This window comes from Lentzea sp. NPDC058436 (assembly GCF_042721515.1).
Lineage (GTDB): Bacteria > Actinomycetota > Actinomycetes > Mycobacteriales > Pseudonocardiaceae > Lentzea.
In genome coordinates, this window is record NZ_JBHXLF010000001.1 from 1,383,673 (window position 1) to 1,430,286 (window position 46,614).

Genomic DNA, 46,614 nt, shown 5'->3' on the forward strand with positions numbered 1-46,614 from the left:
TTCATGATCAGTGTCTCCCGGGTGGTTCGTGCGGGTCCCTTGTGGACCCTTTCACGCCAAGGTCGAACGGGTGGCGCGTTCGATCGACACGGGACCCGGATTTTCTTCGAACTTTCTGTTTCCACAGCTCAGACGACGAAGCGGCCCACCCCGGTGATCGGGATGGGCCGCCTGGCGTGTCGTCGCCGGGGTGTCAGAGCCGTTCGTCGGGCTGGTGCAGCGACCGGGGCTGCTCCGCCTCCAGCTCCGGGACCGGGGACGGGGCGGCGACCGAACGCGGCGGGGTGCCCAGCGGGCCGGGGACCTCCTGGCGTGCCACGGCCTCTGCGGCGGCGACGGCCTCGGCGACCTTCGGGTCGGACTTGAGGTCGAACCACGCGGCGACCGACTCGTCGTCGTCCTCGGGCTTGGGCCGCTCGTCGTGGTCGGCGGGCGCCTCGTAGCGGAAGACGCCGTCGTCGCCGGGCGCGCCGAGCATGCGGGCGAACCCTTCGAGGGCCTTGCCGTAGTCGGACGGGATCATCCAGACCTTGTTCGCGTCGCCCTGCGCCATCTGCGGCAGCGTCTGCAGGTACTGGTAGGCCAGCACCTCCGGGGTGGGCTTGCCGTCCTTGATCGCGCCGAAGACCTTCTCGATGGCCTTGGCCTGACCCTGGGCCTGCAGGTAGCGGGCGGCGCGTTCACCCTGCGCGCGCAGGATCTGCGCCTGCCGCTCACCTTCGGCCGACAGGATCGCGGCCTGCTTGCCGCCCTCGGCGGCGAGGATTTGCGACTGCTTCTGGCCCTCGGCGGTCTTGATCGAGGACTCGCGCTGGCCCTCGGCGGTGAGGATCATGGCGCGCTTCTCGCGGTCGGCGCGCATCTGCTTCTCCATCGAGTCCTGGATGGAGGGCGGCGGGTCGATCGACTTGAGCTCGACGCGGGCCACGCGCAGGCCCCAGCGGCCGGTGGCCTCGTCCAGGACGCCGCGCAGCTGGCCGTTGATGTGGTCGCGCGAGGTCAGGGTCTCTTCGAGGCTCATGCCACCGACGAGGTTGCGCAGCGTGGTGATGGTGAGCTGCTCGACACCGACGATGTAGTTGGAGATCTCGTACACCGCGGAGCGCGGGTCGGTGACCTGGAAGTACACGACCGTGTCGATGGAGACGGTGAGGTTGTCCTGGGTGATCACCGGCTGCGGCGGGAACGACACGACCTGCTCGCGCAGGTCGATGCGGGCGCGCACCTTGTCGATGAACGGGACCATGATGTTCAGGCCGGGTGCCGCGGTGGTGCGGAAGCGGCCGAGGCGTTCGATGACGGCGGCCTGCGCCTGCGGGATGACCAGCACGGACTTGACGGCGATGGTCAGCACGAAGATCGCGATGACGGCGACGATCACGAGGGTGATCGGGTCCAACTCGGTTCACATCCTTCTCGGGTTCACACCCAGGGGGTCACACCGCGGCGATGACGACGGCGGTGGCCCCCGAGATCTCGACAACGGTGACGGCTTCGCCTTCTTCGATCACGGACCCGTCGAGGGTGCGTGCGCTCCAGGTGTCGCCGCCGATCTTCACCTGTCCGCCGTGCTCGTCGACCTTCGTCACCGCGACGGCCCTGCTGCCCAGCAGCGCCTCGTGGTGCATCCGGACGTTCGAGCCGAGCTGCAGCCGCTTCTTGAGCAACGGCCGGGCCGTGACGATCAGGCCCAGCGACGTCGCCGCGAACACGAGCACGCTCACCAGGTCGGCGGCGCCCACTGCGGACACCCCCGCCGCGGCCAGCGCGGCGGCGCCGAGCATGACCAGCACGAAGTCACCGGAGAGAACCTCGGCGACGACGAGCAGTATCCCGACGATCAGCCAGATCAGCGCGGCCATGAGCCCATACATACACCAACGGGCACCACGGAGCGTGAAGATTCACCGTGCTGCGCCCCGGACCGTTGCGAAATCGATCATCCGGCGGTGTCGAAACCGGGTTTCGCCGTTCGTGTAGCCGGTGACGTGGACCTTTGCGATGAGGGGTGCAGTGATGCGTTCGATCTCCGTGACGATGTTCGTGACGCTCGACGGCGTGGTGCAGGGCCTGGGCCGCCCGGACGAGGACACCCGAGGCGGTTTCGCCCACGGCGGGTGGGGCGCGGCCTATGGCGACGAGGTGCTGGGCGCCGAGATGGGCAAGGGCATGGCGCAGTCCGGGGCGATGCTGTTCGGGCGCCGCACCTGGCAGGACTTCATCGGCGCGTGGTCCTCGGCCGACGACGGCAACCCGTTCACCGCGCACATGAACGCGGCCCGCAAGTACGTGGTGTCCGGTTCGCTGGAGTCGGCGGACGCGTGGCAGAACTCGGTGCTGCTGCGCTCGGTCGACGACGTGGCCGCGCTCGACGAGGACCTGTCGGTCATCGGCAGCGCGGCACTGGTGCGGTCGCTGCACGCGGCCGGTCTGGTCGACCACTGCACGCTGGTGATCCACCCGCTGACCCTCGGTACCGGCGCGCGGCTGTTCGAGGGGCCGGCGCCGCTGACCCGGTTCGAGCTGACCGGCAGTGCCGTGACGCCGAAGGGAGTGATCGTCGCGCACTACACGCGGGTCAGTCCTGGGGCACGGTGACGAAGTCGATGAGCCGTTCGACGGCGCCGAGCAGGTCGGACTCGATGTCCTTGTAGCTGCTCACCGAGCCCAGGACGCGCTGCCAGCCCTCCCACGGCTCACCCCAGCCGAGCTGCTGGCAGACGCCGGTCTTCCAGTCGACGCCCCTGGGCACGGCCGGCCACGCCTTGATCTTGACGGCGGCGGGTTTCACGGCCTGCCAGATGTCGACGTAGGGGTGGCCGGTGACCAGCACGTTCGGGTCGGTGACCCGTTCGACGATGCGGTGTTCCTTGGAGTTCGCGACGAGGTGGTCGACCAGGACGCCCAGGCGGCGGTGCGGGGCGGTGCCGAACTCGGTGATCAGCCGCGGGAGGTCGTCGACGCCGTGCAGGGGTTCGACGACGACGCCCTCGACGCGCAGGTCGTGGCCCCAGACGCGTTCGACGAGCTCGGCGTCGTGCTTGCCCTCGACCCAGATGCGGCTGGCCTTCGCGGTCCGCGCCCGCAGGCCTTCGACGCGGACCGAACCCGACGCGCTGGTCTGCGGCTTCTGCTGCTGCGGCATGGGCTTGACCAGGGTGACGGGTTTGCCGTCGACGAGGAACCCGGCGGGGTTGAGCGGGAACAGCCGGTGGCGGCCGTGGCGGTCCTCCAGGACGACCTGGCCGTACTCGAACTTGACGACGGCTCCGCAGAAGCCGCTGGCGGGGTCCTCGACGACGAGGCCGGGTTCGGCCGCGATCTCGGGGACCTTCTTGCGCTTCGGGGTCGACAGAATGTCGCGGCCGTAGTCGTGGGAACGCACGCGGGCACACTATCCGTAGAAGGGCTTGAAGGCGGCGAGCCACTCGTGGACGCGGTCGAGGTCGACGTCGGCGCCGTGCAGGTCGTAGCCGCCGTGCACGAAGTCGAGCCAGTCGACCGCCGGGTCGCCGACGCAGGCGCGCGGGTCGATGGCGACCGGGCCGCGCGGGCCCTGCAGCACGTTGCCGGGGTGCATGTCGCCGTGCAGCAGCACGGGTTTGACGTTGTCCTCGGCGAGTTTGCGGGCGCGGTGGTGCTCGGTGGCGTAGTAGGTGCCGGTGCGGCGGGTCAGCACCGTCTCGAACAGGAAGTCGACGCGGGCCTTGAGCGGCGGGAAGCCCTTCGCGCCGGCCTCGTGCAGGTGCGGGACGACCTTCGCCGGGTCGCGGGCGGGGGTGCCGGGGTCGATCGTCTCCAGCAGCAGCGCGCCGCGACCCAGGTCGGAGTCGATCAGGCCGACCATCGCGGGGGTGGCGGCCCAGGCGGTGAGCGCGCGGGCCTCGTGCAGGGCGATGTCGTGGTCCGGGGTGAGCTTGAGGACCGCGGTGGTGCACCGGAACGTGGTGCCGGTGCCGCCGGGCATGTGTTCGACGAGCGTGAGGTCCCAGCGGGCGGTGAGGGTGGCGACGAGGTCGGGCAGCGAGTCGATCCACGCGTTGACGTCGGTGCCGAAACGGCGGACCAGGCGGGCTCTGGCGTCCTCATCGATCACTCAACTCAGATTAGCGAGTTCGCTCCCGATTGGCGGCGGAACTGGTAATCGGCCAGCGCCGGGCGCCACAGCCCGTTGGCGTCGAAGCAGGTGGACAGCAGTGTCAGGTCGGCGCCGTCGCCGGCGATCGCGACCTTGCCGTCGACGACCCACCGGCCCCGCGGCAGCAGTGGCACCGGCCACCCGGTGACGACGAGCCGGTCGCACACCAGGCGCTGCAGGCGTCCGCCGTCGTTGTCGACGATGACGGCCGGGGTGTCGAGGTCGAAGTCGCGGACGGTGGCGAGCGGGTGGTGCCGGACCCCGGCGTCGGAGAGCGTCTCGGCACCGGGGCCGATCAGGTCGACGGGCCCGAAACGCCGCGCCAAACACGTCGCCGCCCACGCCCCGAGATCGGCCGCGCCCACCACGACGATCCGTTCGAAATAGCCCATGTCACCGTGTCCCGCATTCACAATTCGAATGTTTCCGCAGGTCGGAACGCATCCCAGAAGATAGGGGAACGATGATCGACACGTCAAACATCCGCGCTATCTCAAATGGGCTCGTTTTATGGGCAAGGAATAGATCTCCGATGACGGACACGCTCAGTAGGTGACGGTGATCGTGCGTTCGAGGCCGTTGACCTCGATGGTTCCGCCGACGGGGATGACGACCTGCGGGTCGGTGTGGCCGAGGTCGACGTCGAACACGATCATCGCGTCGGGCGCGTACTCGGCGAACGCCTTGAGCACGGCCTCGCGCTGCTGCGTGGTGTGGGTGAGGCGGTCGGTGTCCTGGTCGGTGAAGAACCAGGCCTTGGCCCGGCCGACGAGCACGGCGGGAAACCGTCGCAGCAGGCCGCGTTCGCCCATGTTGCGCAGGATCCGGTAGACCTCGGTCGCGGACGGCATCTCCTCACTGGTCTCGAAGAACAGCACCCGCCCGTCGTAGTGCTCGGGTTCGTTGATCTCGCGGCCGGCCATCATCAGCCACGACAGGATCTCGAGGTTGCCGCCCCACGACGCGGCGGTGACCGTGGTGTGCGGCTGGTGCCAGATCCAGCCGCCGCTGGGTTCGAGGCCGGGCTCGGTCTCGAAGGTCCGCGGGTCCTCCCAGGGGCTGTCCTTGTCGCCGTAGGCGAGGGACTCGGTCAGCCGGTAGGGCCCCGGCGTGAACAGCGCCGCGTGCAGCGAGTCCCTGCTGGCGGGGTGCATGGCGCCGGGCCGCCCGAACTGGACCATGACGCTGCCGCCGTAGAAGCCGACGATGCCGCGGTTGTGCAGCCAGGTGAGCAGGTTGGTGTTGTCGCTGTGCCCGAAGTACGGCTTGGGGTTGGCCCTGATCAGGTCCTCGTCGAGGTGGGGCAGGACGGTGATCTGGTCGTCGCCGCCGATGGTCGCGATCACGGCCTTGATGGACGGGTCGGCGAACGCGGCGTGCAGGTCGGCCGCCCGTTCCCGCGGGGTCGCGCCCATCTTGCGGGTGGCGGGGTACTCGACGGGGACGAGGCCGAAGTCGGTCTTGAGGCGGTGCAGGCCCAGCTCGTGGGGCAGGGGGAACAGGCCCGGCAGGCCGGCCGCCGGGGAGACGATCGCGACGCGGTCGCCTGGCCGGGGCTTGGGCGGGTTGATCAACGACATGGGTGCCGAGCGTAGTGACGCGCGGGGCGGCGGGAAGGGCGTTGGCCCAGGCCGGGCGGAGATCACAGCCGGTCAGAGCCACGAGGGCGACGGCCTGGTGGTCAGGGACGCGTGCCCGTGTCGTCAGAACGCGGGCCAGGGGATCGCGGGCCAGTCACCGGACGGCTCCGGGTACACCCCGTCGGCCAGCAGCTTGTCGACGCGTTCCCCCACGGCGCGGACCTCGGCGCGGGTGAGGTGGTCGTGCAGCGTCTCCCCCAGTTCGGCGTCCAGGGACGATCTCAGCCGGCGCAGCGTCTCGGTGACCTGCTCACTGAGCGGTTCGCGGGCCCAGCCCCACAGCACGGTGCGGAGTTTGGGTTCGGTGTGCAGGCAGATGCCGTGGTCGACGCCGTACACGGAGCCGTCGAGGGCGTGCAGGACGTGCCCGCCCTTGCGGTCGGCGTTGTTGACGACGACGTCGAACGCGGACATGTCGGCGATGCGCGGGTGGGCGGCGTGCACGAGCACGGCGGGTTCGCCGAAGCGGTCGTGGGCGTGGAAGACGGGGATCCAGCCCGGTGTGACGTCGTCGACGGCGACGATGTCGACGAGTTCGTCCTCTTCGCGGGTCTCGATCCACAGCTGGACCATGCCGGCGCCGAACGGGCCGGGGCGCAGGACGGTGGGCGGGACCACGTCGAAGGACGCGGCGGAGATCAGGTAGGTGGCCACCTCGCGGCCGGCGAGCGTGCCGTCGGGGAAGTCCCACAGCGGCCGTTCGCCTCGCACGGGCTTGTAGACGCACTGGGCGTCGACGCCGTCCAACGAGATCTTGCAGAACAAGGTGGCGTTGGAGGCGTCGACGAGGCGTCCCTCGACCTCGATGCGGCCGTGTTCGAGCAGGTGCAGGGCCGCTGAGGTGTCCACGTCAGTCTTCTTCGGTGCGGCGGTAGCCGTTCTGCCGCGGGCAGATGTGGCCGTCGGCGTCGAGCGGTTCGGCGCACAGCGGGCACGGCTTGCGGCCGGCGTTGACGACGCGGTCGGCTCGTTCGGCGAAGGCACGGGCTGCGGACGGTGACAGGAAGACCCGCACGGCGTCGGGGCCTTCCTCGGTGTCGTCGAGCACGACGGCCTCGTCGACCTCCTCCTCGGAGATCGCGAGGAGCTCGATGACGACCGCCTTGGACTCGGCGTCCCAGCCGAGGCCCATGGTGCCGACCCGGAACTCCTCCTCGACGGGGACGTCGAGGGGCTGCGTGTCGAGGTCGTCGGGAGGGGAGTCTTCCGGCACGTCGGTGCCGAAGCGGCGGTGCACCTCCTCCAGCAGCGAGCCGATGCGTTCGGCGAGGACCTGGACTTGCTGCTTTTCCAGGGCGACGCTGATCAACCTGCTCTGCTCGGAGGCCTGCAGGTAGAAGGTGCGGTCGCCGGGCTGCCCGACGGTTCCTGCGATGAAACGGTCGGGTGCGCGGAATACGTGAATGACGCGAGCCATGGCAGAAACGAGCCTAGGCCACGCGGAGATCGTCGGCAGGTCCTCCCCCACCAAACACTCCGCGTATAGGGTCGGGTTGTGGTGAAGATCGCTTCGTACGGGACCTGGACCTCGCCGATCACGGCCGGCGACACCTCCAAACCGGGGGGTGGGTTCCAGTGGGCCGACCTGCACGGTGAGCGCGTGTGGTGGGCGGAGAGCCGGCCCGCCGAGGGCGGCAGAGTGGCGTTGATGCGCGACGGCGTGGAGGTGCTGCCCGCGCCGTGGAACGCCCGCAACCGGGTGCACGAGTACGGCGGCCGTCCGTTCGTGGTGCTCGCCGAGGACAGGGTGGCGTTCACGCACTGGGCCGACCAGCGCCTCTACGTGTTCGACCCCGACTCCCCCGAGCCCACGCCGCTGACCCCCGAACCGGAGCGCCACCACGGGATCCGGTACTCGGACCTGTCGGCGGGCCCGGACGGCGAGGTGTGGTGCGTGCGGGAAAGCGTCACCGGTGACGCGCGCACCGACGTGCGCCGCGACCTCGTGGCGATCACCCGGTCCGGTGATGTTCGGGTGCTGGGCGCCTCGCACCACTTCATGACGGGCCCGAAGATCAGCCCGGACGGCACGAAGGTCGCGTGGATCGGCTGGGACCACCCGCGGATGCCGTGGGACGGCACCGAGCTGTGCGTGGCCGATCTCGGCTCGTCCGAGCACCGCGTGGTGGCGGGCTCGGCGACGGAGGCGGTGTGCCAGTTCGAGTGGGAGGGCGACTCCCTGCTCGCGCTCACCGACCCGGACGGCTGGTGGAACCTGTTCCGCGTCTCCCCCGACGGCACGAGCACGAACCTGGCGCCGTGCGAGGAGGAGCTGGGCGGGCCGATGTGGCGGCTGGGCAACCGCTGGTTCGCCACCCTGTCGCCGGGCCGGTACCTGGTGGTGCGGTCCGGGGCGCTGGCGGTGCTCGACGAGCGGTCCGGCACGGTCACCGACGTGCAGACCGACCTGCCGACGTGGGCCGCGGACCTGTCGGTGCGCGACGGTGTGGTGATCTGCGGCGCGGCCGGGCCGACGTCGGACTACGCCGTGGTGCGCCTGGACCTGTCCAACGGCGAGCTCACCTACCTGACCGGCGGCCAGGAGTCGGCCGAGGCCGCGTACCTGCCGACGCCGGTGGAGCGGCTGTTCGGCGAGATCCCCGCCTACGTGTACGCGCCGTCGAACCCGGACTTCGCCGGGCCTGAGGACGAGCTGCCGCCGTACGTGGTGCACGTGCACGGCGGGCCCACGGGCCGTGCGCTGCCCAAGCTCGACACGGACATCGCGTACTTCACCAGCCGCGGCATCGGCGTGGTGGCCGTCAACTACGGCGGGTCGACCGGCTACGGGCGGGCGTTCCGGGAGCGGCTGCGCGAGCAGTGGGGTGTCGTGGACGTGGAGGACTGCGCGTTCGTGGCCCAGCAGCTCGCCAAGGAGGGCACGGCGGACCCGGCGCGGCTGGGGATCCGGGGCGGGTCGGCGGGCGGCTGGACGTCGGCGGCGTCGCTGACCTCGACCGACGTGTACCGGTGCGGCATGGTGGCGTTCCCGATCCTGGACCTGGCGGGCTGGACGTCGGAGGGCGGCGAGACGCACGACTTCGAGTCCCGCTACGTGGAGGGCCTGGTCGGCACGCTGCCGGAGGCCGCGGACCGCTACCGGGACCGGTCGCCGTCGACGAAGGCGCGGTCGGTGTCGGGTCCGGTGCTGCTGTTGCAGGGCCTGGAGGACGAGATCTGCCCGCCGGAGCAGGCCGACCGGTTCGCCGCCGACCTCGCGGGGTCGGGGATCCCGCACGCGTACATCACGTTCGAGGGCGAGCAGCACGGGTTCCGGATGGCCGAGAACATCAAGACGGCGCTGGAGGCGGAGCTGTCGTTCTACGGGCAGGCGTTCGGGTTCGTGCCGCCGGGTGTGCCGGTGCTGGACCTGTCGCAGTGACCCTGCTGTCTCGCGGGGACCGGGTCGCGCTGGTGTCACCGGCCGGCCCGGCTCTGCCCTCGCGGCTCGCGGCGGGTGCCGAGGTGCTGCGTTCGTGGGGCCTTCAGGTCACCACACCTGTGGTGGCGCCGTGGGCGTTGCCGTATCTCGCGGGCTCTGACCAGGCACGGGCCGACGAGTTCGTGTCGGCGTGGTGTTCGGACGTGGCGGCGGTGTTCTGCGTGCGCGGCGGCTACGGGTGTCTGCGGATGACCGACCTCGTGCCGTGGAAGGACCTGCCTGCGCGGGTGTTCGTGGGCTCCTCGGACGTCACGGTGCTGCACGCGGAGCTCAACGCGGTGGGCCAGCCGACGGTGTTCGGGCCGATGCCGGGCACCGCGGACTTCGTCGACGACCCCCTGGCCCAGGCGCGGATGCGTGAGGTGCTGTTCGACGGCGTGAGGTCGTGGACGGCCGGCACTCCCGTGGCGCCCGGTACGGCCCGTGGGGTGCTCACGGGCGGGAACGTGGCGTTGCTGGCGGCGTCGGTGGGCGGACCGCGCTGGTCGCCTCCGCCGCCGGGGGCGATCGCGGTGCTGGAGGACATCGGCGAGGAGGCCTACCGGCTGGACAGGCTGCTGACGCAGCTGCTGCGGGCGGGCTGGTTCGCGCCGGTGTCGGGGATCGTGCTGGGGTCGTGGACGGACTGCGGTGACGTGTCCGCGGTGCTCGCGGACCGCCTGTCGGAGCTGGGCGTGCCGGTGCTGGGCGAGTTCGGGTTCGGGCACTGCGCGGGCTCGTGGTCGCTGCCGCTGGGCGTGCGGGCGGAGCTGGACGTGGCGGCGCGGTCGTTGACGCTGCTCTGAACGGTCCTCACCCGGTGGGCGGCGGCCGTCCGGGTGACGCCGGGTAGGCTTCCGCCCGCCATGAGACCCCAGCCTCAGTGGGCGGCGTTAGACGTCTACGCGTCGAACTCCGACCTCTACGCCGATCCCCGACTGGTGGAACGGGTGGACTACCGGCGCCGCTTCAAGCGGCACCGTCCCCGCACCCCCTCGGTCGTGCTCGCCCCGCACGGTGGCGGCATCGAAGTCGGAACGTCCGAGTTGTGCCTCGCCATCGCGGGTTTCCACCCCGGCACGCGCGTGCCGATCGGGCAGACGCACGACTACTGGATGTTCGAGGGCCTGCGCACCGCCGCCAACGACGAGCTGCACGTCACCTCGTCCAACTGCGACGACCGCATGGCCCGCCAACTCGTGTCGGGCGCCTCGCACGCACTGGGCCTGCACGGCTGCACGGCCGCGGCGGCGGGCCTGGAGGACCACGACAGGGCGGTGCTGGTCGGCGGCCGCGACGCGCTGCTGCGCCTGGAACTGCTCACACGGCTGCGGCGCGCCGGTTTCCACACGATCGACGCGGTGGACCACCCGGTGCTGGGCGGGTTCGACCGGGCGAACATCGCGAACCGGACGAAGTCGCGGCAGGGCGGGCAGTTGGAGCTGACGACCCCGCTGCGCACGGCGATGTTCGCCGAGAACTCGCGGTCGGACCGCCGGCACACGACGACCGAGGTGTTCTGGGACTTCGTGCACGCCTGCCGTGCCGCGCTCGCCGCGCGTGAGGCGCTCAACAACTAGCGTCGGCCCCATGCGCCTCACGTCGGTCACGGTCGGCACGTCCCAGCCCGTCGCGCTCGCCTCGTTCTACGCCCGGCTGCTCGGCGCGGTCGTGGGGACGGCCGAGCCGGACTGGGCGCAGGTGCGGGTGCCGGGCGGGCTGACGGTGAACTTCGAGCTCGAACGGCACTTCCGCCGTCCGGTGTGGCCGTCGGCCGAGGGTGCTCAGACGGCGTCGCAGCACCTGGACATCGAGGTCGAGGACCTGGAGGCGTCGGTGGAGCACGCGGTGGCGTGCGGGGCGGTGCTCGCGGACGTTCAGCCGCAGGCCGACGTGCGGGTGCTGTTCGATCCGGACGGGCACCCGTTCTGCCTGTTCACCGGCTAGACGCGCCGTCCGAGCAGGCGGCCGGGCCAGGTGCCGTTCCGCGCGGTGAAGGTGCCGATGGACGTGAAGCCCTGCTTCTCGTAGTACGCGACGAGGCGGTGGTCGTCGCCGTCGTAGCAGTCGACGCGGACCAGGCCGACTCCGGCGGCGCGGGCTTGCGCGAGGGCGTGGTCGAGCAGTGCTGCTCCGACGCCCCGGCCGGCGAACGCGCGGGCGATGACGAGCAGGGAGATGTAGTGCTCGGGCTCGTCGGCGGCCGGAACGTACTCGGCCGCGGTGGTGGACGTGATGACCACACCCGCGACCTCACCACCGTCACCGTCCGCTCGGGCGAGCCAGACCGTGCCGGTGGTGGCCAGGGCGGTGAACCTTGCGACGGAGGCCGGGACACCGGACCAGTGGTCTGTCCCCCACTGTCCGGTGCGTCCTTGCGAGGCGAGCCAGTCCTGCGCGTCGTCGAGCATTCGCATGATCGCCGGCACGTCGCCCGGCCCGCCCCGCGTGATCTCCATAGCTTCTACAGGTACTTCTTCAGCTCCCGCTTGGCCAGCGACATGCGGTGCACCTCGTCGGGCCCGTCGGCCAGCCGGAGCGTGCGGGCCGCGACCCACAGCTCGGCGAGCGGGGTGTCCTGGCTGACGCCGCCGGCGCCGTGGGCCTGGATGGCCTTGTCGAGGACCCATTCGGTCATCAGCGGGGTGCCGATCTTGATGGCCTGGATCTCGGTGTGGGCGCCCTTGTTGCCGACGGTGTCCATGAGCCACGCGGTCTTGAGCACGAGCAGGCGGGCCTGTTCGATGCGGACGCGGGCCTCGGCGATCCACTCCTGCACGACGCCCTGGGTGGCGATGGGCTTGCCGAACGCGACGCGGGACACGGCGCGGCGGCACATGAGTTCGAGGGCGCGTTCGGCCATGCCGATCAGGCGCATGCAGTGGTGGATGCGGCCGGGGCCCAGCCGTGCCTGGGCGATGGCGAAGCCCTCGCCCTCGCCCGCGATGAGGTTGGAGGCGGGGACGCGGACGTCGTCGAAGACGATCTCGGCGTGGCCGCCGTGGGCGTGGTCGCCGTAGCCGAAGACCCGCATCTCGCGCTGGATGGTGACGCCGGGGGTGTCGCGCGGGACGAGGATCTGGGACTGCTGGCGGTGGCGGTCGGCGCCGGGGTCGGTCTTGCCCATGACGATGAAGATCGCGCAGTTCGGGTTCATCGCGCCCGAGGACCACCACTTGCGGCCGTTGATGACGTAGTCGTCGCCGTCGCGTTCGATGCGGGTGGCGATGTTGGTGGCGTCGGAGGACGCGACGTCGGGTTCGGTCATGCAGAACGCGGAGCGGATCTCGCCGTCGAGCAGCGGCTGCAGCCACTGCTTCTTCTGCTCGTCGGTGCCGAACATGGCGAGCACTTCCATGTTGCCGGTGTCCGGCGCGGCGCAGTTGAGCGCTTCGGGGGCGAGGTGGGGGCTGCGGCCGGTGATCTCGGCCAGCGGCGCGTACTGCAGGTTCGTCAGGCCGCCGCCGTGCTCGGCGTCGGGCAGGAAGAGGTTCCACAGGCCCTGGCGGCGGGCCTCGGCCTTGAGCTCCTCCAGGATCGGCTGGCGCTGCCACGGGTCGGCGGCGTCGTGCAGCTGCTGCTCCAGCACGGCCTCGGCCGGGTGGACGTGGTCGTCCATGAAGGTGAGGAGCTTGGTGCGCAGTTCCTCGGTCTTGGCGTCGTAGGCGAAGTCCATGACTCAGAGCTCCTTGTGGGCGGCGGCGAGTCCCTGCCGCACGAGGGGAACGGTGAACGCGCCGAGCTTTTCGAAGCCGGCGCCGACGGTCTTGCCGCTGGCGAAGCGGAAGTGGATGCCTTCGACGATGACGGCGAGCTTGAAGTAGCCGAAGGCGATGTACCAGCCGAGGCCGGAGGTGTCGGTGCCGGTGCGGGCGGTGTAGCGGGCGACGAGCTCGTCGGCGGACAGGAACCCGGGAAGCGAGGTGACGCCGCCGGTGATGGGGTCGTTGTCCGAGCCCAGGCCGGCCCAGTAGACGTAGAGCAGGCCGAGGTCGGCGAGCGGGTCGCCGAGGGTGGCCATCTCCCAGTCCAGGACGGCGCTGATCTCCAGGGGTTCCTGGGTGACCAGGGCGTTGTCGAGGCGGTAGTCGCCGTGGATGATCGTGGCGCGCGGCGAGTCGGGGACGGTGGCGGCGAGCTTGTCGCGCAGTTCCTCGATGCCGGGCAGCTCGCGGCTGCGGGAGGCGTCGAGCTGCTTGCCCCACCGCTTGACCTGCCGGGCCAGGAACCCCTCGGGGCGGCCGAAGTCACCGAGTCCCACGGAGCCGGGGTCGACGGAGTGCAGGTCGGCGAGCACGTCGACGAGCCGTTCGGAGAGGGCGCGGGCCTGCTCGGGGGTGATCCACGGGCACTGGGACCGTTCGCGCAGGGCGGCGCCGGGCATCTCCTGCATGAGGTAGAACGGCGCGCCGATGACGGAGGTGTCCTCGACGAGCCGGTGCGCGCCGGGCACGGGCACGGAGGTGTCGGCGAGGGCGGAGATCACGCGGAACTCCCGCGCCATGTCGTGCGCGGTGGCGAGGACGTGCCCGAGCGGCGGGCGGCGCAGCACCCACGTCTGAGCGCCGTCGCTGACGCGGTAGGTGAGGTTGGAGCGGCCGCCGCGGAACAGCTCGCCGGTGAGCGGGCCCGTGCCCAGGTGCGTGGCCAGGGCCTGCAGGTCGAGGCCGGGAAGGTCGGTCACAGGTTCACTCCGAGGGTGGCGAGGTGGGCGCGGGTGGCCTCGGCGCCGGTGTGGCGCAGCGCGTGCATGCCGACGGCCTGGGCGGCTTCGACGTTGATGGGCGCGTCGTCGTAGAACACCGCGCGTGCGGCGGGGACACCGATGCGTTCGAGGGTGTGGTGGTAGATGCGCTCGTCGGGTTTGCGCAGGCCGATGCGGCCGCTGATCACGACGGTGTCGAACAGCTCGATCAGCAGGTCCTTCGGGTAGCCCTCGCCCCAGCTGTTGGACAGCAGCGCGGTGTGCAGGCCGGCGGCGCGGGCCTTGCGGACGAGCTCGACCATCGCCGGGTCGGGCGTGGCGCCGCCGAACATGCGCCTGAGCAGTCCGTTCTCGTCGACCGCGCTGCCGGTGGTGGTGATGAGCTCGGCGGCGAGCAGCCGTTCGAACTCGGGCACCGTGAGCTCGCCGGTCTCCAGGCGGAACACGGGGTTGTCCGGGAGCGCGTCGCGGCTGAGCCATTCGCGCATGATGCGGCCGTAGACGTCGCGGTCGATGGCCTCGGCGTGCATCCAGGCGCCGACGAACTCGGGCACGGACACCGTCATGACGCCGCCCCAGTCGAAGACCAGCGCGTCGACCTCGGGTTGCTGCGGAAGCGTTGTGTCACCCACGGAACGGAGGGTACCGACCGGTCGGTATGTGAGCAACCGGTGTCCGTCTTGTCCACCTTTCGATGGACACGAGATAAGGCCTTTGTAGGGATTCGCGTCTCGCCGGACCTCGCTACGTTCGAGTCCGAAAGGGGGATTCATGAGAAGGACTGCAGTGGCGGTGCTGACCGCCGTGATGACGCTCTCCGTCGTCACTCCCGTGGCCTCGGCCTCGGGTGACGACCAGGTGGTGCGCACGGACAAGGGGACCGTGCGAGGCAAGACGGCCGGGCAGGTGCGGACGTTCGGGAACATCCCGTTCGCCGCTCCCCCGGTCGGCGAGAACAGGTGGCGCGACCCGCAGCCGATCACGCCGTGGCGGGGTGTGCGGGACGCGACGACGCCCGCGCCGGCGTGCGCGCAGAACTCCCAGCTGGGGCAACCTGCCTCCGCCACCGAGGATTGCCTCTACCTCAACGTGACGACACCGGCCTCGCGATCGAGCAAGGCGCGGCCGGTCATGGTGTGGATCCACGGCGGCGGCTTCACCTCCGGCGCGGCGTCGATGTACGACGCGACGTGGCTCGCGGCGAAGAACGACGCCGTCGTGGTCACCGTCAACTACCGGCTGGGCGTGTTCGGGTTCTTCGGACACCCCGGTCTCGCGGGCTCCGGCGCGTACGGGCTCGCCGACCAGCAGGCCGCACTGAGGTGGGTGCAGCGCAACGCACGGGCGTTCGGCGGCGACGCGCGCAACGTGACGGTGTTCGGCGAGTCCGCGGGTGGCTTGAGCGTGTGCGCGCAGCTCGCGTCACCGCGGGCGGCCGGGTTGTTCGCGAAGGCGATCATCCAGTCCGGCGCGTGCGGCCTGAACCTGCCCTCGTTCACCGCGCCGGGCGAGTTCACCGGCGTGTGGCGCTCACGCGCCGACACGGAGAAGGCCGGCACCGGGGCGCTCGGCTGCGCCGACGTGGCGTGCCTGCGGGCCAAGCCGGTGTCGGAGCTGCTGACGGTGCACGAACAGTTCGCGTCGCCGTCGTTCGACACCGCCGTGCTGCCGATCGACCCGGTCGTGGCACAACGCACGGGCCGCACACACAGGGTGCCGACGCTGGTGGGGTCGACGCACGACGAGATGACGCTGTTCGCGCCGCTGTTCTGGCCGCAGCCCATCCCCGAGACCTCCTACGGCGACCAGCTCGCCTGGCTGTTCGGCGCGAACGCGGACAAGGTCGCCGCCCGGTACCCGGTCAACGGCAACGCCGACGCCCGCGACGAGATCGCCCGCGTCCTGACCGACCGGTCCTGGGCGTGCACGACCCAGGTCACGCGCGCGGAGCTGGGCCGGCACACGCGGGTCTCCGGGTACGAGTTCGCCGACCCCGACGTGCCGATGATCTTCCCCGGCTTCCCGCCGTTCCCGGAGTACGGCGCCTACCACGGCTCCGAGCTGCTGATGCTGTTCGACATGGGCCAGACGCTCACGCCCGAGCAGCGGAAGGTCTCGGACTACATGATCTCGGCGTGGGGCCGCTTCGCCCGCACCGGTGATCCGGGGTGGCGTGCGCCGGTGCAGTCGCTGGCACCCGGCGCGATCGGGGGCACCGACTTCGCCCTGGATCACCAGTGCGGGTTCTGGTCGTCCATCCTGTAGCGCATGCCCGGCTACCGCGGACTCGCCCGCGATCGCGAGTTCCGCGCCCTGTTCGTGGCGCACGTCGTGTCGGTCGCCGGGGACCAGTTCGCGAGGGTCGCGCTGACGGTGCACGTCTACGACCGCACCGCCAGCGCGGGCCTCACCGCGTTGACCTACGCGTTGACGTTCCTGCCGGACCTGCTCGGCGGGCCCCTGCTCTCGGGGCTCGCCGACCGGTTCGCGCGCCGCGGCGTGATGGTGGCCGCCGACCTCGTGCGCGCCGGGTTGTTGCTGCTGATGGCGCTGCCTGGCCTGCCGTTGTGGGTGCTGGCGTCGCTGCTGGTCGCGGTGCAGCTCGCGGGAGCACCGCACGGCGCGGCACGGGCGGCGTTGCTGCCGAACATCCTGCCCGACGAGCGCTACCCGCTCGGGCAGGCCGTGCTCAACACCGTCACCCAGGCCGCGCAGGTCGCCGGGTTCCTCGGCGGCGGCGTGCTCGTCGCCTCGTTCGGGCCGAGCCCGGTGCTCATCGCCGACGCGGCGACGTTCGCCGTGTCCGCACTGCTGGTGGGGCTGTTCCTGCTGCACCGGCCCGCACCCCGTCATCCGCACGTGCGCGCCTGGCCCGCCGACCTCGTGGGCGGCGCACGGCTCGTGTGGGGAGACCGGCGCCTACGGGCACTCGTCGCACTGGCCTGCGTGTCCGGCTTCTACATCACCGCAGAGGCACTCGCCGCACCACTGGCCTCCCAGCTCGGCGCGGGCCCGGCGGCGGTCGGGGCGATCTTCGGCGTCGTCTCGGCCGGCACCGCGGTGGGCATGGTGGTGCTGGCGCGCGTACCGGCCGAACGCGGGCTGCGGTGGATGCCCGTCCTGTCGGTCCTGTCGTGCGCCGTGCTGCTACCCATGGCGTTGCAGCCAGGTCTGCTGTGGACGCTGGTGCTGCTCGGACTCTCCGGCGCGGCCAGCGGCTACCAACTCCTCGCCAACGCGACGTTCGTGCGCGCCGTGCCCGACGCGACCCGCGGGCAGGCGTTCGGGCTCGCCGTCACCGCCCTGCGCGTCTCGCAGGGCCTCGGCATCGCCGCCGCCGGAGCGGCCGCGCACTTCTGGCCGGTGCACCACGTCGTCGCCGCCGTCGCCGCAGCGGGCGTGCTCGCGGCCGCGGGTGCCTCGTGGCAGTGGACGCAGGCCTGCGAGCAGGCAGAACCGACGTCACCGTGACGGTGGAGGGTGCTGGCGGACACCCTCCGTCGTCACCACGAGCCACAAAGGATTCAGACGGTCCAGTCGGTCGACGCGAACGTCCAGTCCGTCGACGACACGAACGTCCAGTCGGTCGAGCCGGACGCGAACGTCCAGTCCGTCGACCTCGCGAAGGTCCAGTCAGTGGAGGTGAAGGTCCAGTCGGTGGACAGCGCGCGGTTCATCATGACCGTCTCCTTGTGGGAATGCGGGGTGTGCAATGAGGGGTGAGAACGCGAGGACTACTCAGGGTGAGGTCCCCCACATGGAGCCACGACTTCGCGTGACCCGGTAGCTACAGTGGTTTGTTCCTGATGGTGTTCGGTGGGGGTGGCAGCGTGCCTTGGCTCGACCCGCGCCGGTGGAAGTTATGGTCCCTTCCTCCTGTCGTGCTGACCTACGTCGTGACGATTGCCGTGCTCGCGGCACTCGTCACGCTCGCGACCGCACGGCTTACCCCTGTCGAGGTGCGCCACTGGGTCTGGTTCGCGGCACTCACCGCGGCAGCGCTGATCCACCTCGAAGCGGCGCGCGGAATCGAACGCATCCGCGAGATCTCCTCTGAGGGCGTCCCCCACGCGCAGATGCAGTCCGTCTGGCAGTTCGCAGGCGTGCTCGTACTCCCGATGCCACTGGTCGTCCTGATGGTCGTGACCATCTACCTGCACGCATGGCTGCGGGTGTACAAGCGCCGGGCCGTTCTCTACCGGAAACTGTTCTCCGCCGCCACTGTCGTACTTGGCTGTGCCGCAGCGCAATGGGTGCTGCACATGTTCTCGGCCTCAACCCCGTCCGAACTGGACGGTCCACGCGGCCTCATCGCCCTCGTGATCGCCGGATTCCTCTACTGGTTCGTCAACTACGCCCTGGTCGTCGGCGCCATCATCATGACCAACCCGGCGAACCCCCTGAAGACCGCGCTCGGCCACGCCTCCGACGTCCTCATCGTCACCGCGTCCGTCGGCCTCGGCTCCGGCATCGCCATCATCGCCACCGCCCGCCCGTGGCTCTCCCCGATCCTGCTGCTCACCGTGCTCGCCCTGCACATGGGCCTGCTGCTGCCGCAGTTCCGCGTCGCCGCCCGCACCGACAGCAAGACCGGCCTCGTCGACGCCACCTTCTGGCACGACGTCGCCGAACGCGAGATCGCCAGAGCCCGCCGCCTCGTCTCCACCGTCGGCGTCCTCATCCTCGACCTCGACCACTTCAAGCAGATCAACGACACCTACGGCCACCTCGCCGGCGACCGGGTGCTCCGCGCCGTAGCCGACACCCTCAAACACGCCGTCCGCTCCTACGACCTCGTAGGACGCTTCGGCGGCGAGGAGTTCGCCGTACTGCTCCCCGGCGTCGGATCAGGCGAGGTCCGCGCCACCGCCGAACGCATCCGCTTCGACATCGCCCGCCTCGAAGTCGAGGTCGTCGACCGCCTCGGCGAGACCCGCGTCATCACCGGCCTCACCGGCTCCGTGGGCGCCGCGGTGTTCCCCGACACCGCCCTGGAGCTCAGCCCGCTGCTGCTGGCCGCCGACGAGGCCCTCTACCAGGCCAAGAACAACGGCCGCGACCGCGTGGCCACCGCCGCGGCCCGCTAGAACAGGGCCTCAGGAGCAGCGCTTCACCGGCGAAAGCCGTTCGTCAGAGCTCGCTAGCGCCCCAGGAACGCCTCGACCTCTCGCGACACCCGCTCCGGCGCCTCCACCCACGGGTAGTGCCCCACACCCTCGTGCACGTGCAGAGTCGCGTCCGGGAACAACCCCGCCAGCTCCGCACACCGCCGCACCGGCGAGATCGGGTCCTCCGAGCACGCGTACACCAGCACCGGATGCCCGAAGTCCGCCAACGCCCGCCGCAACACCCCAGGCACGAACGCCCCCTCGGCGTTGTAGCCCAGCGCCACCTCGTACTTCCACTGCCCGAGCTCCGCCCGCGCGTGCTCCTGAGCCCGCGAGTCCCACCGCTCGTACAGCAACGGCGACGCCGCCACCCGGTTCGCCACCGAGTCGTCCCCGGCCGCGTTGCGCTCCAGAGCCGCCGTCGCCGCCTCGAACCACGGCCGATCCGCACGCGCCGCCAGGAACACGTCCCAGTCGCTCTGCTCAGGCGACAACCCCACACTGCGCAGCGCCGGCGTCAGCAGCACCAGCTTCCCCACGCGGTCGGGGAAGTCCGCCGCGTACCCCATCGCGATCCCCGCACCCGCGGAATGCCCCAGCACGTCCACCACGTCCAGACCGAGGTGACGGCGCAGCATCTCCACGTCCCGCACCAGCATGTCCCGCCGGTAGGTGAACGGATCCGCCGGCTCGTCCGACTCACCCGTGCCCCGGTTGTCCAGCACCACCAGCCGCCGCGACGCGTCCAGCCCGCCCAGCGTCTCCAGGTACTCCGACGCCCGGCCCGGACCACCCGCCAGCACGAGCAGCGGGGGACCCTCACCCGCTTCTCGATACGCGAGTTCCGTGCCGTCGAACGAGGTGAAGCGTGCCATGCTGCCTATCATGCCGAAGATCGCCACGGCCGACCTCGTCGACCGGCCGCAGCTGCTCGAGTTCCTCGCGACCCGCCACCACGGCGTCCTCATCACCCACCGCAGCACCACCGACGCCCTGCAGGTCTCCCCCGTCTCGTGCGGCGTCGACACCCAGGGCCGCATCGTCATCGCGACCTACCCCCAGCGAGCCAAGGTCCGCAACGCCCGCCGCGACCCCAACGTCACCATCTGCGTGCTCTCCGACGACTGGGACGGCGCCTACGTCCAGATCGACGGCACCGCCGAGGTCCTCGACCTCCCCGACGCCCTCGACGACTTCGTCGAGTACTACCGCTGCATCGCCGGCGAACACCCAGACTGGGACGAGTACCGCGCCGCCATGCTCCGCCAGGGCAAGTCCCTCATCCGCATCACCATCGACAGCTGGGGCCCCATCGCCACCGGCGGATTCCCACCCGAACTGGACCAGTGACCCGTGAAACTCTGGATGAAGACCGTCCTGTGGGTCTACATCGCGTTCAACCTGCTCCAGGCCGTCGTCCTCACGATCGACCCCGAACTCACCGACCGCGCCTACCTCGGCGGCGAGATGACCCCCACCCGCGCATTCCAGTGGTACGCCGTCGCCGGCTACCACGTGCTGATCATCGCCGTCACGATCATCGCCATGGGCCTGCACCGGGCACGGGACCGACGCAAGATCATCATCGTCAACGCCCTGATGTACCTGCACTGGGACGCCGGCTCACAACTCGCCTATTGGGGCCGCGAGATCGGCATGGCCACCAGCGACCTGCTGATCAACTCCGGCGTCAGCACCGCCACCGCACTGATCCTGCTCACCGTCGCCTGGTTCGACCGCGACCCCGCGACAACGCCTAGCTAGACCACGCCCCACCCCAGCCCGCCGGCTTCTCCAGCACCACACACGGACCGCCGTGCGGGCCCTCGATAGACGCCACCACACCCGTCGGCACGGTCGTGGGCTCCAGCAGCACACGACCGTCCGCCTCGGACACCCGCGCACACACCGCCGCCACGTCGTCCACCGCGAAGTACGCCTGCCAGCCCTCCGCACGCGACGTCGTCAAACGCCCCGCCACCGCCCGCGGACCACCATGACGCGCCGACGTGAACACCACGAAGTCCTCACCTTCGGCCCGGCTCTCCCACCCCAACTCACCGAGCCAGTACCCGTCCTCCGGCGACGCCGTCATCAACTCCACCCAGCACGGCTCACCCGAACGAGGCGGCGGCGCCCACGGACCGTGCAACACCCTGCCACCGTCCACAGAGGAGTTGACCTTCAGCTCACGCGACTCGTCCCCACCGAAGACGACCCGCCAACCCCGTTCCCCCGCAACGACATGAGCCGCCAGCCGGTCACCCACGAAACCCGAGAACGACCCACCCGGCTCCGCGATCACCGTCCACCCCAGAACACCGGCGAAGAAATCCACCGACGACTCGGGCTCGGCAACGCTCAACTCAAGACGACGAACACCACAAGACGACACGGGCATCCCATCGGGCGGGGATCAGGAGCGCGCACCATCCTCGGCTCCGACCACCTGAGACGACAATGCGCCATTCGGCGGCATGCGCTCCGCGCTCACCACGTCACTCAACGGCACCGGCCTGCCCAGGTGGAAACCCTGCCCCACCCGCACCCCGAGCCCCCGCAGAGCGTCCACCTGGGACGGACGCTCCACCCACTCGGCCACCGCCGACAACCCCAGCCCGTTCGCGATCTGCACGATCCCCGACACCAGCACCGCGTCCGCCGCGTTGGTCTCGATGCCCTTCACGAACTCACCGTCGATCTTGATACCCGTGATCGGCAGATGCTTCAGGTGCACGAACGACCCGAACCCCGAACCGAAGTCGTCCAGCGTGATCCGGCACCCGAAACTCCGCAGCTGCGTCGCCAGCGTCACCGCCGCGTCCAGGTTCGTCACCGCCGCCGTCTCCGTGATCTCCAACCCCAACCGGCCGGGAGCAACCCCCGCCGAACCGAGCTTGTCCAGCACGAAGTCACCGAAGTCAGGATCCTCCAGAGTCCGGCCCGACACGTTCACGTTGAACCGCAACCGCGAGTCCGGCTGCGCCACCAACGCGTCGATCGCCGTCGTCAGCACCCACCGGTCCACCTCCAGGATCAGGTTCGACCGCTCCGCCACCGGCAGGAAGTCCGCGGGCCCCAGATACGGCTCCTGCCCGTCCTCCAGCCGCAGCAACAACTCGTGCCCCAGCGTCGTACCGGTGTGCAGATCCACCATCGGCATCCCGTACAACGCCAGACCGCCACCCGCCAGCGCCGCCCGCAACCGGTCCAGCACGCTGACCCGCTTCACCGTGTCCGCGTAGTGGTTCGGCTCGTACACCGTCACCCGGTCCCGGCCCGCCGCCTTCGACGCGTACAACGCCAGATCCGCGTTCGCCAGCACCAGCTCCCACGAGTCACCAGGACCGAACTCCGCCAGCCCCGTGCTCACCGTGATCCTGGCGGGAGTGCCGATACCGGCGAGGGGGAACCCCGCCACAGCGTCCCGCAACCCGTCCGCGACCTCCGACGCGTCCTTCGGCGACGCCCCCGGCAACACCACCGCGAACTCGTCACCACCCAGACGAGCGATCAACCGGTCACCCAGACGGGACTGCAACGCACTCGCCAGCATCCGCATCACCCGGTCACCCACCGCATGGCCGCGCAGATCGTTGACGTCCTTGAAGTTGTCCAGGTCCAGCACCAGCAGAGCACCCGAACCGTTGTTCGCCAGCTCCTGCTCCAACGCCCGCGTCAACGCCCGCCGGTTCGGCAACCCCGTCAGAGGATCCTGCTCCGCCATCCGAACAAGCTCGTCGTGCACACGACTCGACTGCGTCACGTCGTGCGCGGTGCCCAAAGCCCTCAGCGGCGTGCCGTCATCACCCAGCACGACCTCACCGAAGCACTCGAACACCCGCTCCTTGCCGTCCGGCCGCAACATCCGATGCGTGTACGTGAACACCGACCCCGTCTTGAGCGCCGCGTCCAGCGTCTCCTCGATCATCGGCAGATCGTCCGGGTGCACCAGCTGCGAGTACATCTGGAAGTCGAACGCCGTCCCCGCCGCGAACCCGAACATCTCCAGCAACGTGTCCGACCACGTCACCCGGTCCTCGCGGATCGCCCACTCCCACGTGCCCATCCGCCCCAGCGCCTGAGCCCGCCGCAACGCGTCCGCCTCCTGCGTCACCGTCAACTCACGGTCACGCCACGACGACACGTCCACGACCTCGTACATCAGGTCGTCACCCAGCTTCGAGCACCGCACCTCGAGCCAGCGCGGCCCCGGCACCAGCACTTCCCGCACCGGCGCCGGCACCTCGGGCACCCCCGGCAGCAGCGCGGGCAACGACCGCCCGTACGCCTGCTCCACCGGAACCCCCAGCACAGCACCCAGCGCGCGGTTGCACCACAACAGGTTCCCGCGCGCATCCGTCACGGCATAGCCGACACCCGCCCGGTCCAGCACCGTGCGGCAGTAGGAGGTCACGCGCGTCATGATCGTCCGATCACCGGACGTAAGCAACCCGCTACGCCGGTCAGTTCGCTGTTGTGCGAACGGCTATCGCAGCCGTTCCAAACCCTTCGCCGACTCCACCAGCTCCGCCGCCAGCTTCCTCAGCTCCTCGTTCTCCGCCCCGTCCTGCGCCGCCGTCACCACGTCCTCGGCCGCACACCGCAGCTGGAACAACCTGTCCTGCAGATCCGCCAGCTCCGCGGTGCTCAACACCACCGCGTCCTCCGGCAGACCACCCCGCTGCAACGCCGCCCTGCGCTCGTACGCACGCTGACGACACGGCTGTGCGCAGTAACGCCTCGGCCGGCCGATCCGCCCACTCCCCGGCAACCGCCTCCCGCACCACGCGCAGTGCCTGGGCTCATCCGCCTCCATGGAGCGCTCCATGGCGCGCGACGGTAGCGAATCGCGGTGGGTGGTCTCCAGCGACGCGCCAGAAAGCCCGACCTTCGTAGGGAACCGGACACTACCCGCCGGGCCGTTGGTTTCGCTTTCGGGTGGGGACGGCGAGACGAACCGGGGTCGACGCGCCGCCATGAGACCGCCCGCAGCGCGTGTCGGGCAACTGGCCGAGCCGACCTCACCGAACTTGATCTTGCCTCTTGGTCTTTGCGGGTGTGGTTCAGTGGTTCTCGGTGGAGCGGGAGCCCGGGAGGGCTCACTTCAATCAACACTGAAGCAATAGAGAGAAAGAAGACAGTGTGTCGCCACCCACTGTCCACCCCGGAGCCACCGCCACCAGGCAGACTCACGTCACGTGACCCACCCCTACCTCGCAGGCCCGCGCCCCCGCGCCTTCGCCCACCGCGGCTGGCACGTCGACGACCTCACCGGCATGGAGAACTCGCTGAGCTCCTTCCGCCGGGCCGTGCAGGAGGGCTACCGCTACATCGAGACCGACGTCCACGCCACCTCCGACGGCGAGGTCGTCGTCCACCACGACCACACGCTCGACCGCACCACCGACGCCCAGGGCGTCGTCTCCGCGCTCCCCTGGACCGAGGTCAAGCGCGCCAACGTCGGCGGCCGCGAACCCATCGCCCGGCTCGCCGACGTCCTCGAAGAGCTGCCCGACACGTTCTTCAACATCGACGTCAAGTCCGAGAACGCCGTCGAGCCGATCATCGCGCTGCTGCGCAAGGCCAAGTCGCTGCACCGCGTCTGCCTCGCGAGCTTCTCCGACAACCGCCTCGCCCGCCTGCGCAGGACCGCAGGACCCGAACTGCTGACGTCGATGGGGCCGCGCTCCGCCGGCGCGCTCTGGGCCGCCGGACGCGTCCCGTTCGCCGGACTCGCCGTCCGCGGCCAGGTCGCCCAGGTCCCCGTCAGCCAGGGACGCCTGCACATCGTCGACCGCCGCTTCGTCCAGGCCGCCCACCGCAGGTCCCTCGAAGTGCACGTCTGGACCATCGATGACGAGGCCGACATGCGCGCCCTTCTCGATCTCGGCGTCGACGGTCTCGTCACCGATCGGCCGGACGTCCTGCGCGAAGTTCTCCAGTCCCGCAACAGCTGGTAACAGGTTGGGCAGTCGATCATCGGCCGTGTCGGCGGACAAGTACAGTCCGCCGACATGAAGGTCCAGGGCGACGACACCGCCGACCCCAGCAACGCCGGGCGCCGCAAGAAGGAACAACGCGGCTGGGTCTGGTACGACGTGGCGAACTCCGTGTTCCCGACCTCGGTGATCACGGTCTTCCTCTCGCTCTACCTCACGAGCATCGCGACCAACGCCGCCACGGCCGACACCGCGCTCAACGGGGCCACCCCGTGCGCGAACGACAACGCCTTCGCCAACTGCGACGTCACGATCCTCGGCCTGCAGTTCCCCTCCGGCTCGCTGTGGGGCTACCTGCTCTCCATCGCGACCGTGGTCCAGGTGCTCGTGCTGCCCGTCATGGGCGCCATCGCCGACCGCACCCAGAACAAGAAGAAGATGCTCGGCTTCTTCGCCTTCACCGGCTCCGCGGCCACCATCGCGCTCGCCGCCGTCGAAGGCACCAACTGGAAGCTCGGCGTCGTCTTCTTCATCATCGCCAACATCTGCTACGGCTCCAGCGTCGTCGTCTACTACGCCTTCCTGCCCGAGATCGCGACACCCGACGAACGCGACGCCGTCTCCAGCCGCGGCTGGGCGTTCGGCTACCTCGGCGGCGGCGTCGCCCTCGCCATCCAGCTCGGCATCACCCTGTCCGCCGACTCACTCGGCATCACCTCCGGCGACGCCGCGCGCATCGCGTTCGTCATCTCCGGCGTCTGGTGGGCGGCCTTCACGATCATCCCGCTGCGCGCCCTCACCGAGCACCAGCGCCCGCACGGCGGCGAGCACGGCGCCTCGGTGATCTCCGCCGGCTTCAAGGAACTCGGCACGACCCTCAGGCAGGCCAAGGCCTTCCCGCTCACGCTCGCGTTCCTCGGCACCTACCTGATCTACACCGACGGCATCGCCACCGTCGCCAACGTCTCCGCCCAGTACGGCAGCGTCGAGCTCAAGTTCGAACAGCAGACGCTGATCACCGTGATCCTCATCGTCCAGTTCGTCGCGTTCATCGGCGGCGTCCTGCACGGCTACGTCGCCAAGCGCGTCGGCGCCAAGAAGACGATCCTCGGCTCACTGGTCGTGTGGATCGTCGTGATCACCGCGGCGTTCTTCGTCCAGGCGGGCGACGAGACCTCGTTCTACCTCGTCGCCGCGGGCATCGGCATCGTGCTCGGCGGCACCAACGCCCTGTCCCGCAGCCTGTTCAGCCAGATGGTCCCCCCTGGACGCGAGGCGCAGTACTTCTCGCTCTACGAGGTCGGCGAGCGCTCCACCAGCTGGCTCGGCCCGCTGGTGTTCGCCGGCGTCGGCCAGGCCACCGGCAGCCTGCGCCCCGCCATCCTCGCCCTGATCATCTTCTTCGTCGCGGGCTTCGTCCTGCTGATCTTCGTCCCGGTCCGCCGCGCCATCAAGGCCGTCGGCAACGAAGCACCCGCCCTCGTCTAACCCACCTGCGGCGCCGCTTTCGAGCGGCGCCGCACCGGCAGCACCGCCGTGAGAACGAGCAGCACGGCGAGCGCGGTCGCGAGGACCTCGCTCCCCTCGACGACCAGGAACAGCAACGGCACCAGCTGCAACACCGCGAACAACGACAACGCCCGCCCCAGCACCGCGTCACCCCGCACGAACGCCACGACCCGCGTGACGACGGTGATCAGCCCGACCGCGAGCAACCCCACCCCTGCCGCGACCCCGCCGAGCACGCCCAGGACCACCGCTCCCCCACCCCACCAGAGCAACCTGCGCGCGGGCGGCGTCGGAGCCTCCCGGTGGAACCCCAGGCACAGACACGCGAACGTCACCCACGACGGCACGTGGAACACGCTCCACGCGAACGCGTACTCCGGCTGCCCCAGCGCGACCAGCGTCAGCAGGACCGGCGCCCCCGCCGCCACCTTCGCGAGCGTTCGCCGCCCTCCCAGCAACGCCCCGAAGGCCACCAGCGGCCCCAGCTCCAGCACCCGCCACCAGTCGAGGCCGGCCCGCTGCGGACCCCCGTACGCGGCGACGACGTTCACCACGGCCGCCGTCGCGTAGAAGACACCGAGCAGCAGCCCGAGCATCCCCAGGGCCCGCACCACCTCACCGCGCCAGACGACCTTCGCCGGCACGCTCGTGAGCGCCGCACCGGCCGCGAGGTGCGTACGCACCGCGAGCCCGAGGATCGCGCCCGTCTCCCCCCACCCCGGCCAGCTGTGCTCCAGGTCGAGCTCGTCGGTCCGCTCGGTCAGGAAGATCCCGACCATCTCCTCCTCGCGATCGCGCCGGTACCACCCCGGCAGCACCTTCAGCAGCGTCCGGTAGCGCCGCTCCAGATTGCTCACGCCCGACTCGCCCACGCCTGGACACCCCTCCCCCTCAGCACCGCGGTCGCCGCCCGCACGTTCGCGCTCAGCCTCGCGACCTCCGCCTGCAACGCCCGCACACCCGACTCGGTGAGCTTGTAGTAGCGCCGCAACCGGCCCTGGTGCACCTCTTCCCGGTCGCGCTCGGCGAGCCCGTCCGCCACCAGCCGGTCCAGCACCCCGTACAGCGTGCCCACCCTCAGCACCATGCGCCCCTCGGACAGCTGCTCGACCGCCTGCACGATCGCGTACCCGTGCAAGGGCTCCTCCGCCAGCGCGGTGAGCACGAGGAACGTCTGCTCGGACATGACCCGACCACTCATGTCGTTGAATATATCGCGGCGCGAGCTGTATCGGGAAGCGGACTACGGCCGAATACTCAGTTCGGTCAACACTGAAGATATCGAGTAAGCCGAGGGAGAGCGAACCCTGGGTGCCGGCCAACGCCGAGCGCATCGCGGCGCGCGCCGACATGTCCGACGGAGGCGCGAGGCGTCGCGGAAACAGACGGAAGACCCCTCCCCTGCCGCCTGCATTTCCCCCAGACCCGATCGTCCGCCGCCGCCACCGCTCCCCTGCGCCGCGCCTCCTCCTCTCTCGCGCCGTCGAGGCCCGCCATGACCATCGCCAAGAAGGCGAGGTACGGGTTGCCCGCACGACCGCCCTCATCTCTCTCGCGGCCGCCACCACTCCCCTCCTGCGCCCACCACACCCCTCCGCCTACAACTGCTTTCGTCCGCCACCCCGCTTCCCCCGGATCCCTCTCGTCCTCCGCCTGCCCCCATCCAGGTGCGTTTGCCGGACGACCGCCTCCCCCCTCGTTCCGGCACACCGCCATCAGGCGTAGATCTCAGTCCACACTGAAGCTTTCGAGATACTCGATCCGAAAGGAGGTTTAAACCGCCCTCCCAGCGGCTATGTCGTCGGAAAATGGCAGGTCGCACTCAAGGGAGCGGACGATGGCGAGGGACAGACCACGGGGATTCCTCAAGATCGGGATCCAGGCACTAGGGTGACCCGCCGTGGACGCCCTTCCCGATCCGACAGACGCCCTTTCCGCTGTACCTGTCGCTGGTTCCCGGCGCTCGACGCCGGTGGTGGGGCACCTGAAGTTCTTCTTCGGTCCCATGGACTGCGGCAAGTCGACGCTCGCGCTGCAGATCGACCACAACAACTCGCGCCAGGGCCGGCGCGGGCTGCTGCTGGTGCGGCACGACCGGTCGGGGCGCCCGCAGATCTCCAGCCGCATCGGCATCACGCGCGAGGCGGCGGAGATCCGGGACGACGACCTCCGCACGATGGTGCGGTCGGAGTGGGCCGAGGGCCGTCGGGTGGACTACCTGATCGTGGACGAGGCGCAGTTCCTCACCCCCGCCCAGGTGGAGCAGCTGGCGGAGCTCGCGGACGACGTCCAGGTCGACGTGTACTGCTTCGGGCTGGCCACGGACTTCCGCGGGGAGATGTTCCCGGGGTCGCGGCGGCTGTTCGAGCTCGCGGACGAACTGAAGGCGATCCAGGTCGAGGTTCTGTGCTGGTGCGGGGTACCCGGAAGGTTCAACGCGCGGGTGCGGGCCGGACGGGTGATCCGGGCCGGGGACACGGTTCTGGTCGCGGATACGAATTCGGACACGGAACAGCATCGATCGGGTACGGAGAGCAACGGTGTAACCGACAACACGGAAACTACCGTCCGCTACCAAGTGCTCTGCCGGCGTCACTTTAGGTTGGGCGAGTTGGGCCCTGACGTCGCACAAAGTGGTCAACTTCGGTTGGCATAAGCGACTACCCACGACCGCCGCTGGGCCATTAGAGTGATGCATGAGCGCAGGAGCTTGATAACGCGTCACGATCCTGTGGCGATCGCATCCATTAGTAGGAAGCCTTCGTTGACGAGTGAACGACGTCACTGTGGGCGACCATGAGAGCGAACCGGAAACAAACGGAGCAATCCGGGCGTTGCACACGGTGAGCAAGAAGCCTGGGCCCCGGCCCTGAGCCGAGCGAAAGGACACCGCCATGGCCGACCGCGTTTTGCGTGGCAGCCGGCTCGGAGCAGTCAGCTACGAGACCGACCGCAACCACGATCTCGCTCCGCGCCGGGCAGCGCGGTACGCCTGCCCGAAGGGACACGACTTCGAGGTCCCCTTCTCCGACGACGCCGAGTTGCCGCCGACCTGGGAATGCCGCCTCCACGGCACCGAGTCGAAGATCATCGACGGTGTCGAGCCGGAGGTGAAGAAGGTCAAGCCGCCGCGCACGCACTGGGACATGCTCCTGGAGCGCCGGTCGATCCCCGAGCTCGAGGAGCTGCTCGACGAGCGACTCGAAGAGCTTCGCGGACGCCGTACCCGCACGGCCTGATCCACACCAGACGCGTCAAGCCGTCCCGGTCTCCCGCCGGGGCGGCTTTTTGCGTGCCCCGCACCGGCCCTAGGAGGCCCGTGCGGCCGTTGTGATCAAGTTCCGGCCCCACCACACCCCCACGCCCGCCAGCACCGCCCAGATCGCCAACGCGGCGATCGAGCGCGGTGAGCCGAGATCGCTCAGGGCGTCCCCCAGCACCGCGGCGAGCACCGTCGACGGCACCAGGCCCAGTGCCGTGCCGAGGGCGAAGTGCCGCCCGCGCACGGCCGTCACGCCCGCGCCGTAGTTCGCCAGCGTGAACGGCAGGATCGGCAACAATCTGATCACGAGCGTCGCCTCGACGCCCCGGCGCGCGAAGACCCGTTCGAGCACCTGCAGCCGCTCCCCGAGCCAGCCCTTCACCGTGTCGCGGCCGAGCCCCCGGGCGATCGTGAACGCGATCATCGCGCCCGCCGTGAACCCCGCGATCGCGAGCGCGCTCCCCCACCCCACGCCGAACAGCAGCCCCGCGGCCGTGGCGAGGACCGGTTTGGGGAAGAACACCGCCGTGCCGAGCGCGCACACCGCGACGAACACCGCAGGCGCCGCGTTCCTGGCACCGTCCACGAGCTCCCGCAGCCGCGCGCCGTCGGGCAGGTCGACGAGCTGGGCGGCCACCGCGAGCGCGACGACAAGCAGCACCAGCACGATCAGCCCCGCACGTCGCATCAGACCAACGTACCCGGCAAGCTGGAGCGCATGACCGTGCTGCTCCCCTCCGGCGAGACCGTCCCCGCGCTCGGCATGGGCACCTGGATGATGGCCGAGCGCCCGGCACGGCGATCCGCCGAGATCGCCACCCTGCGCACCGGTCTCGACCTGGGCCTCAGCCTGATCGACACGGCCGAGATGTACGGCTCCGGAGCGTCGGAGGAGCTCGTCGGCGAGGCCGTGGCAGGCCGGCGCGACGAGGTGTTCCTCGTGTCGAAGGTGCTGCCGTCCAACGCCTCCGCCGCCGGCACGGTGCGCGCGTGCGAGGCATCGCTGCGCCGCCTCGGCACCGACCGCCTCGACCTGTACCTACTGCACTGGCGCGGCTCCATGCCGTTCGCCGAAACGCTGAAGGGCTTCGAGGCGCTGGTCGACGCGGGCAAGATCCGCTACTGGGGCGTCAGCAACCTCGACCTGTCCGACATGCGCGAGCTGACGGCGTTGCCGGGCTCCTGCCAGACCAACCAGATCCTCTACAACCTCAGCCGCCGCGGTCCCGAGCACGATCTGCTGCCGTGGCACGCGTCGGCCGGTATCCCGGTCATGGCCTACTCCCCCGTCGAGCAGGGCCGCCTGCTCGACTTCCCCGCTCTCGCCTCCGTCGCCGCACGGCACGACGCCACGCCCGCCCAGGTGGCGCTGGCGTGGGTGCTGCGGCTGCCCCAGGTCTGCGCGATCCCGAAGGCGGGCACGGTCGAGCACGTGCGGGAGAACGCGCGTGCGCTGGAGCTGCGCCTCTCCCCCGAGGACCTCGCGGACCTGGACCGCGCCTTCCCTCCGCCCGGCGGGCCCTCACCGCTCGAAATGCTGTAGCCGGAGCCACCGATGAGAGTCGAGGACACGTGGGCACGGCTGGCGGAGCGGCTGCGCTCGGACGCGCCGCGGCTGCACTCCGCGCTGCTGCCCGCCCGCATCGCCATCACCGGGCTGCCACCGGACTTGGCGGCCTGGTGGCGGGTCTTCGGCGGGGTCGACCACGGCGCACTCGGTGACGAGAGCCCGCTCCTGCCCCAGTTCTGGCACCCGATCGACGTCCGGGAGGCCGTTCGCGGTCGCACCGATGATCGGATAACTGTCGCCGTGGACTGCTACGAGCCGAACGAGCTGCTGTTCGTGGATCTCCGGGACGGGCGCGTGTTCAGCGACGAGATGACCGAGTGGCCGAGCGTCGGCGCGATGCTCGCGAACGTCCTCCAGCTCTTCGAGCAGGGCAGGGACTCGACCCACCGGCTGCTCCGCTACGAGGACGGCCACATCGGCTGGGACTGAGACGCGCGTCCCACTCTCACCTCGCGCTCACGGCCGTCCCGCTACCGTGGCCAGGTCCTACCGACCAGACACGAGGAAGCGAGGTGAGCGACACATGCCAGGCGACAGTTGCCGGCGCGGTCTCGACACCTCGCACGCACGCTAGTTCTGGCGTGTGACGCACACCCCTGCACGCAAGGGGAGTCACACGATGCACGTCTTCGACATGACACTGCGCATCGCCGAGAGCATGGGCCTCGGCGCGTTGATCGGTTTCGAGCGGCAGTACCGCTCGCGCATGGCGGGTCTGCGCACGAACGCGCTCGTGGCCGTGGGGGCCGCGTTGTTCGTTCTGCTGTCCGCACAAGGCTTTGACGGTCAGGGGGATCCGACGCGGGTCGCCGCACAGGTGGTGTCCGGCATCGGGTTCCTCGGTGCCGGCGTGATCCTGCGCGACGGGCTGTCGGTCCGCGGACTCAACACCGCGGCCACGCTCTGGTGCGCGGCCGCGGTGGGGTCACTGGCCGGTGCCGGGCTGCACGTCGTCGCGGCCGCCGGCACCGTGGCGATCATCGCGGTCAACGTCGGCCTGCGGGAGCTGGGCCGGGCCGTCGACCGCAAGGACGACGAGGGCTAACGCGGTTGGTACGTCAGGCAGTTCGCGTGGTGGCCGCCCTCGCCCTGGCCGACCCGCACGCTCTGCGCCGTGCACTCCAGTGAGGCGTTGTGCGTGCAGTCGGTGCGCGAGCACGCGCCGACCTGTGCGACGACCTTGTCCAGGCCGCCCTTCGTGCCGAGCGGGATGAACGTGCCGCAGTCGGCGGCGCCGTTGTCGCCGCGCACCGTGATCGCGAAGGCGTGACAGCCGTCGTGGTTGTAGGAGCAGTCGCTCACGGAGCAATCGTGGACTGCGGGCATCGCCGGGTTCTCGAGAGTGGTCATGTCCGCTCCTGCCGTGGTGGGAAAGGTTCGGTTATTCCGGACCATGCCACCGCGGCAGGAGCCCCGCAATTCGAGATCGATTAGGCGAGCCTATCCTCAAGAATCATTTCAGCCGTGGTCGAGAACGCGCCGCAAGAACCTCCGGGTGCGTTCTTCCCGAGGGTCTCCGATCACCTGACAAGGCGGTCCGTGCTCCACGATCACCCCTCCGTCCAGGAACAACACCTGGTCGGCGACGCGTTCGGCGAACCGGATCTCGTGCGTGACGATGACCGTGGTCCACCCTTCCGAGGCGAGATCTTTGATCACGGCCAGCACCTCTCCCACCAGTTCGGGGTCGAGTGCGGAAGTGGGTTCGTCGAACAGCACGACGCGAGGTTTCAAAGCCAGCGCGCGGGCAATACCCACGCGTTGCTGCTGCCCGCCGGAAAGCTGGTGCGGATAGGAATCGGCTTTGTCGGCGAGGCCCACCTGGTCGAGCAGCGACCGCGCCTCCCCCACGACCTCGTCCAGGTCGCGCTTCTGGGCGACGACCGGACCCTCGGTCAGGTTCTGCAGGACCGTGCGGTGCGGGAAGAGGTTGTGCGACTGGAACACCATGCCGCTCTGCGCCCGCAGCCGCGCGCCCTCGGCACGGCCCGCCTTGCCCGCCGGCAGAGCCGAGAAGTCGACCGACACGTCGTCGATGCGAACGACACCGGCGTCCGGGACGTCGAGGACGTTCAGCGAACGCAGCAGGGTGGTCTTGCCCGAGCCGGACGGTCCCAGCAGGACGGTGGACGTGCCGCGGGCCGACGCGAAGTCGATGCCGCGCAGCACGTCGAGCGAGCCGAAGGACTTCTTGAGCCCCGCGACCTCGATGCGGATGTCGGTCATGCGATCACGTACCTGTTCAGCCTGGTCTCCAGTCGTTTCTGCCCTGCGGACAACGCCACGCAGATCACCCAGTAGTAGAGCCCCGCGAACGCGTAGAGGGCGAGGAACTCGTTGCTCTCGGCCGCGGCCAGCTGCGACTCGCGGAAGAGCTCGGTCAGCAGCACGACCGAGCCCAGCGACGTGTCCTTGAGCAGCGACAGCAGCGTGTTCGAGAGCGGTGGCACGGCGGTGCGGGCGGCTTGCGGCAGGACGATGCGGCGCAACGTCTGCGCGTAGCCGAAGCCGATCGTCGAGGCCGCCTCGAACTGGCCGCGCGGCACGGACAGGATGGCCGAGCGGATCACCTCGGCCGCGTAGCCGGCGACGTTAAGGGAGAACGCGATCACGGCGGCGGTGAACGGCGGGAACTTCAGGCCTATCTGCGGCAGTCCGTAGAACACGATGAACAGCTGCAGCAGCAACGGCGTGCCGCGGATGATCGAGATGAACGCCCGCGCGAGCCCCGACAGCACCTTGTACGGCGAGATGCGGGCCAGGGCCACCAGCAACGCCAGGACCAGTCCGATCGCGAACGACAGCGCGGTGAGCGGGATGGTGACCTTCACCAGGCCCACGAACATCGGCCACGCGGTCGAGGCGAGGATGTCCCACGTGCTGCGCGGGCCGCGTCCTTCCGACAGGTCCGCCGCGCCACCGTTCTCGACGGACACGTCCGCCTTGAAGTACTTCTGCGAGATGCCGCGCAACGTGCCGTCGGCCTTCAGCGCGTCGATCGCCTGGTTCGCCTGTGACAGCAGCGCCGAGTCGGCCTGCCGCAGCGCCAGCACCTGCTCGCTGCCCGCCTGGCCGGCGTCGCCCGCGATCTCGACGTCCTTCGAGCCGGTGGTGGCGAGGTAGTCGAGCACGGCGATGTTGTCGTTGACGATCGCGTCGACCCTGCCCTGCTTCAGCAACGCGGCGGCCTGCGCGAAGCCTTCGACGGCCTCGACGTTCGCGCCGGCGTCGCGGGCGACCTTCGCCCAGTTGCTGGTGCTGGACTGGGCGGTGGTCTTCCCGCTGAGGTCCGCGATCGACTTGATCCGGTCGTCGCCGGTGCGGCGCACGATCACGCCGCGCGAGTAGGTGTACGTGCTGGACAGCCCGTACTTCGCGGCCCGTTCCGGGTTGCGCGACACCTGGTTCGCGATGAGGTCGATCCTGCTCGCGTCGAGCGCGGGGAAGATCGCGTCCCACTGCGTCTCGACGAACTCCAGCCGCCACCCGGCCTTCGCGGCGATCGCCTTGATCACCTCGATGTCGTAGCCGGTCAGCTCCTGGGTACCGGGGTCGTGGAACGAGAACGGTGGATACGTGCCCTCGGTGCCGACGCGGACCAACGGTGGTTGCTCTTGTTGCGCGTTCGCCGGGGCGGGGACGACGATCAACAGCAGCAGGAGCAGCACCGCGCCCCTGAACACTTGTCGCATCGGGGCAGGGTATTGCGAACCGGGCGGGCGGCGCTGAAGATCCACTATGCGGGACGGGGTGCGCGGATGACCACGGTGACCACGGCAGACGGGCAACTCGTGTCCTATGTGGACCACGGCGGGGACGGCCCGGTGGTCGTGCTGCTGCACAGCTTCCTGATGGACGCCTCGATGTGGGCGCCGCAGGTCGCGGCGTTCAGCGACCGCCACCGGCTGGTCGCGATCGACGAACGCGGCCACGGCGACACGCCCGCGACCGCGCCGTTCGACCACTGGGACGTCGCCCGCGACGCGCTCGCGGTGCTGGACGAGTTGAAGATCGACCGCGCGGCCGTGATCGGCACCAGCCAGGGCGGTTTCGTGGCGCTGCGGATGGCGTTGCTGGCACCGGAACGGGTGACCGCGCTCGCGTTGCTCGGCACGTCCGGCGAGCCGGAGGACGAGCAGATCTCCGCCGCGTACCAGCAGCTCGCCGAGGTGTGGATCGCGCAGGGACCGGAGACGGTGACGGAGGCGGTCGCGAAGATCTGCCTCGGCGACTACGACCCGTCCGACTGGACGCCGAAGTGGGCCGCCGTCGAGCCCGAACGGCTGCGGCTGATCATGAACGCCCTGGTCGGCCGCGAGGGCGTGCTCGACCGGCTCCCGCAGATCGGTGTGCCCGCGCTCGTGCTGCACGGCACCGCCGACCTCGCCTACCCCGTCGCGAAGGCCGAGGCTCTCGTCGCCGCCCTGCCCGAAGCGGAACTCGTGCTCGTCGAGGGTGGCGCGCACTTCCTGAGCCTCACGCACGCCGCCGACGTGAACCCGCACCTGGAGCGGTTCCTCAGCGCGAACCTCTGACCACCTCCCAGCACACCCCTCCGGAATAAACGGGGTGCGGTCCGGTTAAGCTAGATGACACATCAACTAGCGAGGTCGGGTGTGCTGTGAAGATCGCTGTTCTGGGCGCGGGCCACGTCGGTCCCGTCATCGCGCGCCTCGCACTGGCGGCGGGCTACGAGGTCACCATCGCGGGGTCCGGTGACCCGTCGCGGATCGAGATGATCACCGAGTTCCTCGCCCCCGGCGCCGTCGCGCTGTCGGCCGCCGACGCGGTCGCGGACGCGGAGGTCGTCGTGCTGGCGATCCCGTGGCACCGGTTCCCGACGCTGGAGCCGGGGATGTTCGCGGGCAAGGTCGTCGTCGACTCGATGAACCACTGGCCGCCCGCCGAGGCACCCCTGGGCACCAGCGAAGAGGTGGCCGCGCGGCTGGCCGGCGCGCACGTCGTCAAGACCCTCAACCACGTCGCCTACCAGGACATGGAACCCGCCGACGGTCGCGCCGTCGGGCTGGCCGGTGACTCGCCGGCCGCGCTGGAGACCGTCGCGGAGTTCCTGGCACGCCTCGGGTTCGACCCGGTGCCGGTGGGCTCCCTGAGCGCGGGACGGCTGCTGGAACCCGGCAGCCCGCTGTTCGGCGTCGTGGCGAGCAGGCAGGAAATCGAGAACTTCGTCAAGGAGCAGTCATGACCACCACGTTCGGGCTCGACACGTTCGGCGACGTCACCCACGACGCCAACGGCGCCCCGCTCACGCACGCCCAGACCATCCGCGACCTCGTCGAGCAGGGCGTGGCGGCCGACCAGGTCGGCCTCGACTTCTTCGGCATCGGCGAGCACCACACCCCGGACATGCCGCTGTCGGCCGCCGACGTCGTGCTCGCCGCGATCGCCGCCCGCACGTCGTCGATCCACCTCGGCTCGGCCGTGACGGTGCTCAGCTCGGACGACCCGGTACGCGTCTACCAGCGCTTCTCGACGCTCAACGCCCTGTCGGACGGCCGTGCGGAGATCATCCTGGGCCGCGGGTCCAGTGTGGACTCGTTCCCGCTGTTCGGCTACGACCTCGCGGACTACGAGGACCTGTTCGAGGAGAAGACGCACCTCTTCGCCGAACTGCTGAAGGGCGGCAAGATCACCTGGCAGGGCAAGACCCGCGCGGCGCTGCACGAGCAGGACGTCGTGCCGTACACCGAACCGTTCCCGACGTGGATCGGCGTCGGCGGCAGCCCGCAGTCCGTCGTGCGCGCGGCCTCGTACGGGTTCAACCTGATGCTGGCGATCATCGGCGGCCACCCAGGCCGCTTCGCGCCGTTCTCGGAGCTCTACAAGCACGCGCTGGAGAAGTTCGGCCACGACCCGCTGCCGATCGGGATCCACTCCCCCGGCCACGTGGCGGAGACCGACGAGCAGGCGCGGGAGGAGTTCTGGCCGCACTACCTCGACGTGATCGGCCGGCTCGGCAAGACGCGCGGGTTCGCCACACCGACGCCGGAGTCGTACGCGCACGAGGTGGGCCCGCACGGCGCGTTGTTCGTCGGGTCGCCGGAGACCGTCGCGGAGAAGATGGCGCGCACCATGAAGAAGCTCGACGCGAGCCGGTTCGACCTGAAGTACGGGATGGGCGGGCTGTCGCACGGGTCGCTGATGCGCGGGATCGAGCTGTACGGGACGAAGGTCGTGCCGCTGGTGCGCGACATGCTCGCCTAGTAATGATGTTGAACGGCCATGCGATGCACCGGACACGTACTCACGGTCCCGGGGAGTGGTCTTGTTCGGCAACAGGGAAAACGCTGAGGTCACCGCACTGAGAGAGCAGCTGGCCGCCGCGCACGCCACTATCGGCGAGCTGCGCGGATGGGTCGGTCAGCTGCGCGGCGAGGGTACGCCGGCGTTGGAGGGCGAGCTGCGTCAGCTGCGCGCCGCCGTGGACCACAAGAAGAACGAGTACACGACGCTCGGCACCGCCCAGCGCCAGTTGCAGGCGGAGGTCGACACGTGGCGCTCGCAGCTGGTGGAGACCCGTGATCTGGCACTGCTGCAGGAAGTCGGGGTCTACGAGTACGCGCATCCGCTGAGCGACGCGGTGGCGTACAAGGACGCTCTCGCCGAGCTGAAGGTGCGGATCAAGGACTTCGCCAAGGGCAACGCGGTGTCCTGTCACGTCGACTGGGCGGTCAACGGGTCGGTCAAGGAGGGGCAGAAGCTCGGCAAGGACATGGCCAAGCTGATGCTGCGCGCCTACAACGCCGAGGCGGACAACGCGGTGAGGTCGGTGAAACCGCACACCCGTGAGGCGGTGAAGAAGCGCCTCACCACCACGAAGGACACGATCGGCAAGCTCGGTGTCCTCATGCGCATCGCCATCTCCCGCGACTACCACCTGCTGCGGCTGCGGGAGATCGACCTCACCGCCGACCACCTGGTGAAGGTCGAGGCGGAGAAGGAACAGGCCAAGGCCGAACGCGACAGGCTGCGCGAGGAGGCCAAGGTGATGAAGGAGATCGAACGCGAACGCGCGCGGCTGGCCAAGGAACGGGCCCACTACCTCTCCGCGGTCGCGAAGCTGCAGGCGAACGGCGACCTCGTGGCGCTGGCCAAGGCCCAGGAACAGCTCGCGTCAGTCGACGACGCGATCGCCGGTGTGGAGAAGCGTGCGGCCAACGTGCGGCTGGGATACGTGTACGTGATCTCCAACATCGGCGCGTTCGGCCCCGGCGTGGTCAAGATCGGCATGACGCGGCGGCAGGAGCCGATGGACCGGGTCAGGGAGCTCGGTGACGCGTCGGTGCCGTTCCGGTTCGACACGCACGCGCTGATCTTCTCCGACGACGCCGTCGGCCTGGAGACCGCTCTGCACCAGCGGTTGAGCCACAAGCGCGTGAACCTGGTCAACCACCGGCGCGAGTTCTTCTACGCGACGCCCGCCGAGGTCAAGGACCTGGTCGTCGAGCTGGAGAACAGCCCGGTCCTGCAGTACGACGACGTCGCGGAGGCGCTGGAGTGGCGGGCGTCCGAGTCGAACAGGCAGGGCGCGCCTGAACCGCTCGCGTTCGCGTCCGTCGGCGCCGACGGTGACCTGTCCGACGACGGCGGCGAGTGACGACATGAGCTACCCGACTGCGCAGCACACGCCGGCGCGGCCCGCTGCCTGGCTGCCCGACCCGCTCGACGACGCGCTCGTGCGCTACTGGGACGGGCAGCGGTGGACGTTCCACACGGCGGTCCGCAAGGTCGCCGTGCCCGCCCCGGTCGCCACACCACCGGCGCGGCAGCCGGTCCAGCCTGCGTTGCGGCCGGACGTCGCGGCGGCGGTGGACCGCGTGCGCGGCGTGCTCCTGGGGTCGATGAAGGAGGTCAACCTCCTGGGCGGCTACCTCGGTGCCGACGAACAGGTCCTCGCGCTCACCGGTGCGGCGGGCGAGGGGCAGGGCGTGCTCGTGTGCACGAACCAGCGCCTGCTGTTCCTGTTCGTCGGCGTGCTCAGGAAGCAGTTCCTCCAGATCGGCTGGAACCAGGCCAAAGCCGTCATCTACGACCGGAGCACACGCATGTTCCTGGTCTACGTCACCAAACCGACGAAACGAGCCGTGCCGGCGTTCGCGGTCCGCGTCGGCAACCTGAGCGACGCGCAGATGGTCGCGCAGGCAGCCCAGGCGGCGTCCGCGGCACCCCGGCTCGACATCGTCTGACCGGTCACTTCTTCGACGAGGCGATCTCGCACTCCTTGGCGTGCTCCAGGCCGAGGGAGATCGACGCGGCGTCGTTGTTCGGGCCGCCCAGCGCGTAGCTGATCATCTCGGAGCCCGGTTCGTTGAGCACCTCGACGTAGCGGACTCCCTTGCCGCGCAGGCACTGCACGACGCGGTTGGCGAAGTCGACGGCCTCCGGGTTGGTGCTGTCCTTCTCCCACGGGGGCAGCGGCGTCTTCGACTCGCACGCCTGCAGCGCCTTGTCGAGCTCCTCCTTGGTGGGCTCCGGGTGGCCGCTGCCCTCGGCGGCGCGGCCCTTCTTGTCCAGGCCGTGGCTCGCCATGCACTGGTCGTACGGGACGTTGAGGGCTTCGAGGTCCTCCGGCGTCATGTCGAGGCGTTCGCGGGGGCGTTGTTCCTGTGCCGCCGAGGTCGGTGCCGTGCTCGACGGCGTGGAGATCGAGGCGACCTGCGGTTGTGCCTCGGGCTTGGAGCACGCGGCCAGCAGCAGGACGAGGGCCAGGGCGGCCTTCTTCATCGGGGAACTTCCTTTCGTCACGCGGCGAGCGCCTGGGTCGGCGTGAGCCGGGAGGCGCGGATGGAGGGGTAGAGGCCTGCGGCGGCGCCCACGACGAACGCGGCGAGCACGCCGGCGGCCAGGACTTCGAGTGGAATGACGAGCGGCCAGCGGTGCCAGGTCGCGTAGCCGGCGACGGCCAGTGCGCCCAGGGCGGTGCCGGCCAGGCCGCCCAGGCCCGAGAGCAGGACGGCCTCGGTGAGGAACTGCGCGCGGATGTGGCCTCGCGTGGCACCGAGTGCGCGGCGCAGGCCGATCTCGCTGCGGCGTTCGAGCACGGAGATCACCATCGTGTTCGCCACGCCGACGCCTCCGACCAGCAACGCGACGCCCGCGAGCCCCAGGAACAGCGCGCTGTACGTGTTCTGCGTGGCGCGTTTGGCCGCCAGGGCGTCGGACGGGCGGCTCACCTGCACCAGGCCGGGGATCTCGCCGTGCAGCGTGGCGGGCAGGATCGCGCGGACGTCCTCGATGGACTCCTCGCGCGCCTTCACGTAGACGACGGTCGGGTGGCCGTCGAACCCGAGCTGCGTGCGAGCCGCCTCCCAGCCGACGAGCACCGAGCGTTCGATGTCGGGGGCGAGCGGCATCGGGCCGAGCACACCGGTCACCGTGAACCACTTCTCCCCCACGAACACCGCCGGGTGCGAGCCGGCGTCCTGGATGCCGAGGCGCTGAGCGGCGACGCTGCCCAGCACGACGTTCGGGAAGTCCGGCCGCGGCAGGAACTCCCCGCTGCGGACGTGCCCGTTCACCACCTCCAGCAGGCCGGGGGTGGCGGCCAGAACGGTGAGGTCGGAGCTGTGGCCGGGGTCAAGGAGGTCGTTGCGGCGCACGCGGGTGTGGGTGTTCGCGACCGCGGCGGCGGCCGTGACCGGGCCGATGCGCGCGGCCATCGCGACGGACGACTCCGGCAGCAGCACCGGGTCGTCCTGGCGCGGGGTCGGCTGGGCGCGCAGGAGGTTGGTGCCGAGGGCGGTCAGTTCGTCGAGCAGGGCCTGCTGGCTGGAGGCGGGGATGCCGGTGACCACGACGACGGTGGCGATGCCCAGGGCGATGCCGAGCGCGGACAGCGCGGCGCGCAGGCGGCGGGTGCGCATGCCCAGGGAGCCGACGGACAGCAGGTCGACGGGTGAGAGGCGGGTCATCGCCCACCCCCGGTGAGGCGCGGGAGCCTGACGGTCGCGGGGCCCTGGTCGCCGGGCGGGGCGCCTGGTGGCGTGATGGGACCGTTCGGTGGCGTGATGGGACCGTTCGAGGCCGGAGAGGAAGCGTGCGATGCCGGGGCGGGGGCGTGCGGTGGTTGGGCAGGAACGTTCGAGGCTGAGGCAGGGGCGTGCGGTGCCGGGACGGAAGCGTGCGGTGGCGGGGCAGAACGGTGCGGCGCCGGGGCAGGAACGTGCGGCCGGCTGCCCGTGTCCGACACGATCCTCCCGTCCCTCAACTCCACCCGGCGCGGCAACGATGCGGCGATCTCCCGGTCGTGCGTGATCAGCGCGATGGTCGTCCCCTGCCCGTTCAGCTCCCGCAGCAACTCCAGCACGGCGAGGCCGTTCGCGGTGTCGAGCGCGCCGGTCGGTTCGTCGGCCAGCACGAGCGACGGGTTGTTCACCACGGCACGGGCGATCGCGACGCGCTGGCGTTCGCCGCCGGACAGCTGCTGCGGCCTGTGGTCAGTGCGGTGTCCCAGCCCCACGCGGTGCAACGCCTCCGTCGCCATCGCACGGCGGTCCTTGCGCCGCACCCCCGCGTAGAGCAGGCCGGTCGCGACGTTCTCGGTGGCGGTGAGCCCGTCGGACAGGTGGAACTGCTGGAACACGAACCCCAGCCGGCTGCCGCGCAACGCCGACAGGCGGCGGTCCGACAGGCGGGACACGTCCTGGCCGTCGATCTCCACGGTGCCGGACGAGGGCAGGTCCAGGGTGCCGACGAGGTGCAGCAGTGTGGACTTGCCGGAGCCGGACGGGCCCACGATCGCGACCAGCTCTCCTGAGCTGACCTGCAGCGACACGTCGTCGAGCGCTGTCACGCCGCCGGGGTAGGTCTTGGTCACGGAGCTCAGGGCGAGCACGGGCGTCATTCGGCCGTCACCACTTCCAGGCCGTCGGTCACGCCGTCGCCGGAGATCTCGACCCTGTCCTGCGAGTACAGGCCCGTTTGGACGGCCTTCAACCCGCCGGACGGCAGTTGGACGGCGTACCCGCCCTCCTTCAACGCCACCAGCGCGGCCAGCGGCACGGTCAGCACGCCGGTGCGGCTCTCGGTCGTGACCGTGACGCGGACTGGGGCGGTGTCGAGGTCGCCGACGTCGGCCGGGTTGTCGGGGGTGATCACCACGTCGACCTTCGGGCCTCCGCCGTTGTCGGCGGGGGCGGCCACCTGCGTCAGCGAGGTGATCTTGGCGGGGATCGGGCGGTTGTCGGGACGCAGGACCGTCACGGCCATGTCCGCCTTCAGCACGCCCGCCTCGTTCACCGGCACCTGCAGCGACACCAGAAGCGTGGTGGGCGTGACCTCGAACAGCTCCTCCGCGGCCGGCTCGCCGAGCTGGGCCTTCACCGTGCCGACGCGCATCGGGCGGTCCAGGACGAGCACGCGGCCGGGCGCGAGGGTGCCGGTCTGTTCTACGCCGAGGGCCTTCTGCCACTTCTTCACCGCCTCGACCACACGCGGGGTGAGCTCGGCCTTGGTCACGTCCTTGGGACGCGTGCCGACCTGGTAGCCCAACGCCGCGAGGTTGTCCATCAGGACCGCGACGTCCGAGCCCTTGAGTCCGGGCGCGTCCAGGGCGCGGAACAACGGGGTGGCGCCGAAGAAGACGACGACGGGCTGGTCGTCGACGCGGTACAGCTCCTTGCCCAGTTCGGTGGCCTGGCCGGTGGCGGGCAGCTTCGTGACGGTGCCCGCCGTGCCCTTGACCGGGCGGGCGGCGCCGAAGCCGAGCTGGGCCTGCAGCGTGCGGGTGTTCGCGAGGTCTCCCCTGCTCACCGTGGTGGTCTTCGCCGCGGGTGGCGGGGCCGCGGCGGGCTCGGGTGGCCTGCCGCGCACCACGAGCACGACGGCGAGGACGACCACGACGAGCACCACCGCCGCGATGACTGTCTTGCGCATGCTGTGGATCTTCGGAGGCACTTGTGAGGATCCTGTGTCGAACCGGTGATCGCGGCGAGGGCGTCCTTATGATCGGCCGGTGAGCGCTCTCATCCTGGTCGCGGAGGACGACGAGAACCAGGCAGAGCTGGTGCGCAGGTACCTGGAGCAGGACCACCACCGGGTGCTCGTGGTCCACGACGGACGGGACGCGCTCGACGTGGTCCGCGCCCACGAACCCGCGCTGGTCGTGCTCGACCTCATGCTGCCGGGACTGGGCGGGCTCGACGTCTGCCGGGCGTTGAGGGCCGATTCGGACGTCCTGGTGCTGATGCTGACGGCGCGCTCGACCGAGGACGATCTGCTGCACGGGCTGGGGATCGGCGCGGACGACTACATGACCAAGCCGTTCAGCCCGCGCGAACTGGTGGCGCGGGTGCGGACGTTGCTGCGCCGGCTGCCCTCGTCCAGGCCGGAGCCGTCGCTGAGGGTCGGCCCGATCGTGGTCGACCAGTTCCGGCACGAGGTGAGGGTGCGCGACGAGCTCGTCGAGTGCACGCCCGGCGAGTTCGGACTGCTGGAGGTGCTGGCGTCCGAAGTGGACAGGGTGTTCAGCCGCGAGCAGCTGCTGGAACGCATGCACGGCATCGACAGCTTCCTCACCGCCCGCACGATCGACACGCACGTGAAGAACCTGCGCCGCAAGATCGAGACCGATCCGCGCGCGCCCGCTCACCTCGTCACCGTGTACGGCATCGGCTACAAGCTCACGGCGGGACGCGCCGGTGCGCCGTAGCGTCTTCACGCGGCTGCTCGTGGTCGTGGTGCTGATCGCGGTGTGCTCGGTCGCCGCGACGGCGTGGCTCGCCACCCAGCTGACGCAGGCGTCGATCGCCCGCGAGCAGGGCCGTGAGCTCGCCTCGGACACCAGGTTCTACGCCACGCTGCTCGAATACGCGGCCGAGCACCGCGACTGGTCCGAAGTGGATGGTTACGTCGAGGCGCTGATGACCGAGCACCCCGGGCGGCGCGTGGTGCTGGTGACCAAGGACGGCCGCACGGTCGTGGACCGCGGTGGCGACGGAGGTCAGCTGCCGTCGAAGGCCGCGGCGGTGGTGGACCCGCTGGCCGTCGACCCGGTGCTGGTGCCCGGCGCGCCCGCCGACCGCATCGACAAGCGGGTGCTGGGGCCGTTCCGCACACCGATCGACTTCCGCGACCGCGAGGACCCGACCGGGTCGCTGTTCTGCCTGCGGCTCGTCCGCAAGCTGCAGGCGGACCTCGACTGCCGCGAGCGGGACCTGCCGTTCGACACCGCCGCCGACTTCGCCGCGCTGCTCGACCTGGAGGACCTGGTCAACGCCTGCCTGGCGCGCCGGTCGCTGCCGCCGACGGACCTCGATCCGGACTTCACGCCGGCGCAGAAGCAGTCCACGGGCGCGCCACCACCGGACGAACCCGCTGTCGCCGCGTGCGTGGCGGCGTCCCGCAAGGAGCAGCTGGCGCCGTACGTGGCGCCGCCAGTCCTGCTCTACCTGACGAACCCGACCGGCACGCCGACCGCCGCGATCTCGTTGTCGGGCAACGGCTGGCGGGTCGTGGGCGCCGCGGCGGCCGTGCTGCTGGTGGCCCTGGGGGTGGCGGCGTTCGCGGGAGCCCGGATCACCCGGCCGTTGCGGGCGTTGACGGCCGCGGCCACGCACCTGTCCGGCGGTGGTGACGTGCCGCCGGTTCCGGTGCGCGGCCAGGACGAGATCGCCGGGCTGACCAGGGCGTTCAACACCATGGCCGCGAACAGGGCGCAGCTGGAGCAGGCACGCAAGGCCATGGTCAGCGACGTGGCGCACGAGTTGCGCACGCCGTTGAGCAACATCCGGGGCTGGCTGGAGGCGGCCGAGGACGGGGTGAGCGACCTCGATCCGGCGCTGATCACGTTGCTGCTCAAGGAAGCGCTCGTGCTCCAGCACGTCGTGGACGATCTTCAGGACCTGGCGGTGGCCGACGCGGGCTCGTTGCGGCTGACGCTCGAACGGGTGAACGTCGCGGCCGCCTTGGAACAGGTCCAAGCCGCGCACTCGTCCCGTGCGGCGCAGGCAGGGGTCAGGTTGTCGACGGTCGCGGATCCCGCGCTCGTCGTCCAGGCCGACGCGCTGCGGTTGCGGCAGGTCCTCGACAACCTCGTCGCGAACGCGCTGCGCTACGTGCCCGCCGGGGGTTCGGTGGTGGTCGAGGGCTCGGCGGAGGACGGCGCGGTCGTGATCACGGTGGCCGACACCGGGTCCGGCATCGCGCAGGACGACCTGCCGCACGTGTTCGACCGGTTCTGGCGCGCGGACAAGTCGCGTTCGCGCAGCACGGGCGGCAGCGGGCTGGGTCTCGCGATCGTCCGCAAGCTCGTCGAGGCGCACGGCGGTACCGTCGGTGTGACCAGCACAACAGGCCTCGGAACCACGTTCCGCGTCCGATTGCCGGAACTCAGCTGATACACCCAGCGTTGGTTCGCTGGAGAGGAAACCGGTGATTGTTCCCATGCCCACGAGCGCGCCCCGTCGCACGGGCTCGTTCGTACTGACCGAAGACGTGACCGTCCGGGTGACCGGCCAGGCGCGCACCGCGGCGGCGATGCTGCGCGAGCACGTCTTCCGGCAGACCGGCTACCTGCTGGCGGAGTCGCCCGACGGCATGCTGATGGTGTCGCACGACCCGGCCATGCGCGGGCTCGGCCCCGAGGGGTACGCGCTGCTGGTCAGCAACGACGCCGTGATGCTGCGCGCCGGCACGCAGGCGGGGCTGCGGCACGGCGTGCAGTCGTTCCGGCAGCTCATGACCCGCGACGGCACGGTCCGCGCGGCCGACGTGCGCGACTCCCCCGCGTTCGCGTGGCGTGGTGTGTCGAGCGCGCTGCTGCCGCCCGCCGAGATGCGCAAGGCCATCGACACGATGGCCGCCTACAAGCTCAACGTGCTGCACGTGTTCCCCGAGGGCGACCCCGACGCGTTGCGCGAGCTCGTCGAGTACGGCCGCGACCACGGCATCACCGTCGTGCCGGAGCTGAGCCCGGCGACCGTCGAGTTGCTGGACCTGTTCCCGAGTCGCTGGGTGCACATCGGCACCGCGACGCTGACGACGAAGTTCGCCGGCCTGCTCGAACGCCACGGCAAGCTGCCGGTGCGGTGGCACGACGGCAGCACGGCCGTTCTAGGCCCGCACGGCAAGCTCGCCGAGGGCGACGACGGCCTGCGTGCCGTCGCCACCGCCGGCTGGGTCGGCGAGCTCCGCACCGCCTCCGCCGTCGCGCCCGCCTGGTAGCCCGTTCACAGTCGTGGGGGGGGGGGGGGGTGCGGAAGTAAAAAAACCAAAAAAAGCCCACGCAGAAACAAAACCAAAAACAAACCAAACCCACGCAACGACACCCCCCCACAACACCCCCGCAACAACACCCCCC

At 70.3% G+C, this 46,614-nt stretch carries 51 protein-coding genes and 2 pseudogenes (1 of these 53 only partly in view); 25 read left to right on the plus strand and 28 right to left on the minus strand.

The window, feature by feature from the left end:
• The 3 genes from ACFWN2_RS05575 to ACFWN2_RS05585 all read right to left on the minus strand — a co-directional run.
• On the minus strand, window positions 1-5 hold the beginning of the coding sequence (locus ACFWN2_RS05575; protein WP_382425074.1) for a YciI family protein. The gene continues 418 nt to the left of window position 1, outside the view; 5 of the gene's 423 nt are visible here — the first part of the coding sequence; its start codon is at window positions 3-5; its stop codon lies off the left edge, out of view.
• A gap of 188 nt (window positions 6-193) precedes the next feature.
• Window positions 194-1,390 (minus strand): SPFH domain-containing protein, encoded by a 1,197-nt coding sequence (locus ACFWN2_RS05580; protein WP_382425597.1) that lies wholly within the window; start codon window positions 1,388-1,390, stop codon window positions 194-196.
• A gap of 46 nt (window positions 1,391-1,436) precedes the next feature.
• On the minus strand, window positions 1,437-1,862 hold the full coding sequence (locus ACFWN2_RS05585; RefSeq protein WP_382425075.1) for an NfeD family protein: 426 nt from the start codon (window positions 1,860-1,862) through the stop codon (window positions 1,437-1,439).
• 154 nt (window positions 1,863-2,016) lie between these two features.
• Here ACFWN2_RS05585 and ACFWN2_RS05590 point away from each other — a divergent pair, with 154 nt between their 5' ends.
• On the plus strand, window positions 2,017-2,598 hold the full coding sequence (locus tag ACFWN2_RS05590; protein WP_382425076.1) for a dihydrofolate reductase family protein: 582 nt from the start codon (window positions 2,017-2,019) through the stop codon (window positions 2,596-2,598).
• Here the strand turns inward: ACFWN2_RS05590 and ACFWN2_RS05595 are convergent.
• The 6 genes from ACFWN2_RS05595 to ACFWN2_RS05620 form a co-directional block, all read right to left on the minus strand.
• Window positions 2,579-3,385 carry a DUF3097 domain-containing protein gene (locus ACFWN2_RS05595; protein WP_382425077.1) on the minus strand — a complete coding sequence of 269 codons (807 nt, stop codon included), beginning with the start codon at window positions 3,383-3,385 and terminating at the stop codon, window positions 2,579-2,581. The two genes, ACFWN2_RS05590 and ACFWN2_RS05595, sit on opposite strands and share 20 nt — an antisense overlap.
• A gap of 9 nt (window positions 3,386-3,394) precedes the next feature.
• On the minus strand, window positions 3,395-3,967 hold the full coding sequence (locus tag ACFWN2_RS05600; RefSeq protein ID WP_382425598.1) for an aminoglycoside phosphotransferase family protein: 573 nt from the start codon (window positions 3,965-3,967) through the stop codon (window positions 3,395-3,397).
• Between the two features lie 134 nt (window positions 3,968-4,101).
• A complete protein-coding gene (locus ACFWN2_RS05605) occupies window positions 4,102-4,530 on the minus strand; it encodes a hypothetical protein (protein WP_382425078.1) in 429 nt (142 codons plus the stop codon).
• 153 nt (window positions 4,531-4,683) lie between these two features.
• Window positions 4,684-5,718: a S66 peptidase family protein gene (locus tag ACFWN2_RS05610; RefSeq protein ID WP_382425079.1), complete on the minus strand. Its 1,035-nt coding sequence runs from the start codon at window positions 5,716-5,718 to the stop codon at window positions 4,684-4,686.
• A gap of 123 nt (window positions 5,719-5,841) precedes the next feature.
• Window positions 5,842-6,627 (minus strand): SCO1664 family protein, encoded by a 786-nt coding sequence (locus ACFWN2_RS05615; RefSeq protein WP_382425080.1) that lies wholly within the window; start codon window positions 6,625-6,627, stop codon window positions 5,842-5,844.
• Window position 6,628: 1 nt separating this feature from the next.
• Window positions 6,629-7,195: a DUF3090 domain-containing protein gene (locus ACFWN2_RS05620; RefSeq protein WP_382425081.1), complete on the minus strand. Its 567-nt coding sequence runs from the start codon at window positions 7,193-7,195 to the stop codon at window positions 6,629-6,631.
• 78 nt (window positions 7,196-7,273) lie between these two features.
• Here ACFWN2_RS05620 and ACFWN2_RS05625 point away from each other — a divergent pair, with 78 nt between their 5' ends.
• Genes ACFWN2_RS05625 through ACFWN2_RS05640 form a run of 4 tightly spaced genes read left to right on the plus strand, consistent with a single transcriptional unit; the run spans window position 7,274 to window position 11,146 of the window.
• Window positions 7,274-9,160, plus strand: a complete 1,887-nt coding sequence (locus ACFWN2_RS05625; protein ID WP_382425082.1) for a prolyl oligopeptidase family serine peptidase — start codon at window positions 7,274-7,276, stop codon at window positions 9,158-9,160.
• Window positions 9,157-10,005: an LD-carboxypeptidase gene (locus ACFWN2_RS05630; RefSeq protein ID WP_382425083.1), complete on the plus strand. Its 849-nt coding sequence runs from the start codon at window positions 9,157-9,159 to the stop codon at window positions 10,003-10,005. The genes ACFWN2_RS05625 and ACFWN2_RS05630 overlap by 4 nt, the downstream gene beginning before the upstream one ends.
• Before the next feature lie 60 nt (window positions 10,006-10,065).
• Complete coding sequence (locus ACFWN2_RS05635; protein ID WP_382425084.1) at window positions 10,066-10,779, plus strand: poly-gamma-glutamate hydrolase family protein; 714 nt, start codon at window positions 10,066-10,068, stop codon at window positions 10,777-10,779.
• 10 nt (window positions 10,780-10,789) lie between these two features.
• Window positions 10,790-11,146 carry a VOC family protein gene (locus tag ACFWN2_RS05640; RefSeq protein WP_382425085.1) on the plus strand — a complete coding sequence of 119 codons (357 nt, stop codon included), beginning with the start codon at window positions 10,790-10,792 and terminating at the stop codon, window positions 11,144-11,146.
• Here ACFWN2_RS05640 and ACFWN2_RS05645 read toward each other — a convergent pair.
• From ACFWN2_RS05645 to ACFWN2_RS05660, 4 genes are read right to left on the minus strand one after another with little or no spacing between them, the layout of a single operon-like run.
• Window positions 11,143-11,658 (minus strand): GNAT family N-acetyltransferase, encoded by a 516-nt coding sequence (locus ACFWN2_RS05645; RefSeq protein ID WP_382425086.1) that lies wholly within the window; start codon window positions 11,656-11,658, stop codon window positions 11,143-11,145. The genes ACFWN2_RS05640 and ACFWN2_RS05645 overlap by 4 nt on opposite strands.
• Window positions 11,659-11,663: 5 nt before the next feature.
• Window positions 11,664-12,875: an acyl-CoA dehydrogenase family protein gene (locus ACFWN2_RS05650; RefSeq protein ID WP_382425087.1), complete on the minus strand. Its 1,212-nt coding sequence runs from the start codon at window positions 12,873-12,875 to the stop codon at window positions 11,664-11,666.
• A 3-nt stretch (window positions 12,876-12,878) separates the two neighbouring features.
• Complete coding sequence (locus ACFWN2_RS05655; RefSeq protein ID WP_382425088.1) at window positions 12,879-13,883, minus strand: phosphotransferase family protein; 1,005 nt, start codon at window positions 13,881-13,883, stop codon at window positions 12,879-12,881.
• Complete coding sequence (locus ACFWN2_RS05660; protein ID WP_382425089.1) at window positions 13,880-14,536, minus strand: HAD family hydrolase; 657 nt, start codon at window positions 14,534-14,536, stop codon at window positions 13,880-13,882. The genes ACFWN2_RS05655 and ACFWN2_RS05660 overlap by 4 nt, the downstream gene beginning before the upstream one ends.
• A gap of 139 nt (window positions 14,537-14,675) precedes the next feature.
• Between ACFWN2_RS05660 and ACFWN2_RS05665 the strand changes: the two genes are divergently transcribed.
• The gene (locus ACFWN2_RS05665; RefSeq protein ID WP_382425090.1) at window positions 14,676-16,169 is read left to right on the plus strand and encodes a carboxylesterase/lipase family protein; all 1,494 of its coding nucleotides are present in this window, start codon (window positions 14,676-14,678) and stop codon (window positions 16,167-16,169) included.
• A gap of 3 nt (window positions 16,170-16,172) precedes the next feature.
• Entirely contained in the window at window positions 16,173-17,375 is a 1,203-nt protein-coding gene (locus tag ACFWN2_RS05670; protein WP_382425091.1) for an MFS transporter, read from the plus strand.
• A gap of 53 nt (window positions 17,376-17,428) precedes the next feature.
• On the opposite strand, the gene ACFWN2_RS05675 is transcribed toward ACFWN2_RS05670, so the two are convergent.
• The gene (locus ACFWN2_RS05675; RefSeq protein WP_382425092.1) at window positions 17,429-17,584 is read right to left on the minus strand and encodes a hypothetical protein; all 156 of its coding nucleotides are present in this window, start codon (window positions 17,582-17,584) and stop codon (window positions 17,429-17,431) included.
• Window positions 17,585-17,734: 150 nt separating this feature from the next.
• On the opposite strand from ACFWN2_RS05675, the gene ACFWN2_RS05680 reads away from it, so the two are divergent.
• Window positions 17,735-18,991 (plus strand): diguanylate cyclase, encoded by a 1,257-nt coding sequence (locus tag ACFWN2_RS05680; protein ID WP_382425093.1) that lies wholly within the window; start codon window positions 17,735-17,737, stop codon window positions 18,989-18,991.
• A gap of 53 nt (window positions 18,992-19,044) precedes the next feature.
• Here ACFWN2_RS05680 and ACFWN2_RS05685 read toward each other — a convergent pair whose 3' ends face one another.
• Window positions 19,045-19,887: an alpha/beta fold hydrolase gene (locus ACFWN2_RS05685; RefSeq protein ID WP_382425094.1), complete on the minus strand. Its 843-nt coding sequence runs from the start codon at window positions 19,885-19,887 to the stop codon at window positions 19,045-19,047.
• Between the two features lie 10 nt (window positions 19,888-19,897).
• Here ACFWN2_RS05685 and ACFWN2_RS05690 point away from each other — a divergent pair, with 10 nt between their 5' ends.
• Window positions 19,898-20,362 (plus strand): PPOX class F420-dependent oxidoreductase, encoded by a 465-nt coding sequence (locus ACFWN2_RS05690; protein WP_382425095.1) that lies wholly within the window; start codon window positions 19,898-19,900, stop codon window positions 20,360-20,362.
• A 15-nt stretch (window positions 20,363-20,377) separates the two neighbouring features.
• Complete coding sequence (locus ACFWN2_RS05695; protein ID WP_382425096.1) at window positions 20,378-20,776, plus strand: hypothetical protein; 399 nt, start codon at window positions 20,378-20,380, stop codon at window positions 20,774-20,776.
• Here ACFWN2_RS05695 and ACFWN2_RS05700 read toward each other — a convergent pair.
• From ACFWN2_RS05700 to ACFWN2_RS05710, 3 genes are all read right to left on the minus strand, one after another.
• A complete protein-coding gene (locus ACFWN2_RS05700) occupies window positions 20,769-21,377 on the minus strand; it encodes a VOC family protein (RefSeq protein WP_382425097.1) in 609 nt (202 codons plus the stop codon). The genes ACFWN2_RS05695 and ACFWN2_RS05700 overlap by 8 nt on opposite strands.
• Before the next feature lie 51 nt (window positions 21,378-21,428).
• On the minus strand, window positions 21,429-23,429 hold the full coding sequence (locus tag ACFWN2_RS05705) for a putative bifunctional diguanylate cyclase/phosphodiesterase (RefSeq protein WP_382425098.1): 2,001 nt from the start codon (window positions 23,427-23,429) through the stop codon (window positions 21,429-21,431).
• Window positions 23,430-23,501: 72 nt separating this feature from the next.
• Window positions 23,502-23,843 (minus strand): hypothetical protein, encoded by a 342-nt coding sequence (locus ACFWN2_RS05710; RefSeq protein WP_030475304.1) that lies wholly within the window; start codon window positions 23,841-23,843, stop codon window positions 23,502-23,504.
• 370 nt (window positions 23,844-24,213) lie between these two features.
• Here ACFWN2_RS05710 and ACFWN2_RS05715 point away from each other — a divergent pair, with 370 nt between their 5' ends.
• Both ACFWN2_RS05715 and ACFWN2_RS05720 read left to right on the plus strand, forming a co-directional pair.
• Window positions 24,214-24,975 (plus strand): glycerophosphodiester phosphodiesterase, encoded by a 762-nt coding sequence (locus tag ACFWN2_RS05715; RefSeq protein WP_382425099.1) that lies wholly within the window; start codon window positions 24,214-24,216, stop codon window positions 24,973-24,975.
• A gap of 54 nt (window positions 24,976-25,029) precedes the next feature.
• Window positions 25,030-26,442, plus strand: a complete 1,413-nt coding sequence (locus ACFWN2_RS05720) for an MFS transporter (protein WP_382425100.1) — start codon at window positions 25,030-25,032, stop codon at window positions 26,440-26,442.
• Here the strand turns inward: ACFWN2_RS05720 and ACFWN2_RS05725 are convergent.
• Together ACFWN2_RS05725 and ACFWN2_RS05730 are read right to left on the minus strand one after the other, a co-directional pair.
• Complete coding sequence (locus ACFWN2_RS05725; RefSeq protein ID WP_382425101.1) at window positions 26,439-27,320, minus strand: hypothetical protein; 882 nt, start codon at window positions 27,318-27,320, stop codon at window positions 26,439-26,441. The two genes, ACFWN2_RS05720 and ACFWN2_RS05725, sit on opposite strands and share 4 nt — an antisense overlap.
• On the minus strand, window positions 27,317-27,664 hold the full coding sequence (locus ACFWN2_RS05730; protein WP_382425102.1) for a PadR family transcriptional regulator: 348 nt from the start codon (window positions 27,662-27,664) through the stop codon (window positions 27,317-27,319). Before ACFWN2_RS05730 ends, ACFWN2_RS05725 begins: the two co-directional genes overlap by 4 nt.
• A gap of 699 nt (window positions 27,665-28,363) precedes the next feature.
• Here ACFWN2_RS05730 and ACFWN2_RS05735 point away from each other — a divergent pair.
• Window positions 28,364-29,119, plus strand: coding sequence for a thymidine kinase (locus ACFWN2_RS05735; protein WP_382425103.1), 756 nt, complete (start codon window positions 28,364-28,366; stop codon window positions 29,117-29,119).
• Between the two features lie 238 nt (window positions 29,120-29,357).
• Entirely contained in the window at window positions 29,358-29,702 is a 345-nt protein-coding gene (locus tag ACFWN2_RS05740) for an RNA polymerase-binding protein RbpA (protein ID WP_030466135.1), read from the plus strand.
• A gap of 69 nt (window positions 29,703-29,771) precedes the next feature.
• Here the strand turns inward: ACFWN2_RS05740 and ACFWN2_RS05745 are convergent, their stop codons facing one another.
• Entirely contained in the window at window positions 29,772-30,413 is a 642-nt protein-coding gene (locus ACFWN2_RS05745) for a TVP38/TMEM64 family protein (RefSeq protein ID WP_382425104.1), read from the minus strand.
• 30 nt (window positions 30,414-30,443) lie between these two features.
• Here ACFWN2_RS05745 and ACFWN2_RS05750 point away from each other — a divergent pair, with 30 nt between their 5' ends.
• The 3 genes and pseudogenes from ACFWN2_RS05750 to ACFWN2_RS05760 form a co-directional block, all read left to right on the plus strand.
• On the plus strand, window positions 30,444-31,268 hold the full coding sequence (locus tag ACFWN2_RS05750) for an aldo/keto reductase (RefSeq protein WP_382425105.1): 825 nt from the start codon (window positions 30,444-30,446) through the stop codon (window positions 31,266-31,268).
• A gap of 12 nt (window positions 31,269-31,280) precedes the next feature.
• On the plus strand, window positions 31,281-31,724 hold the full coding sequence (locus tag ACFWN2_RS05755) for a hypothetical protein (protein WP_382425106.1): 444 nt from the start codon (window positions 31,281-31,283) through the stop codon (window positions 31,722-31,724).
• Between the two features lie 190 nt (window positions 31,725-31,914).
• Window positions 31,915-32,337, plus strand: a pseudogene (locus ACFWN2_RS05760) (MgtC/SapB family protein); the annotation flags it as partial.
• Here the strand turns inward: ACFWN2_RS05760 and ACFWN2_RS05765 are convergent.
• The 3 genes from ACFWN2_RS05765 to ACFWN2_RS05775 all read right to left on the minus strand — a co-directional run bounded on the left by ACFWN2_RS05765 (window position 32,337) and on the right by ACFWN2_RS05775 (window position 34,987).
• A complete protein-coding gene (locus tag ACFWN2_RS05765; RefSeq protein WP_382425107.1) occupies window positions 32,337-32,645 on the minus strand; it encodes a DUF1540 domain-containing protein in 309 nt (102 codons plus the stop codon). The pseudogene ACFWN2_RS05760 and the gene ACFWN2_RS05765 sit on opposite strands and share 1 nt — an antisense overlap.
• Window positions 32,646-32,753: 108 nt before the next feature.
• Complete coding sequence (locus tag ACFWN2_RS05770; protein WP_382425108.1) at window positions 32,754-33,521, minus strand: amino acid ABC transporter ATP-binding protein; 768 nt, start codon at window positions 33,519-33,521, stop codon at window positions 32,754-32,756.
• On the minus strand, window positions 33,518-34,987 hold the full coding sequence (locus tag ACFWN2_RS05775; RefSeq protein ID WP_382425109.1) for an ABC transporter substrate-binding protein/permease: 1,470 nt from the start codon (window positions 34,985-34,987) through the stop codon (window positions 33,518-33,520). Before ACFWN2_RS05775 ends, ACFWN2_RS05770 begins: the two co-directional genes overlap by 4 nt.
• Window positions 34,988-35,053: 66 nt before the next feature.
• Between ACFWN2_RS05775 and ACFWN2_RS05780 the strand changes: the two genes are divergently transcribed.
• From ACFWN2_RS05780 to ACFWN2_RS05800, 5 genes are all read left to right on the plus strand, one after another.
• The gene (locus tag ACFWN2_RS05780; protein WP_382425110.1) at window positions 35,054-35,830 is read left to right on the plus strand and encodes an alpha/beta fold hydrolase; all 777 of its coding nucleotides are present in this window, start codon (window positions 35,054-35,056) and stop codon (window positions 35,828-35,830) included.
• A gap of 86 nt (window positions 35,831-35,916) precedes the next feature.
• Window positions 35,917-36,501, plus strand: coding sequence for an NADPH-dependent F420 reductase (locus ACFWN2_RS05785; protein ID WP_382425111.1), 585 nt, complete (start codon window positions 35,917-35,919; stop codon window positions 36,499-36,501).
• Window positions 36,498-37,520: an LLM class flavin-dependent oxidoreductase gene (locus tag ACFWN2_RS05790; protein ID WP_382425112.1), complete on the plus strand. Its 1,023-nt coding sequence runs from the start codon at window positions 36,498-36,500 to the stop codon at window positions 37,518-37,520. Before ACFWN2_RS05785 ends, ACFWN2_RS05790 begins: the two co-directional genes overlap by 4 nt.
• 55 nt (window positions 37,521-37,575) lie before the next feature.
• Window positions 37,576-38,913 carry a DUF4041 domain-containing protein gene (locus tag ACFWN2_RS05795; RefSeq protein ID WP_382425113.1) on the plus strand — a complete coding sequence of 446 codons (1,338 nt, stop codon included), beginning with the start codon at window positions 37,576-37,578 and terminating at the stop codon, window positions 38,911-38,913.
• A gap of 4 nt (window positions 38,914-38,917) precedes the next feature.
• Complete coding sequence (locus ACFWN2_RS05800; protein ID WP_382425114.1) at window positions 38,918-39,502, plus strand: DUF2510 domain-containing protein; 585 nt, start codon at window positions 38,918-38,920, stop codon at window positions 39,500-39,502.
• A 4-nt stretch (window positions 39,503-39,506) separates the two neighbouring features.
• Here the strand turns inward: ACFWN2_RS05800 and ACFWN2_RS05805 are convergent, their stop codons facing one another.
• From ACFWN2_RS05805 to ACFWN2_RS05820, 4 genes and pseudogenes are all read right to left on the minus strand, one after another.
• Complete coding sequence (locus tag ACFWN2_RS05805; RefSeq protein WP_382425115.1) at window positions 39,507-40,040, minus strand: hypothetical protein; 534 nt, start codon at window positions 40,038-40,040, stop codon at window positions 39,507-39,509.
• A gap of 17 nt (window positions 40,041-40,057) precedes the next feature.
• Window positions 40,058-41,227 (minus strand): ABC transporter permease, encoded by a 1,170-nt coding sequence (locus tag ACFWN2_RS05810; RefSeq protein ID WP_382425116.1) that lies wholly within the window; start codon window positions 41,225-41,227, stop codon window positions 40,058-40,060.
• Window positions 41,228-41,490: 263 nt separating this feature from the next.
• Window positions 41,491-42,159 (minus strand): annotated as a pseudogene (locus ACFWN2_RS05815) (ABC transporter ATP-binding protein); the annotation flags it as partial.
• A complete protein-coding gene (locus tag ACFWN2_RS05820) occupies window positions 42,156-43,190 on the minus strand; it encodes a peptidoglycan-binding protein (protein WP_382425117.1) in 1,035 nt (344 codons plus the stop codon). The gene ACFWN2_RS05820 and the pseudogene ACFWN2_RS05815, both read right to left, overlap by 4 nt.
• Before the next feature lie 79 nt (window positions 43,191-43,269).
• Here ACFWN2_RS05820 and ACFWN2_RS05825 point away from each other — a divergent pair, with 79 nt between their 5' ends.
• Genes ACFWN2_RS05825 through ACFWN2_RS05835 form a run of 3 tightly spaced genes read left to right on the plus strand, consistent with a single transcriptional unit; the run spans window position 43,270 to window position 46,478 of the window.
• Entirely contained in the window at window positions 43,270-43,965 is a 696-nt protein-coding gene (locus ACFWN2_RS05825) for a response regulator transcription factor (RefSeq protein ID WP_382425118.1), read from the plus strand.
• Window positions 43,955-45,652 (plus strand): ATP-binding protein, encoded by a 1,698-nt coding sequence (locus tag ACFWN2_RS05830; RefSeq protein WP_382425119.1) that lies wholly within the window; start codon window positions 43,955-43,957, stop codon window positions 45,650-45,652. Before ACFWN2_RS05825 ends, ACFWN2_RS05830 begins: the two co-directional genes overlap by 11 nt.
• A 34-nt stretch (window positions 45,653-45,686) precedes the next feature.
• A complete protein-coding gene (locus tag ACFWN2_RS05835; protein WP_382425120.1) occupies window positions 45,687-46,478 on the plus strand; it encodes a glycoside hydrolase family 20 zincin-like fold domain-containing protein in 792 nt (263 codons plus the stop codon).
• Window positions 46,479-46,614 lie beyond the last annotated feature (136 nt).

What these genes read in the sequence shown, in the direction of transcription:
- ACFWN2_RS05690 (WP_382425095.1), top strand. Translation starts at nt 19,898, where the DNA reads ATGCCGAAGATCGCCACGGCCGACCTCGTCGACCGGCCGCAGCTGCTC.
- ACFWN2_RS05805 (WP_382425115.1), bottom strand. Translation starts at nt 40,040, where the DNA reads ATGAAGAAGGCCGCCCTGGCCCTCGTCCTGCTGCTGGCCGCGTGCTCC.
- ACFWN2_RS05790 (WP_382425112.1), top strand. Translation starts at nt 36,498, where the DNA reads ATGACCACCACGTTCGGGCTCGACACGTTCGGCGACGTCACCCACGAC.
- ACFWN2_RS05635 (WP_382425084.1), top strand. Translation starts at nt 10,066, where the DNA reads ATGAGACCCCAGCCTCAGTGGGCGGCGTTAGACGTCTACGCGTCGAAC.
- ACFWN2_RS05820 (WP_382425117.1), bottom strand. Translation starts at nt 43,190, where the DNA reads ATGCGCAAGACAGTCATCGCGGCGGTGGTGCTCGTCGTGGTCGTCCTC.
- ACFWN2_RS05645 (WP_382425086.1), bottom strand. Translation starts at nt 11,658, where the DNA reads ATGGAGATCACGCGGGGCGGGCCGGGCGACGTGCCGGCGATCATGCGA.
- ACFWN2_RS05745 (WP_382425104.1), bottom strand. Translation starts at nt 30,413, where the DNA reads ATGCGACGTGCGGGGCTGATCGTGCTGGTGCTGCTTGTCGTCGCGCTC.
- ACFWN2_RS05685 (WP_382425094.1), bottom strand. Translation starts at nt 19,887, where the DNA reads ATGGCACGCTTCACCTCGTTCGACGGCACGGAACTCGCGTATCGAGAA.
- ACFWN2_RS05650 (WP_382425087.1), bottom strand. Translation starts at nt 12,875, where the DNA reads ATGGACTTCGCCTACGACGCCAAGACCGAGGAACTGCGCACCAAGCTC.
- ACFWN2_RS05620 (WP_382425081.1), bottom strand. Translation starts at nt 7,195, where the DNA reads ATGGCTCGCGTCATTCACGTATTCCGCGCACCCGACCGTTTCATCGCA.
- ACFWN2_RS05640 (WP_382425085.1), top strand. Translation starts at nt 10,790, where the DNA reads ATGCGCCTCACGTCGGTCACGGTCGGCACGTCCCAGCCCGTCGCGCTC.
- ACFWN2_RS05675 (WP_382425092.1), bottom strand. Translation starts at nt 17,584, where the DNA reads ATGATGAACCGCGCGCTGTCCACCGACTGGACCTTCACCTCCACTGAC.
- ACFWN2_RS05750 (WP_382425105.1), top strand. Translation starts at nt 30,444, where the DNA reads ATGACCGTGCTGCTCCCCTCCGGCGAGACCGTCCCCGCGCTCGGCATG.
- ACFWN2_RS05775 (WP_382425109.1), bottom strand. Translation starts at nt 34,987, where the DNA reads ATGCGACAAGTGTTCAGGGGCGCGGTGCTGCTCCTGCTGCTGTTGATC.
- ACFWN2_RS05740 (WP_030466135.1), top strand. Translation starts at nt 29,358, where the DNA reads ATGGCCGACCGCGTTTTGCGTGGCAGCCGGCTCGGAGCAGTCAGCTAC.
- ACFWN2_RS05605 (WP_382425078.1), bottom strand. Translation starts at nt 4,530, where the DNA reads ATGGGCTATTTCGAACGGATCGTCGTGGTGGGCGCGGCCGATCTCGGG.
- ACFWN2_RS05670 (WP_382425091.1), top strand. Translation starts at nt 16,173, where the DNA reads ATGCCCGGCTACCGCGGACTCGCCCGCGATCGCGAGTTCCGCGCCCTG.
- ACFWN2_RS05780 (WP_382425110.1), top strand. Translation starts at nt 35,054, where the DNA reads ATGACCACGGTGACCACGGCAGACGGGCAACTCGTGTCCTATGTGGAC.
- ACFWN2_RS05765 (WP_382425107.1), bottom strand. Translation starts at nt 32,645, where the DNA reads ATGACCACTCTCGAGAACCCGGCGATGCCCGCAGTCCACGATTGCTCC.
- ACFWN2_RS05600 (WP_382425598.1), bottom strand. Translation starts at nt 3,967, where the DNA reads ATGCCCGGCGGCACCGGCACCACGTTCCGGTGCACCACCGCGGTCCTC.
- ACFWN2_RS05730 (WP_382425102.1), bottom strand. Translation starts at nt 27,664, where the DNA reads ATGAGTGGTCGGGTCATGTCCGAGCAGACGTTCCTCGTGCTCACCGCG.
- ACFWN2_RS05810 (WP_382425116.1), bottom strand. Translation starts at nt 41,227, where the DNA reads ATGACCCGCCTCTCACCCGTCGACCTGCTGTCCGTCGGCTCCCTGGGC.
- ACFWN2_RS05610 (WP_382425079.1), bottom strand. Translation starts at nt 5,718, where the DNA reads ATGTCGTTGATCAACCCGCCCAAGCCCCGGCCAGGCGACCGCGTCGCG.
- ACFWN2_RS05800 (WP_382425114.1), top strand. Translation starts at nt 38,918, where the DNA reads ATGAGCTACCCGACTGCGCAGCACACGCCGGCGCGGCCCGCTGCCTGG.
- ACFWN2_RS05755 (WP_382425106.1), top strand. Translation starts at nt 31,281, where the DNA reads ATGAGAGTCGAGGACACGTGGGCACGGCTGGCGGAGCGGCTGCGCTCG.
- ACFWN2_RS05695 (WP_382425096.1), top strand. Translation starts at nt 20,378, where the DNA reads ATGAAGACCGTCCTGTGGGTCTACATCGCGTTCAACCTGCTCCAGGCC.
- ACFWN2_RS05585 (WP_382425075.1), bottom strand. Translation starts at nt 1,862, where the DNA reads ATGGCCGCGCTGATCTGGCTGATCGTCGGGATACTGCTCGTCGTCGCC.
- ACFWN2_RS05770 (WP_382425108.1), bottom strand. Translation starts at nt 33,521, where the DNA reads ATGACCGACATCCGCATCGAGGTCGCGGGGCTCAAGAAGTCCTTCGGC.
- ACFWN2_RS05710 (WP_030475304.1), bottom strand. Translation starts at nt 23,843, where the DNA reads ATGGAGCGCTCCATGGAGGCGGATGAGCCCAGGCACTGCGCGTGGTGC.
- ACFWN2_RS05665 (WP_382425090.1), top strand. Translation starts at nt 14,676, where the DNA reads ATGAGAAGGACTGCAGTGGCGGTGCTGACCGCCGTGATGACGCTCTCC.
- ACFWN2_RS05590 (WP_382425076.1), top strand. Translation starts at nt 2,017, where the DNA reads ATGCGTTCGATCTCCGTGACGATGTTCGTGACGCTCGACGGCGTGGTG.
- ACFWN2_RS05720 (WP_382425100.1), top strand. Translation starts at nt 25,030, where the DNA reads ATGAAGGTCCAGGGCGACGACACCGCCGACCCCAGCAACGCCGGGCGC.